The organism is Pseudomonas sp. S35, from assembly GCF_009866765.1.
Taxonomy (GTDB): domain Bacteria; phylum Pseudomonadota; class Gammaproteobacteria; order Pseudomonadales; family Pseudomonadaceae; genus Aquipseudomonas.
This window is the reverse complement of sequence record NZ_CP019431.1, coordinates 113,166-170,836: the sequence shown is the minus strand read 5'-3', so window position 1 is coordinate 170,836 and position 57,671 is coordinate 113,166. Positions and strand designations below refer to the sequence as shown.

At 60.6% G+C, this 57,671-nt stretch carries 39 protein-coding genes, 2 tRNA genes and 4 rRNA genes (2 of these 45 cut by a window edge); 11 read left to right on the top strand and 34 right to left on the bottom strand.

Annotated features, from left to right (window positions below; translation table 11 throughout):
* The 15 genes from PspS35_RS00765 to PspS35_RS00695 form a co-directional block, all read right to left on the bottom strand.
* On the bottom strand, window positions 1–4,452 hold the 5' portion of the coding sequence (locus tag PspS35_RS00765; RefSeq protein ID WP_238785962.1) for a hemagglutinin repeat-containing protein. Its footprint begins 4,020 nt before the window's first position; the window shows 4,452 of its 8,472 coding nt (coding positions 1–4,452); it begins with the start codon at window positions 4,450–4,452; its stop codon lies off the left edge, out of view.
* Between the two features lie 31 nt (window positions 4,453–4,483).
* Window positions 4,484–6,205: a ShlB/FhaC/HecB family hemolysin secretion/activation protein gene (locus PspS35_RS00760; RefSeq protein WP_159932356.1), complete on the bottom strand. Its 1,722-nt coding sequence runs from the start codon at window positions 6,203–6,205 to the stop codon at window positions 4,484–4,486.
* Between the two features lie 408 nt (window positions 6,206–6,613).
* Window positions 6,614–7,096, bottom strand: a complete 483-nt coding sequence (pgaD, locus tag PspS35_RS00755) for a poly-beta-1,6-N-acetyl-D-glucosamine biosynthesis protein PgaD (RefSeq protein ID WP_159932355.1) — start codon at window positions 7,094–7,096, stop codon at window positions 6,614–6,616.
* Between the two features lie 2 nt (window positions 7,097–7,098).
* Entirely contained in the window at window positions 7,099–8,439 is a 1,341-nt protein-coding gene (gene pgaC / locus PspS35_RS00750; RefSeq protein WP_159932354.1) for a poly-beta-1,6-N-acetyl-D-glucosamine synthase, read from the bottom strand.
* Between the two features lie 2 nt (window positions 8,440–8,441).
* A complete protein-coding gene (pgaB, locus tag PspS35_RS00745; RefSeq protein ID WP_159932353.1) occupies window positions 8,442–10,439 on the bottom strand; it encodes a poly-beta-1,6-N-acetyl-D-glucosamine N-deacetylase PgaB in 1,998 nt (665 codons plus the stop codon).
* A gap of 12 nt (window positions 10,440–10,451) precedes the next feature.
* Window positions 10,452–12,932, bottom strand: a complete 2,481-nt coding sequence (gene pgaA, locus PspS35_RS00740) for a poly-beta-1,6 N-acetyl-D-glucosamine export porin PgaA (RefSeq protein WP_159932352.1) — start codon at window positions 12,930–12,932, stop codon at window positions 10,452–10,454.
* A 299-nt stretch (window positions 12,933–13,231) separates the two neighbouring features.
* Window positions 13,232–14,728 carry a YdgA family protein gene (locus PspS35_RS00735; protein ID WP_159932351.1) on the bottom strand — a complete coding sequence of 499 codons (1,497 nt, stop codon included), beginning with the start codon at window positions 14,726–14,728 and terminating at the stop codon, window positions 13,232–13,234.
* Between the two features lie 146 nt (window positions 14,729–14,874).
* Complete coding sequence (locus tag PspS35_RS00730) at window positions 14,875–15,507, bottom strand: NADH:ubiquinone oxidoreductase subunit N (protein WP_159932350.1); 633 nt, start codon at window positions 15,505–15,507, stop codon at window positions 14,875–14,877.
* Between the two features lie 81 nt (window positions 15,508–15,588).
* Window positions 15,589–17,031, bottom strand: coding sequence for an efflux transporter outer membrane subunit (locus tag PspS35_RS00725; protein WP_159932349.1), 1,443 nt, complete (start codon window positions 17,029–17,031; stop codon window positions 15,589–15,591).
* Entirely contained in the window at window positions 17,028–17,918 is an 891-nt protein-coding gene (locus tag PspS35_RS00720) for an efflux RND transporter periplasmic adaptor subunit (protein ID WP_159932348.1), read from the bottom strand. Before PspS35_RS00720 ends, PspS35_RS00725 begins: the two co-directional genes overlap by 4 nt.
* Entirely contained in the window at window positions 17,915–18,124 is a 210-nt protein-coding gene (locus PspS35_RS00715; protein ID WP_003187469.1) for a DUF1656 domain-containing protein, read from the bottom strand. The genes PspS35_RS00720 and PspS35_RS00715 overlap by 4 nt, the downstream gene beginning before the upstream one ends.
* On the bottom strand, window positions 18,121–20,199 hold the full coding sequence (locus PspS35_RS00710) for an FUSC family protein (RefSeq protein ID WP_159932347.1): 2,079 nt from the start codon (window positions 20,197–20,199) through the stop codon (window positions 18,121–18,123). The genes PspS35_RS00715 and PspS35_RS00710 overlap by 4 nt, the downstream gene beginning before the upstream one ends.
* On the bottom strand, window positions 20,196–20,606 hold the full coding sequence (locus tag PspS35_RS00705) for a MarR family transcriptional regulator (RefSeq protein WP_159932346.1): 411 nt from the start codon (window positions 20,604–20,606) through the stop codon (window positions 20,196–20,198). Before PspS35_RS00705 ends, PspS35_RS00710 begins: the two co-directional genes overlap by 4 nt.
* 162 nt (window positions 20,607–20,768) lie before the next feature.
* Complete coding sequence (locus PspS35_RS00700; RefSeq protein ID WP_159932345.1) at window positions 20,769–21,023, bottom strand: DUF2789 domain-containing protein; 255 nt, start codon at window positions 21,021–21,023, stop codon at window positions 20,769–20,771.
* A gap of 33 nt (window positions 21,024–21,056) precedes the next feature.
* Complete coding sequence (locus PspS35_RS00695; protein ID WP_159932344.1) at window positions 21,057–22,643, bottom strand: glycosyltransferase family 39 protein; 1,587 nt, start codon at window positions 22,641–22,643, stop codon at window positions 21,057–21,059.
* Window positions 22,644–22,823: 180 nt separating this feature from the next.
* Here PspS35_RS00695 and PspS35_RS00690 point away from each other — a divergent pair, with 180 nt between their 5' ends.
* Both PspS35_RS00690 and PspS35_RS00685 read left to right on the top strand, forming a co-directional pair.
* The gene (locus tag PspS35_RS00690; protein ID WP_159932343.1) at window positions 22,824–24,983 is read left to right on the top strand and encodes an outer membrane assembly lipoprotein YfiO; all 2,160 of its coding nucleotides are present in this window, start codon (window positions 22,824–22,826) and stop codon (window positions 24,981–24,983) included.
* On the top strand, window positions 24,980–25,684 hold the full coding sequence (locus PspS35_RS00685) for a DUF3142 domain-containing protein (protein WP_159932342.1): 705 nt from the start codon (window positions 24,980–24,982) through the stop codon (window positions 25,682–25,684). Before PspS35_RS00690 ends, PspS35_RS00685 begins: the two co-directional genes overlap by 4 nt.
* An 83-nt stretch (window positions 25,685–25,767) precedes the next feature.
* On the opposite strand, the gene PspS35_RS00680 is transcribed toward PspS35_RS00685, so the two are convergent.
* The 10 genes from PspS35_RS00680 to PspS35_RS00635 all read right to left on the bottom strand — a co-directional run bounded on the left by PspS35_RS00680 (window position 25,768) and on the right by PspS35_RS00635 (window position 36,011).
* A complete protein-coding gene (locus PspS35_RS00680) occupies window positions 25,768–26,337 on the bottom strand; it encodes a hypothetical protein (RefSeq protein WP_159932341.1) in 570 nt (189 codons plus the stop codon).
* Between the two features lie 118 nt (window positions 26,338–26,455).
* Window positions 26,456–27,886 carry an efflux transporter outer membrane subunit gene (locus PspS35_RS00675; RefSeq protein WP_159932340.1) on the bottom strand — a complete coding sequence of 477 codons (1,431 nt, stop codon included), beginning with the start codon at window positions 27,884–27,886 and terminating at the stop codon, window positions 26,456–26,458.
* Window positions 27,883–28,941 carry an HlyD family secretion protein gene (locus tag PspS35_RS00670; protein WP_159932339.1) on the bottom strand — a complete coding sequence of 353 codons (1,059 nt, stop codon included), beginning with the start codon at window positions 28,939–28,941 and terminating at the stop codon, window positions 27,883–27,885. The genes PspS35_RS00675 and PspS35_RS00670 overlap by 4 nt, the downstream gene beginning before the upstream one ends.
* Window positions 28,942–28,956: 15 nt before the next feature.
* The gene (locus tag PspS35_RS00665; protein ID WP_159932338.1) at window positions 28,957–30,492 is read right to left on the bottom strand and encodes an MFS transporter; all 1,536 of its coding nucleotides are present in this window, start codon (window positions 30,490–30,492) and stop codon (window positions 28,957–28,959) included.
* A 169-nt stretch (window positions 30,493–30,661) separates the two neighbouring features.
* Window positions 30,662–31,582, bottom strand: a complete 921-nt coding sequence (locus PspS35_RS00660; protein WP_159932337.1) for a LysR family transcriptional regulator — start codon at window positions 31,580–31,582, stop codon at window positions 30,662–30,664.
* Between the two features lie 55 nt (window positions 31,583–31,637).
* Complete coding sequence (locus PspS35_RS00655; protein WP_159932336.1) at window positions 31,638–32,264, bottom strand: TonB family protein; 627 nt, start codon at window positions 32,262–32,264, stop codon at window positions 31,638–31,640.
* A 100-nt stretch (window positions 32,265–32,364) separates the two neighbouring features.
* Window positions 32,365–33,213 carry an ABC transporter permease gene (locus tag PspS35_RS00650; protein ID WP_159932335.1) on the bottom strand — a complete coding sequence of 283 codons (849 nt, stop codon included), beginning with the start codon at window positions 33,211–33,213 and terminating at the stop codon, window positions 32,365–32,367.
* Between the two features lie 11 nt (window positions 33,214–33,224).
* Entirely contained in the window at window positions 33,225–34,076 is an 852-nt protein-coding gene (locus PspS35_RS00645; RefSeq protein ID WP_159932334.1) for an ABC transporter ATP-binding protein, read from the bottom strand.
* Window position 34,077: 1 nt separating this feature from the next.
* Entirely contained in the window at window positions 34,078–35,103 is a 1,026-nt protein-coding gene (locus PspS35_RS00640) for an ABC transporter substrate-binding protein (protein ID WP_159932333.1), read from the bottom strand.
* A gap of 14 nt (window positions 35,104–35,117) precedes the next feature.
* The gene (locus PspS35_RS00635) at window positions 35,118–36,011 is read right to left on the bottom strand and encodes a TauD/TfdA family dioxygenase (protein WP_159932332.1); all 894 of its coding nucleotides are present in this window, start codon (window positions 36,009–36,011) and stop codon (window positions 35,118–35,120) included.
* A 266-nt stretch (window positions 36,012–36,277) separates the two neighbouring features.
* Here PspS35_RS00635 and PspS35_RS00630 point away from each other — a divergent pair, with 266 nt between their 5' ends.
* The 5 genes from PspS35_RS00630 (at window position 36,278) to PspS35_RS00610 (ending at window position 42,853) form a co-directional block, all read left to right on the top strand.
* Window positions 36,278–36,973, top strand: a complete 696-nt coding sequence (locus PspS35_RS00630; RefSeq protein ID WP_159932331.1) for a GntR family transcriptional regulator — start codon at window positions 36,278–36,280, stop codon at window positions 36,971–36,973.
* Between the two features lie 337 nt (window positions 36,974–37,310).
* Entirely contained in the window at window positions 37,311–38,069 is a 759-nt protein-coding gene (locus PspS35_RS00625; RefSeq protein WP_159932330.1) for a DUF3050 domain-containing protein, read from the top strand.
* The gene (locus PspS35_RS00620; RefSeq protein WP_159932329.1) at window positions 38,066–39,004 is read left to right on the top strand and encodes a diiron oxygenase; all 939 of its coding nucleotides are present in this window, start codon (window positions 38,066–38,068) and stop codon (window positions 39,002–39,004) included. Before PspS35_RS00625 ends, PspS35_RS00620 begins: the two co-directional genes overlap by 4 nt.
* Complete coding sequence (locus PspS35_RS00615) at window positions 39,001–42,369, top strand: amino acid adenylation domain-containing protein (protein WP_159932328.1); 3,369 nt, start codon at window positions 39,001–39,003, stop codon at window positions 42,367–42,369. Before PspS35_RS00620 ends, PspS35_RS00615 begins: the two co-directional genes overlap by 4 nt.
* Before the next feature lie 19 nt (window positions 42,370–42,388).
* Window positions 42,389–42,853, top strand: coding sequence for an SRPBCC family protein (locus tag PspS35_RS00610; RefSeq protein ID WP_159932327.1), 465 nt, complete (start codon window positions 42,389–42,391; stop codon window positions 42,851–42,853).
* A 37-nt stretch (window positions 42,854–42,890) separates the two neighbouring features.
* Here PspS35_RS00610 and PspS35_RS00605 read toward each other — a convergent pair whose 3' ends face one another.
* From PspS35_RS00605 to PspS35_RS00560, 9 genes are all read right to left on the bottom strand, one after another.
* Window positions 42,891–44,771 (bottom strand): methyl-accepting chemotaxis protein, encoded by a 1,881-nt coding sequence (locus PspS35_RS00605; protein WP_159932326.1) that lies wholly within the window; start codon window positions 44,769–44,771, stop codon window positions 42,891–42,893.
* A gap of 421 nt (window positions 44,772–45,192) precedes the next feature.
* Window positions 45,193–45,308 (bottom strand): 5S ribosomal RNA (gene rrf / locus PspS35_RS00600).
* A gap of 109 nt (window positions 45,309–45,417) precedes the next feature.
* A 5S ribosomal RNA gene (rrf, locus tag PspS35_RS00595) occupies window positions 45,418–45,533 on the bottom strand.
* Window positions 45,534–45,690: 157 nt separating this feature from the next.
* Window positions 45,691–48,582: ribosomal RNA gene (locus tag PspS35_RS00590) — 23S ribosomal RNA — on the bottom strand.
* A gap of 248 nt (window positions 48,583–48,830) precedes the next feature.
* Window positions 48,831–48,906: transfer RNA gene (locus PspS35_RS00585), tRNA-Ala, on the bottom strand.
* A gap of 30 nt (window positions 48,907–48,936) precedes the next feature.
* Window positions 48,937–49,013, bottom strand: a tRNA-Ile gene (locus PspS35_RS00580).
* 83 nt (window positions 49,014–49,096) lie between these two features.
* A 16S ribosomal RNA gene (locus PspS35_RS00575) occupies window positions 49,097–50,633 on the bottom strand.
* The 16S, 23S and 5S rRNA genes sit together here with 2 tRNA genes alongside, the layout of an rRNA operon.
* Window positions 50,634–51,196: 563 nt before the next feature.
* Window positions 51,197–52,417, bottom strand: a complete 1,221-nt coding sequence (locus tag PspS35_RS00565) for a CaiB/BaiF CoA-transferase family protein (RefSeq protein WP_159932325.1) — start codon at window positions 52,415–52,417, stop codon at window positions 51,197–51,199.
* Window positions 52,418–52,429: 12 nt separating this feature from the next.
* Complete coding sequence (locus PspS35_RS00560; protein ID WP_159932324.1) at window positions 52,430–53,611, bottom strand: acyl-CoA dehydrogenase; 1,182 nt, start codon at window positions 53,609–53,611, stop codon at window positions 52,430–52,432.
* 157 nt (window positions 53,612–53,768) lie between these two features.
* Here PspS35_RS00560 and PspS35_RS00555 point away from each other — a divergent pair, with 157 nt between their 5' ends.
* From PspS35_RS00555 to PspS35_RS00540, 4 genes are all read left to right on the top strand, one after another.
* The gene (locus tag PspS35_RS00555) at window positions 53,769–54,668 is read left to right on the top strand and encodes a LysR family transcriptional regulator (protein WP_159932323.1); all 900 of its coding nucleotides are present in this window, start codon (window positions 53,769–53,771) and stop codon (window positions 54,666–54,668) included.
* A 452-nt stretch (window positions 54,669–55,120) separates the two neighbouring features.
* Window positions 55,121–56,242, top strand: coding sequence for a Re/Si-specific NAD(P)(+) transhydrogenase subunit alpha (locus tag PspS35_RS00550; RefSeq protein WP_159932322.1), 1,122 nt, complete (start codon window positions 55,121–55,123; stop codon window positions 56,240–56,242).
* 15 nt (window positions 56,243–56,257) lie between these two features.
* Window positions 56,258–56,581 (top strand): NAD(P) transhydrogenase subunit alpha, encoded by a 324-nt coding sequence (locus PspS35_RS00545; protein ID WP_005783507.1) that lies wholly within the window; start codon window positions 56,258–56,260, stop codon window positions 56,579–56,581.
* Window positions 56,581–57,671, top strand: partial view of an NAD(P)(+) transhydrogenase (Re/Si-specific) subunit beta gene (locus PspS35_RS00540; protein ID WP_017736001.1) — the 5' portion only. 346 nt of this gene lie beyond the right edge of the window; the window shows 1,091 of its 1,437 coding nt (coding positions 1–1,091); it begins with the start codon at window positions 56,581–56,583; its stop codon lies beyond the right edge, outside the window. Before PspS35_RS00545 ends, PspS35_RS00540 begins: the two co-directional genes overlap by 1 nt.

The window sequence follows — 57,671 nt, the reverse complement described above, 5'->3', positions numbered from 1 at the left end:
TTTTTTCGAGCTGTACGTCGAATGCTGCTCGTTGGCTGCCGCGATGGCGTTGAGGTCGCGGGTGGCAATCAGGTTGACGTCGCGCTTGGCTTCGAGCTGGCTGGCCACGGCGCTGATGTCGCGCCCGGCGATCACATGCAGGTCGCGGCCAGCGTCGACCACGGAGCCTTGCTGGGCGATGGTGGTGAAGCTGGAACGGTTGCCGATGGCGCCGCTGTCGAGGCTTTTGGAGGCGGTGATGTTGACGTCGCCCACGGCCTTGACCGTGGTGTCGGCGCCGCTCTTGAGCACGCCGCCGATGTTGTTGACGTTGCCACCGGCTTGCATGGCCAAGTCGTTGGCCGACTCGATGCGCGCGGCGCTGTCGACGAAGTCGCTGCGTTCGGTGCGGTAGCTGCTGGCGCTTTCGTGGGTGGTGACACTGCGCTCGTTGAGCAGCTCGGCGCCAGCAGCGAGGTTGACGTTACCCGCGCTGATCACACCGCCTGCGCGGTTGGTCAGGTTGTTGCCGGCCAGCACATCGAGGCGGCCACCGGCTTCCATCAGGCCGCTGTTGGTGAAGCTGCCGCCGACGTTCGCCAGCAGGCTGCCGGAGGCGCGCAAGGTGCCGGCGTTGTTGAGGTTGCTGCCGGTGATCAGGTTGACGTCGGTGCCGGAAATCAACGCGCCGTTGGGTGCCAGGCGGTTGCTGGCCTGGGCCAGGTAGAGCACTGGCACCAGCACTTCTTGCCCGGCAACGGTGGTGCTTTCCAGCCACACGATGTCGTGGGTCAGTGCCGCGACTTGTTCGGCGGTGAGGCTCACACCCACCGACAGGTTAAGCGCGGTTTTGCTGCCGATGGCGTTGTCCATCAGGTGCTTGAACAGGTCGGCGTCGCTGGTCTGGCCGTCGATAAAACGCTGGCCGGTGCGGGCGAGTACGGCTTGCTGGATCAGGCGCTGTTCGTAGAAGCCATCGCCCAGGCGCTTTTGCGCGGTATCGGGGTCGTAGCCGAGCTTGGTCAGCATGTAGTCCGAGCCCAGGAACTGACGCATATCCGTGAACAGCGGGTTGGTTTCGATCAGGTACTTATGCGGGTTGGCCGCGAACTGGCTGGTGGGCAGGCCTTTGGCGCCATCGCTGTCGTTGAGGTGAAACAGGCCGTTCTCGCCGGTGGGCAGCGCGAAGCCAGGCAGGCCCAGCGGGTTGACCTGTTGCTGGGCGACGTCCGGTGGCAGTTGCGGGTTGAGGCGGACCAGGGTCGAGTAGCCCGGCGCGTGGGTGTTGGCGCCGCTGCCGACGTAGGTGTAGCCACCGCGCACGACGCTGTTGTCGATGCCGGCCTGGGCCCTCACGTCCACGCTGCCGCCGGCTTGGATCACGGCGGCGTAACTTTGGTCTGGCGCGCTTAACTGGGTGGTCTTGCGCAGGCCGATCTGCTCGCGCTCCATCTTGCCGATGAACGACGCCAGGCCCGCTTCGACGCCGCCCATGTCCTGGCCTGCGGTATAGCGCTGGGTGAACGCGGCGGCTTCGCGGTACCAGCCGCCCGGCTTGCGCTCGCGGGCGGAGGTAAAGATGCGGTCGTACTGAGTGTCGTGGGTGACCACGCCAACGTTGGTCAGCTGGTTGACGATGGCCGTGAGGTTGCCACCGGCGGCGATGCTACTGCTGCTGTTGAGCAGGTCGCCGCCGGTGAGCAGCATGTCGCCGCCCGCAGTGATGCTGGACGCTGCCGTGGCATCGCTGACGATGAAGTGATCACGCTGGGTGATCTGGAACGGTCGGTTTTGCTTGCCGCCTTCGCAGTCGCCACCGGTCACGCCAAAGATGCACGCCGTGGGGGTGATCGATGCGCTGTAGATGCCGGACTCGGTGGTCAGCACGGTACGAATGTTGTCGAGGGTGCTGGCAGCGAGGACCAGGTTGCGCTCGCTTTCGAGGGTTCCTGAGCTGTTGATGATGCTGGTGGCCAAGCCGCCCTGGCCGTCGCGGTCGACCCGCAGGTTGCCCATGGCGTAGATCGTGGCGCCGAGGTTTTTCAGGCGCTCGACCCGCAGGTTCAAGTCGCCGCCGCTGAAGATCAGGCCGTGGTCGTTGAGCAGGTTATCGACGTGCAGATCAAGGCTGCCTTGGCTGGCAACGGTGCCACCGACGGCCCAGTCCTGGCCTTTGCCGAGCAGCGCACGGGTGCCGAGCAACTTGCCGGTGGCGGTCTGTTGCAGGTTATCCACATTGACGGTCAGGCGCCCGGCCTGGATCGCGGTGCTGTTGGTCCAGCGGGTTTTGTCGAGGGTCAGGTCGCCGTTGGTGACCAGGCTGCCACCCACGTCATCGAGGCTGATGTCACTGAGGTCGAGTACGCCGGTGCCCACGTGCAACACCTTGCCGCCGGTGTTCTGGAAGCTGGAGGCGGCAAGGCTCAATTGATCGTTGGCGGTCTCCAGGCTGCCGCTGTTGTTGAGCAGGCCGCCGATGGCGTAGCGGGTCTTGCCGAGGGTGCCCAGGGCGCGCAGTTGCCCGCTGTTGTTCAGGCTGGCGGTTTCGACATCGAGGGTCGTGGCGCTTTCGATCAGGCCACGGTTGTTCAGTGCGCCCTCCAGGCTCACATCCACCTGGTTGCCGGCGATCTCGCCGGCGTTATCCACATTCATGCCGGTCAGGCGCACGCGATCGCGCGCAAACAACGCGCCGCTGCCGTTGTTGAAGTCAGTGGCGTCGATCAGTGCGTCGCCGGCTTTGGCGGCGATGCGCCCACCGTTATTGTCGAGGGTGCCGGCGGTGATGGTCACGCCTGCGTTTTCACTGTGGATCAGGCCGTTGCTGGCGTTCTGGAGCAGGCCGTTGGTGGTCAGGGCTAGGCCATCGTTGGCGGCCAGGGTACCGGTGTTACGGTTGTCGATGCTGTTGGCGAATACCGTCAGCAAGCCCTGGCTGGCGAGCTTGCCGCCCTGGTTGTCGATGTGTGCCGCGCGCTGGATCAGCAACGGCCCGGCGCTGGCCAGCTTGCCGTTGCGGTTGATCAGGTCGCCGATCAAATCCAGGGTGATCGCACCGCCACTGGTCAGGCTACCGGCGCTGTTGTCCAGGGTGTTGCCATGCAGGGTGAAGGCACCGCTGCTGTCGATAAGACCGCCCTGGGTGTTGTCCAGCAAGCCGCTGACGGTGAGGGTTTGTGCGCCGTCGCTGAGCAGCCGGCCTTTGTTGCGGTTGTCGACACGGTCGGCGGTGACGTTCAGCGCCTGCTTGGCGCTCAAGGTGCCGCCCTGGTTGTCCAGGGTACTGGCGGTGGCGGTGAGTTCACGATTGGCGATCACTGTGCCGGTGTTGGTGATCTGCTGGCTGTCGAGGGTGACGTCGCCACCGGTGTTGCGGGTGTTGTCGGCGTTGACCCCGGCTTCGATGATGCCGCTGTTGGTCAATTGGCCGTTGCTGGCCAGGGTGATGCTGTCGCGTGCGGCGAGGGTCTTGCTGTTTTTCAGCGTGCCTTTGGTCTGTGCCTTGAGGGTGGTGCCGGCGTAGACCGCGCCCTTGGTCTCCAGGCTCGCAGCCTTGATGTCCACCGCGCCGCTGGCAGCTGCCTGGGCCATGCTCAAGTGGCCGTTGGCATCGAGTTGAATGTCGCCGCCACTGGCGGCCAGTGTGCCGTCGAGCTTCACGCCCACACCGGCTTCGGTGCCCACCAACTTGATGGCGCCGGCGTACATGCCGCCTAGGGCCGATGAGTCGATGGCCAGTTCCGGCTTGGCGCTGCCGTCGTCGGCACGTACGGTGGTTTTCAGGCTTTGCGCGTCGACGTCGTTGCGCCCGGCAATCACGGTAAGCTGGCGCGCGTTGATCTGGGCGTTGATCTTGGCCGAGCGGGTGATGATCTCGAAGCGATCGACGTTGCTCGCGTTCAAGCCTTTGCCGTCGATGGTCACTGCACCGCCGTCGACCTGGTAGCTTTTCAGCTGCCCGGCCTGATCGATCACCGGTTTACCGGTGGTCAGGGTGACGTTGGGGGTGTTGATGAACCCGCAACCGTTGCAACTGATGCCGTAAGGGTTGGCCACAATGACCTTGGCCGACTGGCCCGCCACTTCGGTGTAGCCACGCAATTGGCTGGGGCTGCCGCCTTTGACTTCGTTGAGGATGACATTCGCCGCGCCGCCCTTGAGGTTCGGGTTGCCGACAATGATCCCGCCCAGTTGCGTGCTTTGCACAATGCTGTTGGCGTTGTTGAGGATCACGCCGCCCGGGCCGACGTTGTAGTCCTTGAACTGGTTGTGGGACAGGCCGCTGCCATTAGGGGTGGCGATGTTCACCACCGGCACGCCGTTGCCCGCCTGGCCAAGCGTGGTGCCCGGGCCGCTGACCACGATCCCGTCGGCCTGGGCCAGCAGTGGCTGCCAGAACAGCGCGTTGGCCAGGATCAAGGCCAGGCCGCGTTGGCTCAGGGTTTTCAGGGCAGTAACAGGGCGAACGTCCATATTCAAAATCTCAAAGGCTGCGGGCGTTGAATTACAGGTAGAAATCCAGGCGGAAATAGATCGGCGCTTCGCGCTCGGTCATCACGCCAGGTCGCTCCAGGGAGTGGGCAAAGGTCACGCTGGTGCTGACGTTTTTGCCGCGAGCGAACAGCTCCAGGGAGTTACTCGACACCCTGCCGTGCTGGTCATCGTTGTAGCGATCGTTGCGAATCACGCCCTGGTCATAGCCGACGCTGGCGCCGTATTCGGCAAAGGCGGGGCGCATCCAGTCGAGGGTCACCGGGCGTGCCCAGCGCACTTCGTTGCGCCAGTAGCCGCCGCTGTCGCCGGTCAGTTGCTGGTCCTTGAACCCGCGCACCGAGTACGAACCGCCGAGGCTCATGCGTTGCGCCGGGTACAGCACGTCTTCACTGCGCTGTCCGGTGGCCAGGCTGGAAAAACTCAACGATTCGCCCCACAGCGTGAAGGGTTGCAGGTAGCTCACTGTGGCGGTGTATTTGCGGTAGCGCGGGGTTGGGGTGAGGTTGCCGCGGATGCGTTCCTGGTCATCCTTTTGGGCGTCAAAGGCGCCGGTGCCGTTCTGCATGCCGACATCCAGGTTGACGAAGGCATTGCCGATGCGGCGCCCGTGGTTGATGCCCACCTGGAACTCGCTGAGGCGGTTGCTGCTGACGTCCAGGCGCTCGTCGTTGAAGTAGTTGTTGGTGCGCAGATGCGTCAGGCCGACGTTGACCGAGGTCTTGCTCACGTCATCGCGATGCACCACGCGCTCGGCACGCACCTGGTGGTTCTGGCTGTCGCCCGTTTGCTTGTACTTGTAGCCGTCAAGGTCGCCCGGCGCGCGGTACTCGCTCTCGCTGTAGGTGTAACTGAAGTTCCACCAGCCCCACGGCACGTTGTAGTAGAGCATGCTGTTTTTCGAGGTTTTCTGGTGGTCGCTGATGGCGTCATGGCCACCGCGCAGGATCAGTTGATCGGCCAGGCCCAGCGGGCTGTCCCACTCAAGGCCCGCGCCCCACTGCTGTTCGCCGGTGCTTTTCTGGCCGTCGTTATTGCGCGACAGGCTGGCACGCCAAGGCTTTTGCGGCTGGTTCTTGACCAATACTTCGCTGCCGCCGATCTGGCTGCCGGGGGTCAATTCCATCTGCGCCTGCTTGGACGGCAGGCGGCTGAGTTGATCCACCAGTTGCTCGACTTCGCGCAGGTTGAGCGCCGCGCCGACTTTGCCCGGAAACGCCATAGCCAGCTCGCGGTCGGTGACCGTGCTGCCCTGGGCCCCCTTCAAGCCTTCGAGTTTGCCTTCGACCACCAGCACCTGTAGATGGCCGCTGGAAAGGTCCTGCTGCGGCAGGTAGGCGCGGCTGGTGACGCGGCCTTTGGTGATGTAATGGTCGGTGATGACCTTGAGCAGTTGATTGAGCTGGGCAACGCCCAGGCACTGGCCGACATAGGGCTTGAGCAAGCGTGTGCGGTCGGCGGCGGAGAGGCTGTCGGCGCCCTTGAGTTCGATGTCCTGGATGGGGAAGCAACGGGTGTCGGCAGGCAGTGCCGGCGCCTGTGGCTTGCTGGCTTTGCCGGGCAGGTCCTGGAGCTCGTCCAGGCGGCGGCGCTGCTCTTCGAGGAGGCGGTTCTGGCGATCGCGGATCAGGTCCTGATCCCCTGGCGTAGGGGCGGCCACAGCACTGTTAATACTCAAATAAGCGAGCAGTAAAGTGCATAGAAAATACCGAGTCCGTGGTAATAGAAAAGACATATTCGGTCCGTCGAAAATCAAGGGCCGCGAAACTAACATCGAAATCGCACCAACCCAAGAAGTTGAGTTAGTTGCACAATCGTACTAGCTATCCACGCAACACATTGATTGATAACAACAAAAAATTATCAAACAAGTAGGCAGCCTGAAACTTGAAATAGTATTCCGACAGGCGGCAGCTGTTTTGATAGCGATTCGTCGGATAACTTGAAAGTTGCCACTAATTGGCCATCAAGTTATTGCCGAGATAAGTTAGTACCGGAAAACGCCGAAAAGTTCGCGGCGTTTTTGTGAATTGGGTCGCAATAAATACAATGCGCGAGAAGTTACCCGTGGCGAGCGAGCTTGCTCCCTCGCCACGGGTACTGGGGTTGCCCTTAACTGATCAGGGCTTTTGGGTTTACAACACTAGCTGGCGTCTTTGTTCTGGTCCTTGCCCGGCACCAGGGTCAAGCCTGGCTTTTCCACGTCACGGGAAACATGGGCTTTGACTTCCGACACGCCGCCCTCTTCGTCGTTGTGGATCACCAGTACGCCCGGCCGGCGCAGTTGCTCCAGGTCCCCTTCCGCCAGGCTGAAGCTCTCGCTCAGGCTCTTGTCGGAGAGGGCCTTGGCCTCGGCGCGGCGCTGGGCGAACTTGCGTCCCTTGCGTTGCTGGTAACGCGCCCAGGTGACCAGGATCACCGCGTTGAACAATGCAATCCACAGGTAGATCTGCAACGTGTTGAGCGCGGCGAAAATCGGCGCCTCGATGCGTGGGCCACCGTGGGTTTCCAGCATCGAGTTGATCCCGCGCACCAACAGCCAGACCAGCCCGGCCCAGGCCATCAGGGTCAAGATCACGTCGATGATCCACATCACGGTACTTTGGCGAGTTCTGACCAGTTTCATGATCACGCCTCCTCTTCAGCAGGTTTGATACCGCGGTCCGGGCTGACCCAGCGCGCGCGCTTCTGGTGCTGGTTGAACAGCACCTTGGGAAAACTGACCAGGGTGGTGAACAGGCTGACCAGCCAGAACACCATCGGGTACCACACGGTCCAGAACAGGGTTTTCCACAGGTCTTTCTCGTAGCGCCGGTCGATCAGGATGCTCACCGCAAACTGCACCAGGCACACCATCGCCAACACCAGCCCGGTAAACGCCGGCGGCACCAGGGAGTCCACGGTAATCGCCTGCGGCAACACCATGAACTTGCCCAGCCCCCAGAAGATCACCGACAGCAGGAAGGTGAAGGCCCAACCGGTGGACAGGCAGTATTCGAACAGCAGCGGCCACAGGTAGCGGTGGCGCCATTGCCAAATGCCACGGATATTCTTGAACAGCACTTCAGCGCCGCCCTGGGCCCAGCGCAGGCGTTGTTTCCACAGGCCGCCGACGGTTTCGGGCATCAGGATCCAGCACAGTGCGCGGGGTTCGTAGAAGATGCTCCAGTGGTCCAGTTGCAGCTTCCAGCTGACGTCGATGTCTTCGGTGATCATGTCGGTGGACCAGTAGTCGATACGGTCCAGTGCCTTCTTACGGAACGCCACCACCACACCCGACACCGTGAAGATCCGCCCGAACACGCGCTGGGTACGTTTGATCAAACCGATGATCGAGGAGAACTCGCCCACCTGCACGCGGCCGATCAAGGTCGAGCGTGTGCGGATGCGTGGGTTGCCGGTCACGGCGCCCAGGCGCGGGTTATCGAGCATCGGCGCGACCATGTAGGCCGCCGCATTTTTATCGAGCAGCGCATCGCCGTCGATGCACACCAGGTACTCACTGCGCGCCGCCACAGCGCCCATGCGCAAGGCCACGGCCTTGCCTTGGTTCTGCGCCAGGTGCAGCACCCGCAGGCGCGGATGCTCCAACGCCAGGGCGTCGAGCACCGCAGCGGTGTTGTCTTTGGAGCCGTCGTTGACCGCGATCACTTCGATGTTCGGGTACAGCTGGCCCAGCGCCGCATGGATAGTGTCGGCAGCGTTATCACCCTCGTTGTAGCAAGGGATGATGATCGAGATCAGCGGGTTGCCGGCCAGGGTCGGCGCCGGGGTGTCTTCTTCCCAGGGCCAGTGGCGCTCCCAGTGCAGCCAGAAGTACAAGCCGCCGGCGATCCACAACGCCGACATGAACAGCGGGTAGAAAAACACGAAGTCCATCAGGAACTGCCCGGTGACCAGGAAGATCAAGCCCAGGGGCACACCCAATACCAGTGCCAGCACGAATAAAGCCAGGATTCTGTCGAACATGGTCAAGGGTTCCATTGGTTGGAAAGGGCCGGACGCACAGTCTTCAGGTCCGGGGAGTTTTCCAGGAAGTTGTCCGGGTAGTAGCCAAAACTCGTGACACCCTGGCGCTTGAGTACACCCATCCATTCAGCCATTTGTTCGGCGGACAGGTCGGGGGCTGCCGGGGTGCGCCAGTCTTTGGCTTGCAGTTCGAATACGGTTCGCTGCAAGGCTCCGGGGCGGGCCTTGACCGTGGCCACCAGTTTTTCCAGCCAGGCGTTGGAGTTCTTCAGCGTTTCGCCTTCCATCAGCGGCATCGCCATGGGGGCCGTCCAGTCGTAGGTCTGGAGGAAGTCGTCGAGGTTCTGTGCGAACCAGGCTTCGCTCTGCGGGTTGAGCATCGGCTCGGCAAAGATATTGCGCGCGGTCAGCACCTGCGGCCCAGAGATAGCGCGGACCTTGGCGGTCAGCTCATTGGTGAAGTCGATCAGGTAGCGGCTCTTGAAGCGCGTCCAGCGTTGCATCACCGCAGGGTCAGCGCGCAGGGCCTCGATGCTGCCCGGCAGGCCGTTGGCGGCATAGGTCTTGAGCGCGGCGGGGCTGGCGTCTTCGAAGTCCGAGAACACCGCGTCGTCGTGGTACAGCACGCCGTCGATGGCACTGTTGCGCGCGAGGTCTTCATAGATCTCGCCGATGATTTTGCGCACCTGTGGGTCGAACGGCGACAGGCGTTTGTATTGATCCGGGTCGGTGGCCACCTTGCCGGTTTCCGGGTCCCAACGCGTGACACGTGGCAGCTTGGGGTCAAGGGCAAAGCTCAGCACTGGCATCCACGCATACACGCTGGCATGGGCACGGGTATGCAACTGCCAGGCGACGCGGTTGAACAGGTCGGCGCGCACCGGCAGGTGGCGGTTGGGGAAGTACAGCGAGTGCACCAGGCCGTCACCCTTGGGGTCGGCGAACGCTTGCAGGAACACCGTACCGGCGCCCATGTCCACCACGCGTTGCACCAGTTGGTCGAGGTTGCGCGCCTGTTGGGCCGCGTCCGGGTCGTACACGTTGTCCAGGTCCACGTGCAGCACCCGCAGCGGTACCGGGGTTTGCACGGCGACGATGCTGTTGGCGAAGTGCTCGCCATCCGGGTCGGAGGCCACCAGGAAGCGCGGGCTGTTCATCAGGTCGCCAAGGCTGTCGAGGCCGTCTTCCAGGGTCAGGGCCATCTGGTAGCCCTGTTCGCCGACGATGGCCAGCGAGGTGCCTTTGGCGGCGCCGTATGGCCAGACCCAGACCCGTGGTTTCTTGCCGGTCACGGTTTGGATCTTGTTGGAGATCGCCACCACATCCGCACGCAACCGCGCATCGAACTGCGCCTGGCTTTCATAGCGCCCCGTGGCCGGGTCATAACGCAGGGAGGTCGCGGCCGGCTCGAGGTTGCCCTGGGGGTTGGCCAGGATGCCTTTGTGATTGGCATCGGTGTGCGCGGCGATTTCCACCAGGCCAGACTGGGACACTTCACGAATCTGCTGCCAGGTCAGGAACTCACCACGCGGCCGTGGCGAGCCGGCAAAGTCCACCGGCTGGTTGAGCGGCGTATCGATCCAGCTGCCCACCGGCGCCAGCAAGGCCGGCCAGCGGTAGGCGCGCAGAATCGGCAGCACGCGGGTATAGAAGCTCGAATAACCATCGTCGAAGCTGAGCATGATCGCCTTGGGCGGCAATGCCGGGCCGCCACGGCGTGCGGCCAGGATCTGGTCAACGCTGACCGCCTGGTAGCCGTTCTCGCGCAGCCAGGCCAACTGTTCGATCAAACGCTCGGTGCGCACCGCCACCACGGCCTGGTCGGGATCGCGATCCGACACGTCGTGGTAGGCAATGCCCAGGAAGTGGTTTTTCGGCCACGCCTGTTCGTTGAGCGGCGTCGGCCGCTCGGCAGGCGGGGTGAAAGGGGCGGGTTGTTGGGCGCAGGCACTGGCCAGCAATACACCCAGAACCAACAAGCAACGGCTGAGGAAGGTCATGGTCAGGCTCTTTTAGAAACGGTAAGTGAGGTCGACGAGCAGGCGCAGATCGCGTTCGCGATCACCGTCATAAGGTCGGCTGATCAGGCTCAGGTTGGCGCCGGCGTCGAGTACATCGTTCCAGCGAAAGCGTTGGCCGTAGCCAATCAAGGCCATGCCGCCGGTGGAGTAATCGCGCTGGCTATAGGTACCCGCACCGACCTGGAACTGCTGACTCCACTGGGTCTCGTAGCGGTGATAAAGCACATGGTTGATGTTGAGAACGGGCAGCACGGTGAAATCCGACTTCGGATTGAAGTACACCGTGTCTTCCTTGCTGTTGCGGCTGGCGCCGACTTCCAGGCCCAGGTCGACTTGCACCCGTGGCGAGCTGTAGAGGCCTTCGCGGCCGCTGAGCAAAGCTTCGAAGCGGTCATTGCCGTCGCTGAAATGGGACGGGCTGAGGGTTAGTTTCCACTCGCGGCTTTCATTGGCGCGCCAGCGGACAAACCCGCTGCCGCCGTTGGCCGTGATCCCGTCATTCAACGCGCGCAACGGCGTGGTGCTCAGCAGGTAGCCGAGGCTGCCGCCGTATTGCCAGTTGTCGTTGATGTCACGGGCGATCGAGACCGCAGCGCCTTGTTTGGAGCCATCGCCGTAGGAGTGGTTGGACACTTCGGCTTCGATGGTCATGTCGCGGGTGCGCCGCTCTACGCCGACCACCTGCCAACGATGCTGGCCGGTGCCCTCTTCGAAATCCGCACGGGCATAGCCGGCACCGGCGAACAGGCGCCAGTCTTCGTCGATGGGCGGCGTGTAGAGCCGGCTTTCGATGCCCCAGTCGCGGCTCCCCGACACCGCCCCCGCATCGCTGTTGTTGCCGCCGCCGAAGCTTTTACCGGTGTAGGCCTCGACGCGCAGTTCGGCCATGTCATGCACATCGCGCAGGCGGCTGAGGCGCTGCACTTGGCGGTTGTCGGGGTTGCGCGCGACCACGTCGTCGGTGAGCACATCCATTTGTCGCCACTCTTGCAAGTCCATCGCGGTGTAGGCCTGGCTCACTTCCAGGCCGATGTCACGCGGGGCCTGGGCTTCGGTTTCCTTGAGAATGCCTTCGGCGCGGCGTGGCAGATCGCGGGCGCGGTACATGTCAGCCTGGGCCAGGCGCAGGCCAACGTTGCCCGGCGCCTTGGCGACCAGCGCTTCCAAACCGGCTTCGCTGCCCGGCAGGTCACCGCCGTAGACGCCGGCCTGGGCCGACAGTTGCTGGGCGTCCATCCACGCATCGTTGGGGTTGCCGACGGGCAGGCCCTTGAGTTCGACACGAGGCTTCTGGCTGTTGGCGAGGCCCTTGGCGACCTCGTTGGCATCCTCGCCCTTGTCGCTTTCCTGCAAGGCGTAGAACAGCGCGGTGGTGTCTTCGACCCGGTCATCGGGCTCGGCGTCGGTGGCGCTCAGGGCCTGGCGATACAGCGGCTCGGCTTTTTCCGGCTGGCGTTGGTCGAGGTAGGACGCGGCCACCCAGCGCACGGCGTAGGTCGGCAGTTGCACGCCTTCGCCTTTCAGCACTTCGTACTCGCGGATCACCTCGGCGGTGCGCGCCCGGGCCTTGAGTGCGCCCAGGCGGTCGATGCGCCAGCGCACCACGTCGTCATGGGCGGTGGCGTCCGGGGTCCAGCGGGCGAGCAGTTTGTCGTAGTCCGCCAGGGCGCGGTCGGCGATCACGTAGCGGTCTTTTTCGCTGCGTGTGGCGAACTCGGCCATGCGCACACGCTCGGCGGCGAGGTCGCCTTCCAGGCGGCGCTGGGTCACCGGGTCCAGCAGGCCCGGGCGCTGGGCCGACAGGCGCAACGCAGGTTCCGGCAAGCGGGCCTTTTGCAGGGCGACGATGTATTCACGGGCAACGTCAGGTTTGTCGCCGGCCCGGATAAACGCCTGGTCGAATTCAAACAACGCGTCGTAGTTCAGGCCGGCACGGGTCAGCGCATACCCCAGCGCCATGCGTCGGTTGGGGTCATCGGGCTTGGCGGCTACCAGCGCGCGGGTGCGTTGCACGGCTTCGCTGGCCTTGCCGCCGTCGGCCTGGGTCAGGGCCAGGCCCAGTTGCAGGTCGATGTTATTCGGTTCACGCAACAGCGCCTGGCGATAGACCGTCTCAGCCTGGGCCCACTGTTTTTGATTGCGATAGGTGCGCGCCACGGTAGCGAGCGCCTGGGTACTGAGGTTGCGATGTTTACCCTCGGCCTCGTACACCTTCAGCACTTCGGCGTCCTGGCCGGCCCACCCGGCAATCACCAGGTGATCGCTGACCTGGCCCGGCGTCTGGCGCTCGGCGGACAGCTGGCGCAGTTGGGTCAGCGCAGGTGTGAAGTTGCCGTTGCGCGCCTGAATGATCAGGGCGTCATAGGCGGGATCGGCCATGGCGAAGGTGGGCATCAACAGTTGGCTGCATAAGGCTGCGCCGATAAGCAGTCGCAACCGGCCTGATGCACTGAGTGGTAGGTTTCGCAACATATCGTGAGCTTCCTTACACACGGAAAGCTGTAACGATAGGTGGTCCTGCGCGATTTGCTGCAGGGTGCCGACGTCTAATGACCCGGCCTAGCTTTCCTGTGTGAACTATCTCTTAGGAAAGTAGGAAGAAGGCCAATTCAGAACAATTGTTCAGAATTGCGGGGCAAATCTGAAATGTGAATATGGGAGCGCACTTGCCTGCAACAGAGGGGCGCTGGACGGGTAAACGCCAGCCGTTTGACCTCTGTTGCGGGCACGCTCGCTGCCCCATTACTTATTTGCGAGCCAGGGCGAAATATTTACTGCGCGCCGCTGACCGCGCCGACTTTGGCCATCACAAACCCAATGAATTGCTCGACGGTCATCTTCTGGCCGTTGAACGTCACTTCATTGTTGGCGTAGTGCAGCTTGGACACCACGTCGCTGCCCACCAGTGTCGCCAACTGCGTGCCCACCGCCATGCCGCTGACCATCTCGGCGGCCATCTGGGATTGCTGCTCGATGGCTTTCGGGTCGGTCACGCCACCCAGTTGTGCCTGCAGCGCGGAAACGTCAGCGATCATCGGCTTGGACAGGGTCAGGTTGGCGTCCAGCAGCGCAATCATCTGCTTGCCCAGCTCAACCGGCGGCAGTTCCATAGACGCCGGTTTGGCCAGGTCGACCAACAGGCTGAACTTGCTTTCGCCGTGGGTGGTTTTCAGCGACAGGTTTTCCACCGCCACTTGCGGCTTGGCGGCCAGTACCTGATTCACGTTGGCTTCGGCCAGGGCCTGCTCGGCTTCGCTCAGTTGCAGCTCCGGCGCCGGTTGGCCGGCGGCCGCAGCGGCTTGCACCGGCTGCATCTTGTCCTGGTACAGCTTGGTCAACAGCAGCATCGCCGGGATGTCGACATTCTTCATGCTCACCGCCAAGGCGGCCGAACCCACCGGTTTGCCCTGGTAACCGATCTCGTCGATTTTGTAGTCGACGCGACCCGCCAGGTTGTTGTCCTTGGTTTCACTGGAGTCTTTCTGCTCGAAGCCTTTGACGGTCAGCACGGCTTTCTGCGGGCCGAAGGTGAACTTGCTGTCGGTCAGTTCAACGGTGTTTTGCCCAGTGTAGAAACCGAAGGTGGACTTTTCCAGGTTGCTGGCGATAGTCAGGCCAGACAGTTCAGCTTCGAAGGCTTCGCCCTTGGCGTCGAGCCCGGCGATCTTGAAGCTGTTCATGAAGCCGTCAGCCTTGACCTTCTGGCCTTCGGCAGTGCTATCGAAATTCAGGTTGGCGCCGGAGAAGCTCGCCGAAGCTGCGGCGTCCTTGAACTCCAGGGGCAGAAACTCGATGTTGCCGTTGACCGAGCGTGTATAGCCGATATTGGCCACGCCTTTGAGCGGCGACACGTCTTTGGCGGCCGCGAACCACTTCTCGGTGGTGGCGTTTTTTTCCAGCTCGTAGTGACTGGTGGCCATGACCGGCAGCCACTTGAGCGTCACCAGGCGCGAGAACGGCAGCGGGCCGTGTTCGATATGGTCGACGAACAGCAGTTCGGGATTAGGGTTTTCTTCGCCGAAGACCGAACCCTGGCCTTTCAAGCGGTAATGGGCGGTGCTGCTGAACACGCCACGGTCCAGGGAGACCAGCTCCAGGGCCACGGTGCCATCGACGCCGGCCATGGAAGTCTGCAGTTCCTTGTTGGCGTTCTGGATCGCGGTTTGCAGCACCGGCTCCAGTTGTTTACCGGTGTACCAGGCGCCGCCTGCACTGACGACGCCTACGGCGACAACAAAACCCAAAAGAACGACTGCTGGCTTATTCATGAAGTGACCTGATCAAATCCTGTGAGAAGTGGGCTGTCTTCCTTGAACCCTGTAGGGGTTGGCTCAAGCCCGCCGAAAGCGGGGGAAGATTAGCACTGGCGGCCGCAAACGGCCCAGCCTTTCAGAGGGATCAGTTCAGTAGTAGTTCAGGAATACTCCAGCTCGATTTCATCCAACTGGTGATCGAAACTCTTCAACCGCGCCGTCCAGGTGTACACCAGCACCTCAAACTCGCGGTGTATGACCGCATTGCCGGGGGTATCGGACTTGGGGTCGCAGAAGTCCAGTTGGTAGCGCTCACGGGCCATCTGGGTGGCGACATCGGACAGTTCCCGTGCATTACTGAGCCAGTGCCGCCCATCGGCTACCTGTTTATCGAGCGCGACGCATTGTTTTTTCAGGACTTCGAGGCTTTTTTCCAACGGCGTGCCGGTCAGGTCGCCCATGACTTCCTGGAAGGTGCGGCCGGGCTGCCAATAACTGCCCCAGAAATAGCGGTCGAACACGGTTTCGACCCGGCGCAGCGCGACCTTGGTGTCCCAGATCGCCACACGGGTCTTGCCTTGTTCGAGGAGTTTTTTCTTGACCCGTTGGTTTTGGTACGAGGCCCAGGCCACGACGCCGATGGACAAGGTGCCGATCACCAGGCAGGCGCTGTCGAGAAACACCATCGCCTTGTCGAGTTGGTGAGCGAGCATGACGCCGTAGAAATACGCGGCCGATAACAGCACCAGTGCGAAGAGCACGCACCAGAAAGCGGGAGCATAAGGGTTTTTCATTATTGGAATCCCCATGAGCAAACGCGAGCAGTGTCAGGCGAGTCGTCACGGCGACCCGCCTGTCAAAGCATAGCTATTGGTTCAGGGTTTGCTGGCCGGCGCACCTGGCGTTCGTCCGCTTTCCCAGCCGCCGCCCAAGGCCAGGAACAGATCGATCTGGCTCATGGCAACCTGGGTGTTCGCCGCCGCCAGTTGCGCGCGCACATCGGTGTAGGTGCGGGTGGCTTGCAGGTCGGCCAGGAACGACGCGCGGCCGGCCTGGAAGAAGCGGTGGGTCTGCCCCGCCGCTTCCTTGGCCGACTCACCCGCTTCGGCCAGTGCGTCGCGCCGTTGCAACTGCGCGGTGTATTGCGCAAGACCGGTCTGGGTTTCACGGATGGCGTTGAGCACCACCCCGTCGAAATGCGCCAGGGCGCCCTGGGTCGCGGCCTCGGCTTCGTGGATGCGGGCGCGGGCGCCGTTGGTCGGCACGGTCCAACTGATCATCGGGCCAAAGCCCCAGCGGTTGGTGGCCGGCTGGCCGAGGTTGTCGAGCAGACCGACGGTGCCCACGGTGGCACCGATGGCGATGTCTGGGTACAAAGCGCCGGTGGCCACGCCAATACGGGCGGTGGCGGCGGCCAGTTGGCGTTCGGCCTGGCGTACATCCGGGCGGCGCTTGAGCAGCGCCGCGCCGTCGCCCACCGGCAGCAACTGGGCGATGTGCGGCAGCTCGGCGCAGTTGCCGGTGCCCGCGGGCAGTTGGTCCAGCGGCTTGGCCAGCAGCATCGACAGGCGGAACAACCCGGCCTGGCGCGCCGCTTCGTAGCGCGGCATGTCGGCGCGCAGGGATTTGTACTGGGTTTGCGAGCGCGTGACCTGGGTTTCATCGCCACGGCCGGCGTCGCGCAAGCGTTGGGTCAGTGTGGTGCTCTGGGCTTGCAGGTTTAGGGACTCGTTGGCAATCGCCAGCTCTTCGTTGGCCGCGCACACCTGGGTGTAGGAACGCACTACATCGGCGACCAAGGTGATGCGCGCAATATCGGCGGCGGCCTGGGCCGCATCGGCGCTGGCCTGGGCGCTTTCGATGCCGCGTTGCAAGGTGCCGAACAGGTCAAACTGATATGAGGTGGTGATGCCGACGCTGCCGATGTTATCCACCGGCACTTTGTCCGCCAGCAAAAACGCTTCGCCGGACTCCTGCAGACGCTGCGCCTCGGCCTTGGCGCCGAGGCTCCAGCCGCCGGCGGATTCAGCCTGTTGGGTCTGGAACCGCGCGCGCTGCAAGTTGGCAGCGGCCACCCGCAGGTCGGTGTTGGAGGCCATCGCTTGGCGCACCAGTTCGTCCAGGCGCGGGTCTTTGTACAGCTTCCACCAATCGGTCGGCACCGGCGCCGACACCACGTTGGCGCCCTCGCCCGCGATTGGCCCTTGCAGGTCGCCACGGTTGACGGCCACCTTGTCCGGCAGTTGGTAGTCCGGGCCTACGGCCTGGCAGGCCGACAGCAGCACACCCAGCGCGGCGATGGCCAACAGTTGTTTCATGGCGTGGCTCCGTCATTGGGTTTGTCGCCCATGATCGACACCGTGGCCGTGCGCCCGGCGATCATGCGAAAGTCCGCCGGCACCTCGTCAAAAGCGATGCGCACCGGAATCCGCTGGGCCAGGCGCACCCAGCTGAACGCCGGGTTGACGTTGGGCAGCAGGTTGGAGCCGCTGCTGCGGTCGCGGTCTTCGATGCCGGCGACGATGCTCTGCACATGGCCGCGCAGGCGAGCGTTGTCGCCGATCACGCGGATATCCACGGCCATGCCGACGTGGATGCCGTCGAGCTTGGTCTCTTCGAAGTAGCCGTCGATATGGAACGAATTGCTGTCCACCACCGACAGCACCGGGCGGCCGGCGGTGACAAACTCCTGGGTGCGCGGCGCGCGGTCGTTGACGTAGCCGTCCACCGGGCTGCGGATCACCGAGCGGTCCAGGTTGAGTTGGGCCGAATCCACCGTCACTTGCGCTTCGGCCAGGGCCGACTGGGCGCGGGCAACGCGGGACTGGCTTTCTTCCAGTTGCTCGCTCGGCACCAGGTTGCCCAGGCCACGGTTACGCTTGTACTCGCGGCTGGCCTGGGCCAGGGTTTCCTGGCGGTCGGCCACGGCGGCCTGGGCTTGGCGCAGGGCCAGCTTGAAGCGGTCCTGGTCGACGGCAAACAGCACCTGGCCCTTGCTCACCAACTGGTTGTCGCGCACGTCCACGCGCTGGATCAGCCCGGACACGTCCGGGGCGATCTGCACGATGTCGGCACGGATGTGCCCGTCGCGGGTCCAGGGCGCAAACATGTAGTACATGACCATGCGCCACACAACGACGACCGCGAAGCTCACGATCAACAGCGTCAGGACTACACGGCCGATGGTCAAAAAAGGTTTTTTCATGTCATCAGGTATCGACTGAGTGAGTCCACCGCGCCCAGCAACAGCGCGTAGAGCCCCACATTGAACAATGCCCGGTGCCAGACCAGGCGATAGAAGTGCATGCGCGTCAACAGCCCGTGCACCACCAGAAACAACACATACGTAATGCCCATCAGCACCAGCAGCGTGGGCAGGAACACCCCGCTGATATCCAGATCACCGATCATAAAGGCGCTCCATCGGGCAGCGGCGCTTCCTGCTCCGTGCCACCAATAAATTCGACGCCGGGCAGCAGCGCCAGGCGCAGGCCAGCCAGCGCATGCAGCAGGTGCAGGCGGGTATCGTCTTCGTCTTGCAGGCCCTGGCCGTTGAGGGCGCGGCGTGTGCGGTCGAGGGTCATCAGCAGACCGCTCGGCGCGGGCAAGCGTTCACCCGCCTTGAGGCAAGCCTTGAAGTAAGCGCCGACGCCTTCCACCACCTGGTTGAGCAACACCCGTGGCACGCCGAGGATGCGCGGCGAGTAGGCCAGCAGGTCGAGCAGGTTCAGCGCCACGCGCAAATCACGCAGGGCGATGCCGGTGTCCTGGCCGGTGAGGGCCAGGCGCGGCAGGTGCTGCATCAGGCGGTCGAGCATTTGCACGGCCAGGTGCCGATGTTCAGCCAGGGTGGCGGGTTCGGTGAGGCCGACGATGTCGCGCCAGCTGAAACGGGTCAGGCGCTTGGCGGCGAACTCGGCGCCGAACGGCCGCGCGACCAACGTCCACACAAAGGCAAACAGCAAGCCCACGGGCCCGGCCAGGTTGACGTTGGCGAAGTTGAGAAAATCCGCGTCGTAGGCGCCCTGGATGCTGATGAACGACGACGTGTTCACCAGCGTCAGCAGCATGCCCAGGTAGAAACGCGGCTGCACGGTGAGCGTGCCGATGCAGATAAACGGCACCGCGAACGCCAGCACCAGCATCGGGAAATCGTGCAGGTTGGGCAGCACCAGAAACAGGTACAGGCTGGCGAACAGCACGGACATGGCGGTCCAGAAAAAGAACCGATAGATCTGCGGTGCCGGGTCGTCCATCGAGGCGAAGAAACTGCATGCCACCGCTGCCAGGATCACGGCACTGCCGCCGTCGGTCCAACCCAGCAGAATCCATAGCACCGAGGCGACGATGATCGCGGTGACCGTGGAAAACGCCGAGTAGAACATCAGGCCACGGTCGAGAAACGGCGTGAGCCGGCCCAGGCGCCAATGACGGTACACGGCGCGCCAGGTGTCCTGGCTTTCGCATTCGATGGCCGCTTGCAGGCTGCGGCAGTCTTGCCACAGGTCGATCCATTCGCCGAGGCGGTACAGCGCGTTGGAAAACAGCAGGGTGTGGCGGTCGTCCAATGCCTCGCCGTGGGGTTGCAGGGCGTCGACCTGGTCACGCAATGAACGCCAGCTTTGCAGTGGCGCGCTTTGCTGGGTGTCTTCCAACCACTGGTTCGCGGCTTGCAGTATCGGCGTAAGCCGGTCGAGAAATTCCGGCGCCCGGTGTTCGATGGCGTACAGCGCATCGTCGAGGGCGTCCACCACCGGCAGCAGATGGATCATGCGCCCGCGCAGTTCCTTGGTGTTACGCACCGTCTGCGGCCGTGCGCCTTCGTGGGGCAACTGGCCGATCATCAATTCGAGGGTGTTGAACGTGGCGACCATGCCGCCGCGCAGGCTGCTGACTTCTTCAGGCTGCACGTTGCGCGTCAGGAAGCGCTGGCTGTAGACCTGGGCATCGGCAAACCACTTGGCCACCGAGCCATCGAACACCGGCATCAGGCGGCGCGGCCAGAACATCGCGCCCACCACCGCCGCGACCGCGATGCCGAGGAAGATTTCTTCGGTACGCGCTTCGGCCACATCCCACACGGCCAGGGGGTTATCCACCACGGGCAAGGCGATCAACGGCAAGGTGTAACCGGCGAGCATCAGCGCATAGTTGTTGGCGGTGCGCAGGTGCATGGAGAGGAACAGCAACGTGCCCGTCCACAGCGCAATCACCACCACCAGAATGTAGGGCGACTGCACGAACATCGGCACAAAAAACACCGCCGCCGCCGCACCCATCAAAGTGCCGACGGCGCGGTACAACGCCTTGGAACTGGTGGGCCCGACAAACGGGCTGGAGACGATATACACCGTGGCCATCGCCCAGTACGGACGCGGCATTTGCATCAGCATGGCGATGTACAGCGCGATCATCGACGCGGCGAAGGTGCGCACGCCATAGAACCAGTCGCGGGCCGGTGGAAACCCGGTAAAGAACCCGTTCACAGCGTCGCCGCCTCAAAGGCTCGCAGCACACGCAGCGCGGCTTCCATGTCGGTGGGCGGAATGTCCGCCAGCACTTCACGGCGCAGGCGCACCAATTGCACTTCCACCGCGTGCACCAACTCGCGGCCACGCTCGGTGAGGCTCAAGGCCTTGGCGCGACGGTCGTGAACATCTTCGGTGCGGCACACGTAGCCGTCAGTGCACAAGCGATCGAGCAGACGCACCAGGGATGGGCTTTCCATGCCGGAGGCCTGGGCCACTTTGACCTGATGCACACCGTCGCCCAAGCGGCCGATCATCAACAAGGGCACGGCGCAGGCTTCGGAGATGCCATAGCTGACCAGCGTGGTCTGGCAGATTTTGCGCCAGTTACGGGCGCCCACCACCATGCTGCTGCTGAGGTTCATCTGGAGTTGTTCGAGGGATTGAGGCACTGGATAGTTCGCATACAGTTAGTTTGCTAACTATCAATATGGTGGATGAACGGGAGACCGTCAAGTTTTGAAACAATTTTGCGGATGGGTGGAAGGGTACTGATCTTCAGCGATTCGCAATGTGGGCTGGCTTGCCTAAGCCTTCTGCCCCCCTCGCCCACCCCGCAACATCACATTCAACTCATCCACCACTTCCGCCCAATCCGCATCCTCCAAAATCTCCTCGCGCAAAAATGCCCGCTGACTGCACGTCCAGAAAAACGCGTCCGCCAGGTGCAGCTCCGGCTTGAGTGGCGAATGGACGGTCACAAATTGTTCGATACTCACCGGGTCATCCGGCAGGCCCAGCTGTTTGAACAATGACGACAAGCTATGCACGGGCGATTCCATGGTGGGCTCCAGATAAAGGCGGTTGAGTCGAGTCTAGCGGCAGCCCTCGGATGGCGCCGACGGCGCGTTGCACAGTACGAATAACCGCGCCCTGGCGCCACCACCGTCCTGGCGACTGAGTTCGCGCCAGCCCGTCGGCAGTGGGGCGAAATCGTCCGGGGCTTCGTTGCTGCTGATCAGCCACACGCGGCGGGTGCCTTCGGGCAATGCCGACAAGTGGTCGAGGTAGATGCGGCCGCCGTCCTGGTCCACCAGCGTGCCGAAGCCGTAGGCGTTGGGGCGAGTCGGCGTGCCGTCAGGTTTGGGCGGGGTGTAGAGCTGCAGTTGGGCGTCGGTCTGGTCGTAATAGACGTAGCTGAGGTACCACATCATGTCGCTGAGTACGATGCGGTCGGCTTCCTGGTAGTTGCGGTTGACGAATTCCACGGGCACGTTGAACTGGTCGTGTTCATCCACGGCGAAGTTGTTCTTGAGCCCCACCAGTTCAACGCCCACGACCAGTACGAACAACGCCGCGCCCAGCCACGACGAACGGTCGATGGCCAGCGCCAGCAGGATCGGCAAACCCAAGGCGTACACCGTGAGGTAACGCTCGATAAACACCGGTGAAATAAACGACACGCCGTACACCAGCAGCAATGGCAGCAGGAAGAACAGCGCCAGCAGGCCGGCGGGTCGATAGCGCTCGCGCTCGCGCCAGGCGGTTACCACGACGACCGAGACCAGCAACAGGGGAAACAGCCAGAACAGCGGCGACCAGAAACCAACGCCTTCATCCTGCAGCACGAACTGCCAGATCATCGACGGCAGGGACAGCAGGTTGACCGGCTCTTCCCAGCCAATGTCCCCGCCCACCTTGAGCTGGTCAACGTGTTGCACCAGGTCCAACAGGTTCGGCAGCCAGGGCAGATACAGCAACACAATCACGACATTGGCAACCCACCACGCCGGGCGCTTGATCAAGCGCTGGCCGGGTGCCGTACTCAACAGCCCCAGGTACGCCCAATGCACCAGCACGCACAGTGCCGTGAAGTAGTGGGTATAGAACCCGGCACTCATCAGCAGGACATACCCCGCCAGGTAGCGCGTGCGCTCGGGTCGGCGTAGCCAGTACACCAGCGCCAGCGTGGCGCCCAGCAGCCACACACCAAGCAGCGAATACATGCGCACTTCCTGGCTGTAGCGCACGGCCGTGGGCAGCAGCGCCAGCAGCACGCCCGCCAGCACTGCCGCGCGACGGGTGGACAGTTGCCGCGTCAGCCAAATACCCAGGCCCACGGTGATGACACCGGGGATGGCGCTCATGCCGCGAATCGACCAGATGCTGTCGCCAAACAGCTCGATCCAGCCACGCAGCAGGAAAAAGTACAGCGGTGGGTGCACATCATGGGCGGCGTGAAACCACAGGTCGCCCAGGGCGTACTCGCTGAGCAGCAGGCTGGAACCTTCGTCTCCCCAGATCGCCGCCGACGTGAGGTGATAAAACCGCAGGGCCAGCGCCAGCGCCAGGATCGGCACCCACCATAGACGGCTCAGCCAACCCGCCCCTTCCCACGTGAGACGGTTGAATGCGGGCAGCGCCCCGACCTTTTCGTTTTGCTCTACCACAGACCGACGCACCTCGATTTCCCCGCCACTGCCTTGATTGCACCTGCGCAAACTCCCGCCACTCTAGGACAAAAGCCCTTGAGTCGCTGCTGGAATCGGACAAATCGGCAATTTGTGTGGGGCTTCACCGAAGCACGCGTCGGATCAGGCTATGATTGCCTCCCTCCAAGGACTCAGGATCAAGGACACGCTATGCGCATCGGTTTTCTGTCACCCCTGGCACTCGCCCTGCTGGCCGGCATCTCCCTCCAGGCCCAGGCCAGTTCCGACGATTCGTGCTACCCGGATTGGCGGGTATCGCGTGACAGCCTCGACCCCTGCAACAACCTGCCGTTCCTGAGCCCTGGCAACGACAGCCGGGCCAACCTGCGCCTGTTGCTGGCCGACAAAAAGAACGCGGCGCTGACACCCAACGCCTTGAGTGAAGATGACCTGTCCCAGGGTTTTGGCCCAGTGCCCTTTGCGGTGTACCGCCTGACACCCGCCTCCAGCGCACAGACGCAGGCCGACTCGGACCAGTCGCCCACTGCCGAACTGGACACCTTGTTGACCGGCCTGGGGATCACGCGCGAAGCATACAAGACCGCCGGCGAAGCCTTCGTCGATGGCGAAGGCAGCCGCTGCCGCAGCAACGACGATGACAGCGCCACCGCGTTTATCCGCCAGGTGATCAACGCCGACATGCCAAGCACCGAGCGCACGGCGCTGGTAAAGGCTCGCCTGCAATTGCTCACCACCTGTGACTGGGATGGCCAGGTGGTGACTGACCCCATCGAGTCCGCCCACGGCCTGCTCTTTCGCAGCTACCTGCAAGCCGCCGCTGACTTCTACAGCGGCCGCTTCAGTGACGCCGAGCGCGGATTCGCCGCCACCCACCTGTCGACGATCCCTTGGCTGAAGGAAACCGCGCTGTACATGACCGCGCGCACGTCACTCAATCAGGCCCAGGCCGAAGCCTTCGATGAGTACGGCATGCCGCAGCTTGAGCATGTGGATAAGTCTGCCCTGAGCCAGGCCGAAGCTGGGTTTCTGGGGTACCTGAGCACTTATCCACAAGGTGTTTACGCAACGTCCGCCCACGGCCTGCTGCGCCGCGTGCACTGGCTGGCGAACGACAACGACAAACTGGCCGAAGACTTCGCCTGGCAATTGACCCAGGCCACCGAGGCCCAGCGCAATGTGTCGTTGGACGCACTGGTGGAAGAAGCCGACCTCAAGCTGCTGATGGTCAACAGCGCCAACCTCAAGGAGCCGCTGCTGCAAACGGTCACTGACCTGATGTTGATGCGCGCCAGCACCCCGCCACGCCTGACCCGCGCAGCCCTCGACCAGCAGAAAGCCACGTTCGCCAACGCGCCGGCGCTTTACGACTACCTGCAAGCGGCCTTTGCGCTGTACGTCGAGCACCAACCCGACGCCGCGTTGAAGCATCTGCCCCAGGACGTGCCGTCGAACCTGGATTACTTCGCCTTCAGTCAACAGACCCTGCGGGCGTTGGCCCTCGAAGATAAGAAGGACTGGAAAAGCGCCGAAGCCCTATGGCTGAAACTGCTCGCCCAAGCCAAGTTGCCACTGCAACGCGACCAACTGGAACTGGCCCTGGCGATGAACTACGAACGCAGTGGCCAATTGGCCAAGGTGTTCGCCAGCGACTCGCCGATCAGCGCCCAGCAGGTGCGCTACATCTTGCTGCGCACTGTCGCCGGGCCGCAGTTGCTGCGCCAGCAGATCGCCCAGGCCAGCGACCCGCTGGAACGCCAGACCGCGCAATTCGTCCTGCTTTATAAAGACCTGCTGCGCGGCCAGTACGCCACCTTCGCCGACGACCTCAAGCAACTGCCCGCCTCGCCCGCCGAGGACAAATTGGGCACCAGCCTGGGTTATGTCTACAGCGGCAACCAGACCTTGAAGCTGTTCCAGTGGAACGGTGACAAAGCCGAATCCGGCTACGCCTGCCCGAGCATCGCGCAAACGGCCGCGACGTTGCAGGCTGACGCGAAAAACCCGCAAGCCCTGAACTGCTTCGGCGAATTCATCCTGCGCAACAACCTCGACGGCATGCCCCTGGAACAGGCCCGCGCCGCCGGCAGCCTGGGCAGCAGCGCGTCGGACTTCAAGGGCGAAACCTTCTCGCGCCTGGACGGTTACAAACAGGTGATCGGCAACGCCAAGGCGCCGAAGAACGACAAGGCCTATGCCCTGTTCCGCGCCATCAACTGCTACGCGCCGGCCGGCTATAACAGCTGCGGCGGCCAGGACGTCGAACCGGCTGTGCGTAAAGCCTGGTTCCGCCAACTCAAGACCGGCTTTGGCGACACCCAATGGGGCAAATCCCTGCAGTACTACTGGTGAAACACCTGTGGCTAGGCTTGCTGTTGCTGGCAAGCCCGGCCTTCGCCGCCGTCGACGCGCGCGACTATGACGCCTTCTGGCTGTGGAGCGGCGTCACCCCGCAGCCGGTCCTCAAACAGGCCAAGACCCTGTACATCCTCCAGGGCCAGATCAACTCAACCCGCCGCGCGCCGGAGCGTGGCGTGCGGATGATCGCCCAAGGCACCAGCGTGCCGCGCATCACTGAAGGTGAAGTCTGGGTGGTGTACCGCGCCCACACCCTGCACTGGCCGGAACGCGTCTACACCCAACTGCTCGGCCAGGTGCAACGCTGGCGCGACGCGGGCAACCCGGTAGTCGGCATCCAGATCGACTTCGACGCCCGCACCCAATACCTGCATGAATACGCCACCTTCCTGCGCGACCTGCGCCACCGCCTGCCCGCCGACTTGCGCCTGAGCATCACCGGCCTGATGGACTGGAGCAGCAACGCCGACTCGGCCGCCATTGCCCAACTCAACGGAGTGGTCGATGAGGTGGTGGTGCAGACGTATCAAGGCCGCCACAGCATCCCGGATTACGCGGCGTATTTACCGCGCATGAATCGGCTGGGGCTGCCGTTCAAGGTGGGGTTGATTCAGGGTGGGGAGTGGGAGGAACCAGGGTATTTGCAGGCGAGCGAGTGGTTTCGGGGGTATGTGGTGTTTTTGCAGAATCGCTGATGGATTCTTGAAAGACATCAACAACTTCGCGTGCATTCTGCATGCACGCGGCAACTACTGGTTCTGCGCGAGCAAGCTCACTTCTAGTACGGGGCAAGGAACACAGACGCTATTCCCAGCGCCCACAAACTCACGCCGATGACCATCCAGATTACGTTGGCCCAGGTAAAACGGCTGTTGGCTGTGCCTTGTGGATCATCTTCTAGGTGGTTCACTGCCCGCTGAATCTGCGCCATCAGGGCAACCTGAACAATGGTCAAGCAGACACCTACTTTGACTGCCGTCAAAGGCGATACAAACCAGATATAGGTAAAGGGTAAAAGGGCGCAGCCTATCCACCCCAGGGCGAAGTAATGAGGCCACCATCGATAGGACGCATCTTTCAAATCGAGCGCCCGCTTGATTTTCAGGACGAGCGAATAAGCGAAAAAAATCGAAAAACATGCCCTAACAACAGGCAGCACTCTGGTACCGGTAGCGCTGCGATAGGCATCCCAGTGCTTATACAACCAGTAAAAGCCATAAAAGCCGTAGGACAACAGCATCATCACCAGCAACTTGCGCTGGGCCACCACAAAAAAGGCAGCGGGTCGGGCCGCTGCAACGGTGAGATCGGCTTGCGGCGGTGCGTAAGGATTTTCAGCAATGGACATAGCGAGGACACTCTAGGGAATAGCCCGCAACAGTAATGCTCGCGTTCCCGCTTTTTTGGCCCATACCAAAATAGAGACCCTTCCTACTCTCGACTGCGCGAGTTCAGCGGTTAACGGCCTACAGCGGATACACCGACTCCCAGCCGCCGCCCAACGCCTTGTACAACCCGACCATGGCCAACGACACACCGGTCGAGCTTTCCACCCACTGCTCCTGCGTCGCCAGCAGCGCGCTTTGCACGGTGAGCACATTGACGAAATCCGCCACGCCTTCGACGTACTGATGCTGCGCGGTTGTCAGGGCGATCTGGTTCTGGCGTACGGCTTCGGCGAGGCTGTCGCGGCGCAGTTGGCTGGCGTTGTAGCGGGTCAGTTGGTCGTCGATCTCATGCCAGGCGCGCAGCACGGTTTGCTGATAGGCCAGCGCCGCTTCCTGTTGCTGGGCTTGGCGCAAATTCACCATGCCTTGCAGGCGACCGCCGTTGAACAGCGGCAGGCTGAACTGCGGGCCGAAGGCAAAGGCGCGTGAGCCCCAGGACCCGAAATCCGACAGCTGCATGGCCTGGGAGCCGAGGCTGCCGGACAGGGTGATGCGCGGATAGAAATCGCCCTTGGCCACGCCGATGCTGGCGGTCGCCGCGTGCAGGCGGGCTTCGGCCTGGCGGATATCCGGCCGGCGTTCGGCAAGCTCCGAGGGCAGGCCGATGGCGACCTGACGCTGGGTTTGCGGCACCGTGGCGTCCTTGGACAATTGCGCATGCAGGGCTTGCGGTGGCTCGCCCATCAGCAGGCTCAGGGCGTTGATCAACTGGTCCTGGCGTTGCTGCAAATCCGGCAGGCGCGCTTCGATGGCCGCGACCTGGGCAGCGGCTTCGGCCACGTCCAGGTCGGTGGCGACGCCGTCGGCCAGGCGCAGTTGCGAGAGCTTGAGGCTGTGGCGTGCAACCTCGAGGTTTTGCTCGGTGACGGCGCGGGTGTTTTGCACGCCGCGCAGTTGGATGTAGTCCTGGGCGGTCTCGGCCAGCACCGACAACAGCACGGCGCGGCGGTCGTTTTCGGCGACTTGCAGGGTGGCGTCGGCGGCTTCGGTTTCGCGTTTGACGCGGCCCCAGAAGTCCAGCTCCCAGGAGGCGGAAAAGCCCGCGTCCCATTGGCTGAAGGCGGACCGCCCGTTTTCGCCGGACGGGTCACTCAAGCCTTTGCCGCTGTTGCGTTTGCGCTGGTAAGCCCCTGTGGCATCGACGTTGGGGTAACGCTCGGCGGTGGTCACCTGGCGCACAGCGCGACTTTGCTCCAGGCGGCTGCTGGCCAGTTTCAGGTCAAGGTTATCGGTGAGCGCACGGCGCGTGAGGGCGGACAGTTGTGCGTCGTGGAACACGTCCCACCAGCGCTCCTGGAGCGGGTCACTCACAGCGCGGCTGTCGGCTTGGCGGCCTTGGGGCTCGTTCCATTGTGTCACTTGAGGGCTTTGCGGGCGCTGGAAATCCGGGCCGACGGTGCAGGCGCTCAGACTGATCAGGCTGAGGGTGAGGCAGGCAACTCGTTTCATTGCTGGGCCACCTCGTGCTGGCGGGCGACCGGCTGGGTGTTGACGCTGGCTTCCACCGACATGCCGACGCGCAAGCGCTCAGTCAGCGGCTGGTTGGGTTCCAGTACGATTTTTACCGGAATGCGCTGCACCACCTTGGTGAAGTTGCCGGTGGCGTTGTCCGGTTTGACCGAGGCGAACGTCACCCCTGTGGCCGGTGCAAGACTCTCCAGATGACCGTTGAGCAACTCGCCGTCGAGGCTGTCGACCCGCACCTGCACGGCTTGGCCGGCGTGCATGTGGGACAGTTGGGTTTCCTGGAAGTTGGCCACCACGTAGGCCTCGGCCAACGGCACCACGGCGAGGATCTTGCTGCCCGGTGTCACATAGGCGCCCACCCGCACCGCACGCTCACCGACCATGCCGTCCACCGGCGCGACGATGCGCGTGTAGGACAGCTGATAACTGGCCATTTCCAACGCGGCCTGGGCGCGCTTGAGCCCGCCTTCGGCGGCATCGCGCTGGGCAGTGAGGATTTCCACCTGCTTGCGCTCGGCCGCCAGCACCGCCGTGGCATTGGCCAGGCGTGCGGTGGCCTGGTCGATGCGGGTCTTGGCTTGCTGGGCGTTCTGCACGGTGCCGGCGCCCACGCCGGCGAGGTGGTTGTAGCGGTTCAGTTCGTGTTCGGCGAAGGCCATTTCGGCGCGGTCTGCGGCGACGGTGGCCTGGGCTTGGGCGATCACCGAGCTTTGGCGCTCCAGGGTGGCGGTGGCGTTTTTCAGTTGGGCCTGGGCGACCAACGTGTCAGCGTCGGCGGCCTGGGCAGCGGCGCGCAAATCACGGTCATCGATCAACGCCAGCAGTTGGCCGGCCTTGACCTGCTGGTTGTCCTCCACCAACACGTCCTTGATAAACCCGGCCACACGCGGCGCGACCAAGGTGAAGTCGGCGGCGATGAACGCGTCGTTGGTGCTTTGGTGCCTGCTGCCCAGCAGGCCTGGCGCGACCAGATACACCAGCACGCCGACGGCAAATACGGTGATGACAGAGACGGCAATTTTATCTTTGCGTTTCATGAAAATTCCTTTTGGCTAGGTCGGCGCGCGAGGCGGAAAGATCCGCGTGGGCATCCAGAAAATCAGCAGGATCAACGCCACGGCGACACCGCCCATGACGTAATAGAGGTCCGAAGAGGTGAGCACCACGGCCTGCTCGTGCAGCCGATGGGCGAGGCCCGGTGCATCAACGTCGGCCAGGGGCGAATTGCCGAGCCGGTCCACCAGCATGGTCGAGTGAAAGTGCAGGCGTTGGGTGGTCAGCGCATCCAGCACGCCGGTGGCGACCACGGCGGCCAGGCCTTTGACGGTGTTGAACCAGGCCGAGGCGAACGGCCCGTCCTGCGGCTGAATGCTGCCGGTGGACAGCATCAACAGCGGCAGTACGGCCATAGGCTGGCCGAAGATCTGCAACAGGTACAGGCCATAAAAGTCATCGCGGATCCACGCCGAGGTGAGGTGCGCGCTGCCGATGCAGCACAGCACCAGCATGCTCAGGCCGATCCCCAGCACCCAGCGGCAATCGACCCAGCGCAGGTTGCACAGCGCGGCCACCAGCGGCAGCGCGATCAACTGCGGCAACGCCATCAGCAGCATCACGGGCGCGGTTTGCAGCGGCCGATAACCTTGGACCTGCGCGAGGAAACTCGACGGGATGATGATCACCGAGGTCAGCACCATCAGCACGCCCGCCAGCACGATCAACGCAAACGAGAGGTTGCGCAGGCCGAGCATCTGCAACTTGAAGAACGGCATCGGGTGCGACCATTCATTGAGCATGAACAGCACCAGCAGCAGCGCGCCGCCACTCAGCAAAAAGGTGATCAGGCCCGACTCGAACCAGTCCAGCCGATTGCCTTGCAGGATGCCGATCACCAGCATGCAGATCGCCGGGAAGCCCAGCAGCAGGCCGCGCCAGTTGAACTGCTTGAAGCGCTCCAGGCGCAGCGGGTCCTGGGGCAGGCCGTAAGCCACGGCAGCCATCGCCAGCAGGCACGGCGCGACGATCTGCCAGAACGCCCATTGCCAGCCGACGTATTCGGTCCACAGCGCCGCCAACGGCGTGCCGAGGCTCGGGCCGAAGGTGGCGGTGAGCGCGTAGCCGGCCAGGCCATACAGCTTGACGTTGGCCGGCAGGAAGCGCAGCGCCACGGTCATCAGCATCGGCGGCAGCGCGCCACCGGCCAGGCCTTGCACGGTACGCAGCAACAGCAGGCTTTCGTAGTTCGGCGCAAACGGGCACAGGATGCCCAGCACGGTGAACAGGCCGATGGCGCACAGCGTGAAGCGACGCAGGGAAAACGTCACCGAACACCAGGGCGCAAAGGCCATCGCCGCGACCGAGGTGGCGGTGTAGGCCGCGACCAGCCAGGTGCCTTCGTCAAAACCGATGTACAGCGCACCGCGGATATCGGCGAGGGCCACCTTGGTGACCATCTCGTTGAGGCCGGATACCAGCACTGCCAGCAACACGCCGACCAGGCCGATGATGATGCGCGGGCCGAATACGGGCGGGGTCATGGCGGCGGGCTTGGCTGCGGCCTCAAGGGCGGGGGCAGCGAGGGAAGTCATGAACAGGTAACTCGAAATGGGAAATACCCGAGCAGTTTAATCAGGCACACACATGACAAAAAGTTACATGTTGACAGGGTATAAGTGCGCGGGACGCAATCCTTGGTTCACTACAGAACCCTTGTGGGAGGGGGCAAGCCCCCACATTTGCCCTGTGTACGCTGGAGATTCAGGTCGGCTGGGCTTGCAGCCAGGTGGCGTGGCAACTTTCGCGCATCGTCTCACGCAGCCATTTGTGCGCCGGGTCCTTGTCGAAACGCGGATGCCAGGATTGGGCCAAGACCAGGGTCGGCAAGGAGATCGGCAATGGGAAGGCGCGCAGGGGCAGCTTCAGGCGGTTGGCGCTGTAGAGCGCTTCCTTGGGCACCGGCAGGATCAGGTCGGAGTCGGGCAGCATGAACATCGCGCCGTGAAACCCTGGAGCGATCATCGCCACTCGGCGCTCCAGGCCCTGGGCATTGAGCGCGGTGTCGATCGGCCCACGGGCGATGCCGCGCCGCGAAATGCTGATATGGGAATAACTGGCGAAACGTGCGGCGGTGATCTCTTCGTCGAACAACGGGTGGTCCTGCCGTGCCAGGCCGACGAAGGTGGTGGAAAACAGGTTCTGCACCTTGACCTCGGGACTGGCCGGCATGGTGTTGCTCACGCGCAAGTCCAGGCGGCCTTCGCGCAACGCTTCGTCGTCGGTGTCGCCCTCGGGCACGAAACACAGCTCGCACAGCGGCGCCACGCGCTCCAGGGTGTCGAACAGGCGACCGCCATACACGCCGATGAAAAAGTCATTGGCGCGCACGCTGAAACGGCGGCACAACGTGCTCAGATCCACTTGGTCGGCCGAGCGAAACAGCAGCGCCGCCTGTTCCACCACGTTGCGCACCTGGCCTTGCAGTTGCAGGGCCTTGGGCGTGGGCACAAGGCCGCGACCGGCACGCACCAGGATCGGGTCGCCCACGGCCTCGCGAATGCGCGTGAGGGTGCGGCTCATGGCCGCCGGGCTGAGGTTCATCCGCCGTGCGGCGCCCACCACACTGCCCTCGTCGAGCAAGGCGTCAAGGGCGACCAGCAGGTTCATATCCGGTAGTTGCATGCCAAGCACTCGTGATCGTGAGGGAGTGAGCTGGGCGCAATCGTAGCAGGGATTTTTACAACCGCACGCGCACGGTTTCGGGAAGGTGGTCGATGTAGCGGCTCTTGGGTTGGTTCCGGCACTTGCGCACGATCTCCGGCAGGGCATTGTCCAGCTCATCCGAGGCCAGCAGGCTGGCAGGATAGTCCAGGGTGCCACTGAGCACCGGCAACACCAGGTAGGCACGCACCAGCGCAAAACTGCGCATGGCGCTCAGAGGGCGTGAGGGTTGGTCGCGACGCCATAGCGTGACTTCATTGTTGAGCGCGCTGCACACCTGGCCAACCACCTCATTGACCGGCCTGCGAAAGGGCACGGTGATATCGCCTGTGGGCGAGAAGATCATGTCGTTTTTCGCGTCGATCACTGCCGGCATATCCGCAGTGACCGTCCAGGGTTTGAAACGCCACTGTCGGGCGGCATTGACGGCGGCCTCACCGAAGGCCGGGGCGCTGGCATCGAGCACCTTCACGTCACTGACCGAACCATCGTTGTGCAGGTTAAGGCCGATTTGAGCGCGCCCCTGCACATTGTTCATGCCTTGCGGGTACACCGGCTTGGGCATGTAGAGCGCCTCGGGGCTGGTGGTCGCCCACACCTGAAATGAGCACAGCAACGCTGCCGCGAAAACCAAAGAACGCATGGTCGTAAATCCCTTTACCAGAGCATTGCGACGCTGCCTGCAGCGTCGGATTCGGCCGGCATTATCGGGTTCACGGCGGGCAAAGAGCAATTATTCCTGTTTAGCGCTGCATGCCCCAACGCTTCACGGTGAGACGCTCGAAGGTGTCAAACACGAGGTTTTCCACCAGCAGGCCGATCAGGATCACCACGGCCAACCCGGCAAATACTTTGTCGGTGTACAGCTCATTGCGGTTCTGGAAGATGTACCAGCCCAGCCCGCCCTTGCCACTGGTGGCGCCGAACACCAACTCGGCGGCAATCAACGTGCGCCAGGCAAATGCCCAGCCGATTTTCAGGCCCGCGAGGATCGACGGCAGCGCAGCCGGGATCAAGATGAACAGCACGAATCGCATGCCCTTGAGGCCATAGTTGCGACCGGCCATGCGCAGGGTTTCGGACACGCCGAGGAACCCCGAATAGGTGTTGAGCGCCAGCGCCCACAGCACCGAATGCACCAGCACAAAAATCAGGCTGTTCTGGCCCAGGCCAAACCACAGCAGCGCCAGCGGCAGCAACGCAATGGCCGGCAGCGGGTTGAACATCGAGGTCAGGGTGCTCAGCAGGTCACGCCCCAGTTGGGTCGACACCGCCAGTGTGGTCAGGGCGAACGCCAGCACAATACCGATCAGGTAGCCCTTGATCAGCACCACCAGCGAGATGCTGACCTTGCTCAACAGTTCGCCGCTGAGCAGGCCGTCGGACAGCGCGCTAAAGGTCTGCAAAAAGCTCGGCAGCAGCAGGTCGTTGTTCTGATAACGCGCGACCGCTTCCCAGAGCAGCGCCAGCACGATCAGGATCAGGCCCTTGCGCAGCCAGCCTTGTTGCCACAGGCGTTGGCGCAGCGGCAGTTCGCGCTCTACGGGGACGCTGAGCAACGGTTCGAGGGTGATTTCGTATTCCTGGCGCATGGGTTGCCCCCTTAGTAAGCGATGCGGATATCGGCGAAACCCAACTCGGGCTCCGCTGCGCTGGTTTCATCGAACAACAAGCGATGAATCCGCCGCGCCGACGCCTGGAACGCTACACCGCCGAGGCTGTGCAGGTCGTATTGATGGCTGTGGATTTCCGCACGCACGCGCCCCGGGTGCGGCGACAGCAGCAGGATGCGATTGCCCACCACCAGCGCTTCTTCGATGGAGTGGGTAACAAACAACAGGGTGAAGCGCACCTCTTCCCAGAGCAGCAGCAGTTCTTCCTGCATCTTGCGCCGAGTGAGCGCGTCGAGAGCCGCGAAGGGCTCGTCCATCAGCAGGATTTTCGGCTGCATGGCCAGGGCGCGGGCGATGGCTACGCGGGCTTTCATGCCGCCCGACAAGGTGTGAGGGTACGCATCGGCAAAGGCACTCAGGCCGACTTTGTCGAGGTAATGCAGGGCGCGTTCTTCCGCTTCGCGGCGCTTGAGGGTCTTGGACGCCAGCAGCGGGAACATCACATTTTGTTTAACGGTTTTCCACGGCGGCAACTGGTCGAATTCCTGGAACACCACGATGCGATCGGGGCCTGGTTGTTCGACCTTTTGCCCCAGCAGGCGGATCTCACCTTCGCAAGGTTTGATAAACCCGGCGATGGACTTGAGCAACGTGGATTTGCCGCAGCCCGAAGGACCGAGCAGCACGTAGCGGTCAGCCGGATCAATCTCGAAGCTGACCTGGTGGGTGGCCCGCACCACGCGTTCGGGGGTGCGGTATTCGAGGCTGACGCTATCCACCGCCAGCAACGGTGCGACGGTGTGCAGGTTGCTGGCCGTGTGGCCTTGCAAGGGCGCGTTCATCTCAACTTCCTTGCAGGGGCTTGGCGTCCTGGAAGAAGTAGTCCTTCCACGATTCAGGCTTGTTTTTGATGGCGCCGACGCGGTAGAGGAACTCCGCCAGCGGGTAGGTGTTTTTCGGTGTGACGCTGAATTCAAACTGCGGGTTGTCGATGATCTTGAGCAGCTCGGCGCGGCCGATCTTGGCCTTGGTCACACGGATGTAGGTATCGGCTGCGGCGCCTTTGTCGTTCTGGGCGAACTGCGCAGCTTCGGTCAGTGCGTCCACAAACGCCTTGTAGGTTTTCGGGTTGTCGTTGCGGAATTTTTCGGTGGCGAACAACACCGTCGGCGAGTTCGGCCCGAGCAGGTCATAGGTATTCAACACCACGTGCACGTTGGGATTGGCCAGGGCCTGGTCTTGGAACGGCGGGTTGGAGAAGTGCCCGGTCAGCTCGGTGCCGCCGGCGATCAGTGCGGCAGTGGCGTCAGGGTGCGGGACGGCGACGGTGTACTTGTCCAGGCGATTGAACTCCTTGTCGCCCCACTGCTTGGCGGCGGCGTATTGCAGGAAACGCGACTGCACCGAAACGCCCACCGCAGGCACGGCGATGCGGTCCTGGTCGGTGAAGTCGGCGATGGTCTTGACCTTGGGGTTGTTGCTGACCAGGTAGTACGGGAAGTTGCCCAGGGATGCCACGGCCTTGACGTTCTGCTTGCCGTGGGTGCGGTCCCAGATGGTCAGCAACGGACCGACGCCGGCACCGGCGATATCGATGGAGCCAGACAGCAGCGCATCGTTGACTGCCGCGCCACCGGACAGTTGGGTCCAGTCGACCTTGATGTCGATGCCTTCCTGCTTGCCGTATTTTTCGATGAGGTTTTGGTCGCGCACCACGTTGAGCAGCAGGTAGACGATGCCGAATTGTTCGGCGATGCGGATCTCGCCTTCGGCCTGGGCCGCTGCCGGCGCTACCAGGCTGCCAGCCAGCAGGCTGATACCCAGCCCAACGGTGGCGGCCAATCGTGCAAATGGGATGTTCCTGGACATGGTCATGCTCCGAATCAGAAAGGCGCGTCGCCCTGGATGGTGGTGCGAAACAGCTTGCGGCGCAGGTAGCTGGGGCAACCGGCGGCGAGGTGGATCAACGAGCGGTTGTCCCAGAACACCAAGTCGTGGGGCTGCCATTGATGGCGATAGATGTTGTGTGGCAGCACGCTGTGGGCGTAGAGCTGGGCAAGCAGGTCGCGGCTTTCGTCTTCGGGCAGGCCGACGATGCGGGTGGTGAAGCCCTCACTGACAAACAACGCCTTGCGGCCGTTTTCCGGGTGGGTGCGCACAATCGGGTGCACCACTTCGGCGACTTGCGCCAACTGCTCGGGCGTGAGTGTGGGGCGCCAGTTGCCTTCGAATTTGGTCTCGCTGTAGCGTGCGGTGTAGGAATGGGCGGCGCTGCGGCCATCCACTGCTTTGCGTAGGTGCTCGGGCAATTGGTCCCAGGCTTTGTGCATGTCGGCGAACAAGGTGTCGCCACCTTCAGAGGGCAGCTCCTGGGCATGCAGCATTGAGCCCAGGCTCGGCAGTGCTTTATAGGACAGGTCCGAATGCCAGAATTTACCCGCGTCGCCCAGGCCGATGGATTGGCCGTTTTCAATGATGTTGGAGACGATCAGGATTTCCGGGTGGTTGGCCAGCAGGAACTGTTTGAGCACGTGGATCTGCAGCACGCCGAAACGGCGGCTGAAGGCAATCTGCTGTTCGGGAGTGATGCGTTGGTCGCGAAAGACCACAACGTGATGATCCAGGTGCGCACGGTGAATGCGTGCAAAATCCTGGTCATTGACTGGCCGGGACAGGTCCAGGCCGATAATCTCGGCACCGACACTGCCGGGCAGTGGTCGAATCTCGAAAGATTGGGCAGTAGGGATCGCTGTTGGAACAGTAGAGGTGGCGGACATGAGTTCACTCCCGGTCAGACAGGAGAGTGACTTTATAGGTATAAGAACGGCAATTTAAATACCGTTAGGAAATATCGATATGCGTGAATGTCGTAAAATGGCCATGCCTTGTCAGACACGCGAGAAGCCTCGGGTGGGCTTCGGGAGCCTGGTGTTGAACCGCTTACAAGCCGAAACTGTGCCTGTTTGACAAGCGTATGGGCAGTCTCTAGTGTTCATTGGATCCAATTAGCCACCACCCTTCTAACGAGGAGGATAGCGTAACCGTGACGCAGAAGCCGACCCCTTTGAACAGCATCAAGATCAGCGGCCCTATTCCCGCCCACCTTGCTCGCTCCGTAATTGAAGAAACCTTGCGAAATGCAATCCTCGATGGCCGATTGCCCTGCGGTACTGCGATGCGTCAACAAGAATTGGCCAGCCTGTTTGGCGTCAGCCGCATGCCCGTACGAGAAGCCTTGCGCCAACTGGAGGCCCAATCGCTGTTGCATGTGGTGACCCACAAGGGCGCCGTGGTTGCACCGCTGATCGAAGACAATTCGGCGGAAACCTATGGACTACGGATGCTGCTGGAGTCCGAGGCATTACGCTTGTCGATTCCCTTGCTGACCGAAACCGATCTCGCCGAGGCTGAAGCGTTCATCTGTGCACTGGAGCAGGAAAAAGACTACACCGAGATTGGCCGCCTCAATCGACTGTTTCACATGGCCCTGTATGGCAAGGCCCCCAACCAGCGGTTGCTCAGGCTGGTGGAACATGGGTTGAACGAGGAAGAGCGCTTCCTGCGTTTCAACCTTGAGGCGATGGGGTTGGGTGAAACATCCCAGGAAGATCACCGGGAGTTGCTGAACCTGGTGGCACAGAAAAAAGTCGACGCAAGCATCCTGACACTGCGCAACCACTTGATGCGAGGGATGGAGGTGATCACCACCTACCTCAATGGCCTGGAAGACACCCCTTAACGAGGTGCTCCAGTGTGCGTCTTGACCCTCTAACGCTGCGGGGCTCCCTCTCAACAGGGTAGCGCCCGCGACAGAGAAACTTCCCACATCAAATAAAGCAACTTACTGACAGCTAATATTATTTAGAAAAACATCTAACACATTCATATGCTCGCCAAATTGTTTAACCCGCTTATTATATTTTATTACTAAACCCGACACTTCAATCGACGGCATAGCCCCATGCGTTCGAGCGTTCGCTTGCGCCAGGCTTGGCTTACACCTGTTTGTCTTCTTGCCGTTCATGAAAGCTCAACGTTGCGTTCACAGTAGACGCAACAACTTATAGGCATCCACCATGTATCAATCGTTACTTGAACAAAGAAAACGGAAGTTATGCAGCCACGCGTTATTTATGGAAATAACTTCACTTCGAAAGTTACAACTTTTTATGGAGAGCCATGTATTCGCTGTTTGGGACTTCATGACCCTCACCAAGCGCCTGCAACAGGACCTGACCTGCACGCGCCTGCCCTGGCTGCCACCCGCTGATGCGCAAGCCGCACGGCTGATCAATGAGATCGTGCTGGGCGAGGAGTCAGACGAACACCCGAGTCAAGGCCACTGCAGCCACTTCGAGTGGTACCTGCAAGCCATGGTCGAAGTCGGTGCCTGCACCTTGGCGATCAAACGCTTCATCGCGCTGCAACGCGAAGGGGTAGACGCGAGTGCTGCCTTGCACAGGGTCGATGTTCCTGCGGGCGTAGCGCGTTTTGTCGACGACACACTGCACATCGCGCTGAACGCCTCCACTCACTGTGTGGCAGCCGCGTTTTTTCACAGTCGCGAGCAAGTCATCCCCAGCATGTTCGAGGACATCCTGCGCCAGGGTGCGCTCATCCATCACCAGGCGCCCACGTTGTGTACCTATCTCAAGCGCCACATCGAGTTGGACACAGAGAATCATGGCCCGGCAGCAGAACAGTTGCTTGAGCGCCTGACCAGCGCAGACCCGACTTACCCGCAACAGGCCTACGAGGCGGCCCTTGCTGCGGTGGAAAGCCGCATCACGTTCTGGGACGAGGTAAGGGCCTCGCTGCAAGAGGTGCAACCATGAACAGCGCCAGCTACCACGCGATTGCCGACGATTGGGAGCGCCGTGCAACGGTCCGCACCCGCCCTCGCCGCCTGCTGGAAAACGATGACAAGCTGATCTATCCGCTGTGCCGCCAGCCCTTGGTCCTCAATGCGACATTTGTGGAGCATTGCCCGCACTGGCGCGACTTCGTACTGCTGCAAAGCTTCTACAAATTCATCAACGACGTGGTGATCTTCGAGACCGAAATCGTCGACACGACTGCCCGCAGCATTGCCAAGAATCGCTTCGCGGTGCCCTTCCCGCTTGACTGCCGCGTGGATGCGATGACGGTGGTGGTAGATGAGGACTACCACGCCTTGGTCGCACTGGACTTTTTGCAGCAAACCATCGCCATGACGGGCATACAACCACTCGACCTGCCCGAGCAAATCGAACTGAGCCGTGCACTGCCGGCGGCACAGGCGCAGGCACCGGCTCACCTGCACGATGCCGTGGCGCTGATCGCCGTGGCCATCGCTGAAAACAGCGTAACCCAGGACGTGGCGGCCTTTTCCAAGGACGCCAGTGTCAAAGCCTCCATTTGCGGCCTGATGGCCGACCATCTGTTTGACGAGGGCCGCCACGCGCAATTCTGGACCCGGCTGGTGCAGCTTTATTGGCAAGCCGCGAGTCCGGATGACCGTGACAGCATCGCCCAGGTACTACCGACGTTCCTTGCGCATTACCTGACCAACGAGCTGCAAAAAAACTTCGACCTGCACCTGATCGAACACCTCGACATCAGCGCCACGCTGCGCAACGCGCTACGCGATGAAATAACGGCGCTGGCGTTTCCCATTACCCGCCAGCACCCGTTGATGGGCAATATCATGAATTTTCTGCGACATAGCGGTTTGTTGCAGACGCCGAGCGTGGCACACGCGCTGGACACCTACTTGCCGGTGCCGATATGAGGCGCCTGACCATCGGCTGGCACGGCACCAGCCGAGCACTCACCGCCATCCGGGAGGTGCTGGACCAGTACGGGCATGTATCGGGTGACGAGGCCGTCGACCTCTGGATTGAGGACGGTAGCCTGCCGTTATTGGTCGACATCGGCCAAGCAGCCTGTATGAGGCTGCGCGTGGGGGTTGGCCCGATAACCGACAGTGGGTTACCGGCGGTGCAACTGCGCAGCTATGACGCTGACCAACGCTTGCGTGCCGTGCTGGACATTGCCGAGGAGCCCAGTGGCAATGGCCAACGACTGCGCCGACAGGTGACGAGCGCGCTGGAAGACTGGGTTGCGCTGCACGTCAGCGGTTTTTCGCGGGATCCCGAGCACTTCTCTACACGCGCGATCGCCACGGACTGGCCAGAGCGGGGTTTGCAGGGGCTTGAGGCACTGGCATTCATGCATCGGTTCAATCGTACGGACGACCCTGCATTGATGCACAAAGCGCAGGTACCGGTGATCGAGCGGATACAGGACAGCCTTCGTACCTTCGCCAACCGGACGGCACTGAACATCGCGGGCAACGAAGTGACTTACCATCAGCTGCACCTACGGGTCATCGCGATCCAGCAACGACTGCGCCCCTTGCTGGCAGCATTTGAGGCCGTGCCAGTGGTCGGTGTATGCCTGGGGAAGTCCATCGAGTTGTACGCCAGCATTCTGGCGCTGCAGGGCTGTGGTGCCGTGTACCTGCCACTGGCCCCCGACCACCCCCCGCAACGCCATCAGGCCATGCTCGAAAGTGCCGGGGCATGCGTATTGCTGGATACTGGCCAGCACCCGTTACGCGAGCGTTTCATTGCCGTGGATGTGAGTGCTGTCGGCCTGTGCGACGCCGACCGGCCGATCCACAATCGCTGCTGCCCGGATACGCCGAGCATGGTGCTTTATACATCGGGCAGTACAGGCCAGCCCAAGGGCGTGCTACTCAGCCACGGCAACCTGGCGCACTTCGCCAGTTGGTTCGGCGCGTGTATGGCGCTGGATGAGCGAAGTCGGGTGTTGCAGTTTTCACCCATGAGTTTCGACTCGTCGTTGATCGATATCTTCCCCGCATTGATCGCTGGTGCCCAGTTGATCGTGCCCAGCGAGGAGCAAAAGCGCGACCCTCAGCAACTGGTGGAACTGCTCCGTCAGCGGCGCGTCACCCATGCTTTCCTGCCGCCGGCGCTGCTCGGTATCCTGCCGCTGGACCGCCCCCTGGGCTTGACGCACCTGCTGACTGGCGGCGATGCCTGCGAACCCCATGTGATCGAACGGCTCGCAGGCCAGTGTCAGTTACACAACCTCTATGGCCCCACCGAAACCACGGTGCTGATCACGCACCGAAGGATGGCCCCCGGCGACAACCCTCACAACATCGGCCATCCGATCACGAACAGCCAAGTGCTGATACTCGATGAAAACCTCGAACCGGTGGATGAGCGCGTGATGGGTGAGCTGTACATCATCGGTCCTGGGGTTAGCCTGGGGTATGTGAATGCGCCGCCGCTGGCGGCCAGCCCGTTCATCGAACTGCCAATAGGCGATGGCCAGGCGCTGTGCGCTTATCGCAGCGGTGACCTGGCACAGTGGACAGCCAAAGGAATTGTGCTGGGCGGACGCCGTGATGATCAGGTGAAGATCCGCGGCTTTCGGGTCGCGCCCCAGGAAATTGAACAATGCCTGCGTGACAGCCGGCTGTATCGCCAGTTAGCAGTGGTGATCGACTGCGACACTCGGGTCTGCGCCTTTGTCGCCCAGCCTGAACCCGGTGCCACGGTGGCGGCCCTGCAGCAACATGCGCGGCAGTGGCTACCGGATTACATGCAGCCTGGGTTCTGGGGCGAGTTGCCGGACATGCCTTACTCCAGCAACGGTAAAGTCGACCGCAAGGCGTTGCTGGCGCTCCCGTTCCAGCCACTCTTGCAGACCCCTCCTCGCGCTGCGCACACCCCGCTCCAAGCGCGATTGAGCAACCTGTGGGGCGAGTTACTGACTCGACCGGCTACTCAGTTTTCAATTGATGACAGCTTCTTCGACCTCGGTGGCCACTCGATTTTGCTGTCGACCCTGTTGCTAAGCGTGCGCGAGCAATTGGGACGCAGCTTCGCGTTGAGCCAGTTCATTGAAGTACCGACGATTCGTACGCTGGCAACGCTGCTGGAGGAGGGTGAGCTTCCCGACGCTGCCACGGGCCAGGCGGTTCAGGACGCTCAACGGGAATGGGCAATCAGCACACTGCCCGATGACCGTGCAGGCGACCCGCATAAAGTGATCGTGACAGGCGCCAACAGCTTCGTCGGTGTTCATATCGTCGAGGCGTTGCTGGCGGGCGGTGCAACCGCAGTGGCGTGCCTGGTTCGGGAAGTGCCGGGGAGCTGTGCAATGACGCGATTTACCCAAGCATTGCGTGAGTACCGCCTGGAACACATGGACTTGAGTCGAGTGCAGGTCTTCGCCGCCGACATCAGCCTGCCGCAGTTGGGCTTGGCCTGCGACATGTATGAGCATCTCGCCGAGGACTTCGGCGTACTGGTGCATAACGCAGCGCGGGTCAACCACGTGATGGACTACGCCTCGCTGGCCAGGGATAACGTCGCGCCCATAGCCGAATGCCTGCGCCTGTGCGAAACCCGCAGCAAGAAAGTCTTCAACTTTGTCTCGACACTCTCGGCCTCCAGCGGCGTCGACTCACAGGGGCACGTTCTGGAAGCCCCGGCGGCGGCCACACCGCCGCTGTACATCAAAAATGGCTACAACCTGTCCAAGTGGGTCGCCGAGCGGCTGCTGGGGCGTGCGGTTGAACAAGGGGCCTGGGTGAATATCCATCGCCCGGGAAATATCAGTTTCAATAGCCGCAACGGCGTTTGCCAGCCGCACAAGAATCGTCTGATGCTGATGCTCAAGGGGTCGCTGCAATTGGGCCTGATGCCCCGGTTGGCGTTGAATTTCGACCTGATGCCCGTGGACTTCCTGGCGCGCTTTATTGCGTTCCACTGCACTGGCTTTCACGCCGAGCGCAACGTGTTCAACCTGCACAACCCACAGCCGTTGAGCTGGGAGGATTACCTGGACGCGTTCAGCCGGGCGGGCTACAGGTTCGAGCGGGTGAGCATTGCACACTGGCAGCAGGCGCTGCGAACGGTGAGTCCGGACAACGCACTGTTTGGGGTACTCGGGTTTTATCTCGATCGTCTGGATGAAGACATCGGTGATACCTCGATGATTCGCCACGACAACGCACGCCATGGTGTTCAACAAATGGGGGAACAGTACCCCGACAAAGATCCGGTGCTGTTGAGCAAAGGCTGCAACCACCTCAAGGCCATCGGCTTTCTCTGAAACGCCTCAGGACGAACTCATGAAACCGCTGCAACCCGATACGTTAATTCGCAACCCTGAAGGCGTGCCCATAGTGGCCTCTGTCGTGATCGACTGCGACGCCTCGCGCCTGTGGAACATGGTGGGACAGTTTGCAGGCTTCGATGTGTTCATCCCTGCCCTGACGCATATCGACATGATCGGCACCGGCGTGGGCGCTCTGCGCACGAAGTTCTTCCGAGATGGCAACTGCGTGGTGGAACAACTCAACAGCCGGGACGAGCACGCCATGCACATGACCTGGACCACAATCTACAACACCCTGGGCGTAGCCAGGCTGTGGGCCGCGATCACCGTAGACGCACTTGGCGCGCACAGTTCCAGGGTGACCTGGACCATCATTGCCGAGCCCATAGACACGGCGCAGGGAGGTTTTGAGCAGTTTGTGCAAGGGTTCGCCGACAGCGCGCTGGACAACGTGCGCCGCTTGTTGGGCAAGCAGTAGGAGCGAGTTGCTCGCTCCTACTTATAGGCTCGACGGGTCAGATCTTGAAGCTGTCGACCAACTGCTTCAAGCGATTGGCCTGTTGTGACAACGCATCGCAGTCTTTCAAGGTTTCGTTGAGGTTGGTCACGCCCTGCTGGTTCAGCAGGTTGATCTGGTTGATGTCGACGTTGAGGGTTTCCACCACGGCAGTCTGTTCTTCAGTGGCCGCCGCGACGGACTGGTTCATGCCATCGATCTCGACGATCCGCTGCGTCACACTGACCAGGCGCTCACCGGCTTGGTTGGCGACTTCAACGCTCTCTTCGCTGGAAGCCTGGCTGGCATTCATGGTGGTCACCGCTTCACGCGACCCCACCTGCAGCGACGTGATCATCTTATGAATCTCTTCGGCCGACTCCTGGGTACGGTGGGCCAGGTTGCGCACTTCATCGGCCACCACGGCAAACCCGCGCCCGGCTTCCCCTGCCCGCGCAGCTTCGATGGCGGCGTTGAGGGCGAGCAAGTTGGTTTGCTGGGAGATGCCTTTGATCACATCGAGAATATGGCCGATGTTATCGGTGCTCGCGTTCAGAGTCTCGATCTGAGTGCAAGACAGGCTGATCTTCTGCGACAGCTCCGACATTGCCCGAATGGTTTGCTCGACCACTTTGCGGCCATCGTCGGCTTGCTCGCTGGCACCGCTCGCGTGCTGCGACGCATCGGCGGCATTACGCGCGATTTCCTGGGTAGCCGCACCCAGTTCGTTGATCGCTGCGGCCACGCTGTTGGTACGCGCGCTCTGCTCGTCGGAGCCGATGATCGAGGCGTTGGAAGATGCCATCACGCGCTGGGACAGGTCGTGCACTTGTCGTGTTGCGGAAGACACTTCGGAAATCGAAGCATGGATACGCTCTACGAATCGGTTGAACGCACTGCCTACCTCACCGAATTCATCTTTACTGGTCACGGCCAGGCGGCGGGTCAGGTCACCCTCGCCCTGAGCGATATCCTGCATGGCAACACCCATCGTCGTGAGGGGGCGCAGCAACACTTGAATCAACAGGCTCAAGAGCACCGCAATCGCGACCACGGCAATCAACATGGCAATCAGCGCAGAAGTGCGGAATTTACCCAGCGGTGCGTAGGCCTTGTCTTTATCGATCGACAGGCCGATATACCAATCTGCACCGGGCAAGCCGCTGATAGGGGTGAACGACAGAATGCGATCCTGCCCCTTGAGGACGACGTCCTGGTTGAGCTTTTCGATACGGACATTAGTGCCTGGGTAGATGTCCTTGAGGTTTTTCATCACCTGGTCCTCGTCAGGGCTGACGATGACCTGGCCATCGCCACTGACCAGAAACGCATGGCCGATGCCGCCGAAATCCACCGAATTGATGATCTTCACCAGGGTTTGCAGGCTCAGGTCACCACCGACCACGCCGAGCAGCTCGCCGTTCTTTTTCACCGGCATAGCGATGGTAACGATCTGACCACCCACCGCGGCCATATAGGGCGGTGTAAGCATAGGCTTATCGGCAGCCACGGCTTGTTTGTACCAAGGGCGCTGACGGGGGTCATAGCCGTCGGGCATTTTAGCGTCCGGACGCTGGGTGAACACACCGTTGGTTTGGCCAACATAGGTGAACTGGAAATTCGAGGTGAACGCGGGTTGATCGACCAGCCCAGGGAGGTCTACCGCATTGCCTTGGTGGGCAACGTTTTGCGTCAGGCTTTCAAGCACCAATATTCGGCCACTGAGCCAGTTCTGCACGCTGCTGGCAGTGAGTTCACCCGACTGCTGAATGGATGACTCCAGGTTCTGCTTAATGGTGCTGCGCTGGAGGTAGTCGTTGTAAAGGGTAAACAACGCAAAGGCTAGAACCACAACGCCTGACGCGGCCAACAAGATTTTATGACTGAACTTGAGATTCATTTCATCGACTTCTTTTTGCCAAAGGGGGGTGAGCGTGCCGAGTGGAACATTCCATGTAACGGTATAGGCAACTTGTCGGGCCGCTCTATTTCGGGGCACGCATGGCTCGTCAGGCTTTCGGCCAAGCTGAGGCAAAACTGAGTGTTTTGTGGGATAAATCTTCTTTTCCCGTAGGAAACTGACAAGCGGTTGTCGTACAAGCATCCAGCCTGCACCGGCTTGTCATTTGTAGCGCTTGGCGCAGCCCCCTTCGAACACTGTCTTTTGAGTAGGTGCTGTCATGCAATGTGATGCGCGTTAAAGCACCATTTCAGCCGAACCGCCGCGCAACGTGAGACGCCGTCAAGCGAGCTGTTCTGATCAGCTCCGCTTAACGACAAAACCCCTGTCTGCGTTAGCAGACAGGGGTTTCGGAATTCAATCTTGACGATGACCTACTCTCACATGGGGAAACCCCACACTACCATCGGCGATGCATCGTTTCACTACTGAGTTCGGGATGGGATCAGGTGGTTCCAATGCTCTATGGTCGTCAAGAAATTCTGTGTACCGGAGCGTTGCAATAGCGACACGCCGATGAAATTCATGGACTTCTACAAAAACAAAACCCCTGTTTGCGTGAGCAAACAGGGGTTTTGGAATTTAATCTTGACGATGACCTACTCTCACATGGGGAAACCCCACACTACCATCGGCGATGCATCGTTTCACTACTGAGTTCGGGATGGGATCAGGTGGTTCCAATGCTCTATGGTCGTCAAGAAATTCGGGTACTGAGTCGCGGCCAGTTGGCCTCGCTTCAGCAAATTGGGTATGTGATAGCTTTCGGTGTTTTGTGAGCATCGAACTTTCGGTTCATTGCGTCTTCACACACCGCAATCTGATGCTCTTTCGAGTAGTCAAATTGCTTGGGTGTTATATGGTCAAGCCTCACGGGCAATTAGTATTGGTTAGCTCAACGCCTCACAGCGCTTACACACCCAACCTATCAACGTCGTAGTCTTCGACGGCCCTTCAGGGGACTCAAGGTCCCAGTGAGATCTCATCTTGAGGCTAGTTTCCCGCTTAGATGCTTTCAGCGGTTATCTATTCCGAACATAGCTACCCGGCAATGCCACTGGCGTGACAACCGGAACACCAGAGGTTCGTCCACTCCGGTCCTCTCGTACTAGGAGCAGCCCCTCTCAAATCTCAAACGTCCACGGCAGATAGGGACCGAACTGTCTCACGACGTTCTAAACCCAGCTCGCGTACCACTTTAAATGGCGAACAGCCATACCCTTGGGACCGGCTTCAGCCCCAGGATGTGATGAGCCGACATCGAGGTGCCAAACACCGCCGTCGATATGAACTCTTGGGCGGTATCAGCCTGTTATCCCCGGAGTACCTTTTATCCGTTGAGCGATGGCCCTTCCATACAGAACCACCGGATCACTAAGACCTACTTTCGTACCTGCTCGACGTGTCTGTCTCGCAGTCAAGCGCGCTTTTGCCTTTATACTCTACGACCGATTTCCGACCGGTCTGAGCGCACCTTCGTACTCCTCCGTTACTCTTTAGGAGGAGACCGCCCCAGTCAAACTACCCACCATACACTGTCCTCGATCCGGATAACGGACCTGAGTTAGAACCTCAAAGTTGCCAGGGTGGTATTTCAAGGTTGGCTCCACGCAGACTGGCGTCCACGCTTCAAAGCCTCCCACCTATCCTACACAAGCAAATTCAAAGTCCAGTGCAAAGCTATAGTAAAGGTTCACGGGGTCTTTCCGTCTAGCCGCGGATACACTGCATCTTCACAGCGATTTCAATTTCACTGAGTCTCGGGTGGAGACAGCGCCGCCATCGTTACGCCATTCGTGCAGGTCGGAACTTACCCGACAAGGAATTTCGCTACCTTAGGACCGTTATAGTTACGGCCGCCGTTTACCGGGGCTTCGATCAAGAGCTTCGCGTTAGCTAACCCCATCAATTAACCTTCCGGCACCGGGCAGGCGTCACACCCTATACGTCCACTTTCGTGTTTGCAGAGTGCTGTGTTTTTAATAAACAGTCGCAGCGGCCTGGTATCTTCGACCGGCATGAGCTTACGGAGCAAGTCCTTCACCCTCACCGGCGCACCTTCTCCCGAAGTTACGGTGCCATTTTGCCTAGTTCCTTCACCCGAGTTCTCTCAAGCGCCTTGGTATTCTCTACCCAACCACCTGTGTCGGTTTGGGGTACGGTTCCTGGTTACCTGAAGCTTAGAAGCTTTTCTTGGAAGCATGGCATCAACCACTTCGTTAACTAAAAGTTAACTCGTCATCAGCTCTCGGCCTTAGAATCCCGGATTTACCTAAGATTCCAGCCTACCACCTTAAACTTGGACAACCAACGCCAAGCTGGCCTAGCCTTCTCCGTCCCTCCATCGCAATAACCAGAAGTACAGGAATATTAACCTGTTTTCCATCGACTACGCTTTTCAGCCTCGCCTTAGGGACCGACTAACCCTGCGTCGATTAACGTTGCGCAGGAAACCTTGGTCTTTCGGCGTGGGTGTTTTTCACACCCATTGTCGTTACTCATGTCAGCATTCGCACTTCTGATACCTCCAGCAAGCTTCTCAACTCACCTTCACAGGCTTACAGAACGCTCCTCTACCGCATCACTTACGTGATACCCGTAGCTTCGGTGTATGGTTTGAGCCCCGTTACATCTTCCGCGCAGGCCGACTCGACTAGTGAGCTATTACGCTTTCTTTAAAGGGTGGCTGCTTCTAAGCCAACCTCCTAGCTGTCTAAGCCTTCCCACATCGTTTCCCACTTAACCATAACTTTGGGACCTTAGCTGACGGTCTGGGTTGTTTCCCTTTTCACGACGGACGTTAGCACCCGCCGTGTGTCTCCCATGCTCGGCACTTGTAGGTATTCGGAGTTTGCATCGGTTTGGTAAGTCGGGATGACCCCCTAGCCGAAACAGTGCTCTACCCCCTACAGTGATACATGAGGCGCTACCTAAATAGCTTTCGAGGAGAACCAGCTATCTCCGAGCTTGATTAGCCTTTCACTCCGATCCACAGGTCATCCGCTAACTTTTCAACGGTAGTCGGTTCGGTCCTCCAGTTAGTGTTACCCAACCTTCAACCTGCCCATGGATAGATCGCCCGGTTTCGGGTCTATTCCCAGCGACTAGACGCCCTATTAAGACTCGCTTTCGCTACGCCTCCCCTATTCGGTTAAGCTCGCCACTGAAAATAAGTCGCTGACCCATTATACAAAAGGTACGCAGTCACCCAACAAAGTGGGCTCCCACTGCTTGTACGCATACGGTTTCAGGATCTATTTCACTCCCCTCTCCGGGGTTCTTTTCGCCTTTCCCTCACGGTACTAGTTCACTATCGGTCAGTCAGTAGTATTTAGCCTTGGAGGATGGTCCCCCCATATTCAGACAAAGTTTCTCGTGCTCCGTCCTACTCGATTTCATGACTAAGAGATTTTCGCGTACAGGGCTATCACCCACTATGGCCGCACTTTCCAGAGCGTTCCGCTAATCTCAAAGCCACTTAAGGGCTAGTCCCCGTTCGCTCGCCACTACTAAGGGAATCTCGGTTGATTTCTTTTCCTCAGGGTACTTAGATGTTTCAGTTCCCCTGGTTCGCCTCTTACGCCTATGTATTCAGCGTAAGATAACCATCTTATGATGGCTGGGTTCCCCCATTCAGACATCTCCGGATCAAAGTCTGTTTGCCGACTCCCCGAAGCTTTTCGCAGGCTACCACGTCTTTCATCGCCTCTGACTGCCAAGGCATCCACCGTATGCGCTTCTTCACTTGACCATATAACCCCAAGCAATCTGGTTATACTGTGAAGACAACATTCGCCGAAAATTCGATAATACTCAAAACTGAGTAACTCACAAATTTTACCTTAGCCTGATCCGTTACCAGTGAAAGTAACGTTCAGTCTATCTTTCTATCACATACCCAAATTTTTAAAGAACGATCTAATCAAAGACTAGAAATCAACATTCACCATCATCACAATGGAATGCTCATTTCTAAGCTTTCAACAACAGAAGCAGTAGTGGTGGAGCCAAACGGGATCGAACCGTTGACCTCCTGCGTGCAAGGCAGGCGCTCTCCCAGCTGAGCTATGGCCCCGTATTTCTACAGGCGTTTCCCACACAAAATTGGTGGGTCTGGGCAGATTCGAACTGCCGACCTCACCCTTATCAGGGGTGCGCTCTAACCAACTGAGCTACAGACCCAATTTCGGGCTGCTTCTTTATCGTCTTCTTCAATGAATCAAGCAATTCGTGTGGGAACTTATGGAGCAGCTGATGTCGTCGATTAAGGAGGTGATCCAGCCGCAGGTTCCCCTACGGCTACCTTGTTACGACTTCACCCCAGTCATGAATCACACCGTGGTAACCGTCCTCCCGAAGGTTAGACTAGCTACTTCTGGTGCAACCCACTCCCATGGTGTGACGGGCGGTGTGTACAAGGCCCGGGAACGTATTCACCGCGACATTCTGATTCGCGATTACTAGCGATTCCGACTTCACGCAGTCGAGTTGCAGACTGCGATCCGGACTACGATCGGTTTTATGGGATTAGCTCCACCTCGCGGCTTGGCAACCCTCTGTACCGACCATTGTAGCACGTGTGTAGCCCAGGCCGTAAGGGCCATGATGACTTGACGTCATCCCCACCTTCCTCCGGTTTGTCACCGGCAGTCTCCTTAGAGTGCCCACCATAACGTGCTGGTAACTAAGGACAAGGGTTGCGCTCGTTACGGGACTTAACCCAACATCTCACGACACGAGCTGACGACAGCCATGCAGCACCTGTCTCAATGTTCCCGAAGGCACCAATCTATCTCTAGAAAGTTCATTGGATGTCAAGGCCTGGTAAGGTTCTTCGCGTTGCTTCGAATTAAACCACATGCTCCACCGCTTGTGCGGGCCCCCGTCAATTCATTTGAGTTTTAACCTTGCGGCCGTACTCCCCAGGCGGTCAACTTAATGCGTTAGCTGCGCCACTAAGAGCTCAAGGCTCCCAACGGCTAGTTGACATCGTTTACGGCGTGGACTACCAGGGTATCTAATCCTGTTTGCTCCCCACGCTTTCGCACCTCAGTGTCAGTATTAGTCCAGGTGGTCGCCTTCGCCACTGGTGTTCCTTCCTATATCTACGCATTTCACCGCTACACAGGAAATTCCACCACCCTCTACCATACTCTAGTCAGTCAGTTTTGAATGCAGTTCCCAGGTTGAGCCCGGGGATTTCACATCCAACTTAACAAACCACCTACGCGCGCTTTACGCCCAGTAATTCCGATTAACGCTTGCACCCTCTGTATTACCGCGGCTGCTGGCACAGAGTTAGCCGGTGCTTATTCTGTCGGTAACGTCAAAACAATCACGTATTAGGTAACTGCCCTTCCTCCCAACTTAAAGTGCTTTACAATCCGAAGACCTTCTTCACACACGCGGCATGGCTGGATCAGGCTTTCGCCCATTGTCCAATATTCCCCACTGCTGCCTCCCGTAGGAGTCTGGACCGTGTCTCAGTTCCAGTGTGACTGATCATCCTCTCAGACCAGTTACGGATCGTCGCCTTGGTGAGCCATTACCCCACCAACTAGCTAATCCGACCTAGGCTCATCTGATAGCGCAAGGCCCGAAGGTCCCCTGCTTTCTCCCGTAGGACGTATGCGGTATTAGCGTCCGTTTCCGAACGTTATCCCCCACTACCAGGCAGATTCCTAGGCATTACTCACCCGTCCGCCGCTCTCAAGAGAAGCAAGCTTCTCTCTACCGCTCGACTTGCATGTGTTAGGCCTGCCGCCAGCGTTCAATCTGAGCCATGATCAAACTCTTCAGTTCAAACATCTTTGGGTTTTTAAGAAACCCTAAACTTGGCTCAGCAATCGTTGGTTACATCTTTGATTTCTCGCGGAGTAACTTGTGATGCTGATAATCTTGTTGACTATCAGTCTGACTCCACAAGCACCCACACGAATTGCTTGATTCAGTTGTTAAAGAGCGGTTGGTTAAGATCTTTCGTCTCAACCGAGGCGCGCATTCTACAGCAGCCTCATTTGCTGTCAAGTGATTATTTTAAGAAGTTTTCAAGGAATCCTTAACAACTTCAACCACTTGCGCTTCAGATCTCTCATCAGCGGGAGGCGAATTCTACAGCGTTACACGCTGCTGTCAACACCTCTTTTTCAACTTCCTTTTGGCTTCGATGAACTGAAGCACCTGCTGCCGAAAACTGCGTAACTCATTGTTTACCAAGGAGTTTTCTGTTTCGACTGCGCCGGAAGTGGGGCGAATTATAGGCTTCCAGAATCTGGCGTCAACCCTTAATTTGGTTTTTCTATCAAACAATTGAAGTTGATTAAAAAACCACCAGTACGCTCTTCCTTCTATATAGAAGAAAACACCTAAATCACTCCTGCCTCTCTCAACTCAGCCACATTCGCTGGCGCCAGCCCCAAAATACCCTGCAGCACCTGAGCCGTATGCTCGCCCAATAAAGGAGGTGCACGACGGTACTCAACAGGGGTCTTGGAGAGACGAATCGGGCTGGCAACCTGCGGCACCATCCCCGCCAACGCGTGAGGCAACTGCAGTGCCAGCCCACGCGCCTTGACCTGAGGGTCGGCAAACACCTGTGCGAGGTCATTGATTGGCCCGCAAGGCACCCCCACACGCTCCAGCGCCGCCACCCACTCGCCTGTCGTCTTGAAGACGGTCGCCTGGCGAATCAACGGAATCAGCTCCGCACGGTTGGCCACCCGCACCTTATTAGTGGAGAACCGCGGGTCATCGGCCCACTGCGGTTGCCCAGCCACCTCAGCGAACTTGCGAAACTGCCCGTCATTGCCCACCGTCAGGATGAAGTCACCGTCGGCTGTAGGAAAGTCCTGGTAAGGCACGATATTCGGATGAGCATTACCCAAACGCTTTGGCGACACTCCCGTCGTCAGGTAATTCATCGCCTGGTTCGCCAGGCAGGCCACCTGCACATCGAGCAACGCCATATCGATATGCTGCCCACCACCGTCATGATCGCGATGCGCCAACGCAGCAAGAATGGCCACCGTCGAGTAGAGCCCCGTGAGAATGTCAGTCAGTGCCACGCCCACCTTCACCGGCCCAGCACCTTCGTCACCCTCCGGCCGACCGGTCAGACTCATCAGCCCGCCCAGCCCCTGGATCATGAAGTCATAGCCCGCACGCGTCGCATACGGCCCGGTCTGGCCGAAGCCCGTGATCGAGCAGTAGATCAACTCCGGGTTGACCGCCTTGAGCGACTCATAGTCCAGCCCGTACGCCGCCAGACCACCCACTTTGAAGTTCTCGATCAGGATGTCGGACTTCGCCGCCAGATCCCGCACCAGCTTCTGCCCCTCCGGCCGCGTGAAGTCGATAGTCACCGACTCTTTATTCCGGTTGGCGGACAAGTAATACGCCGCCTCACTGGTGTTCTCGCCAAGCGCATCCTTTAGGAAGGGCGGCCCCCAAGCGCGCGTGTCGTCACCGTTACCGGGACGCTCGACCTTGATCACCTCAGCCCCAAGGTCCGCAAGAATCTGACCCGACCAAGGCCCGGCCAATACTCGCGACAAATCCAGTACCCGTAGATGCGACAGCGCGCCCATACCGCCCTCCTATTAATAGAACGCCTGAAGACCGGTTTGCGCACGACCCAGAATCAAGGCGTGCACATCGTGAGTACCCTCGTAAGTGTTCACCACTTCCAGGTTCACCAGGTGACGCGCCACACCGAACTCGTCAGAAATGCCGTTGCCGCCCAACATATCCCGCGCCATACGGGCAATATCCAGCGACTTGCCGCAGGAATTGCGCTTCATGATCGAGGTAATCTCTACCGCCGCCGTACCTTCGTCCTTCATGCGCCCCAGGCGCAGGCAGCCCTGCAAGGCCAAGGTGATCTCGGTCTGCATGTCGGCCAGCTTCTTCTGGATCAACTGGGTTGCCGCCAAGGGACGACCGAACTGCTGCCGATCAAGGGTGTACTGGCGAGCGGTGTGCCAGCAGAACTCCGCAGCGCCCAGCGCGCCCCAAGAGATACCGTAACGCGCCGAGTTGAGGCAGGTGAAAGGACCTTTCAGGCCCCGTACATCCGGGAAAATGTTTTCTTGCGGGACGAACACGTTATCCATCACGATCTCACCCGTGATGGAGGCACGCAGGCCGACCTTGCCGTGAATCGCCGGCGCACTCAGGCCCTTCCAGCCTTTCTCCAGGACAAAACCGCGTATATCGCCGGCGTCGTCCTTGCCCCACACCACGAACACGTCCGCGATAGGGCTATTGGTGATCCACATCTTCGCGCCCGTCAGGCTGTAGCCGCCATCCACTTTGCGCGCACGGGTGATCATCGCGCCCGGATCGGAACCATGGTTGGGCTCGGTCAGACCAAAACAGCCGATCCATTCGCCGGACGCCAGTTTCGGCAAGTACTTCTGTTTTTGCGCCTCGGTGCCGAACTCATTGATAGGCACCATCACCAGGGACGACTGCACACTCATCATCGAGCGGTAACCGGAGTCGACGCGCTCCACTTCCCGCGCAATCAACCCGTAACTGACGTAGTTCAGGCCGCTACCACCGTACTGCTCGGGAATCATCGCCCCCAGCAAACCGGTTTCGCCCATCTCACGGAAGATTGCAGGGTCGGTCTTTTCATGACGGAAAGCTTCGAGCACGCGCGGTGCCAGCTTGTCCTGGGCGAATTGCTCAGCACTGTCGCGCACCATGCGCTCTTCTTCGGTGAGCTGTTGGTCCAGAAGCAGTGGATCGATCCAGTTGAAGCTTGCCTTGCCAGCCATGAATAAGTCCTCGTGAAGATCATCAGAAGTCGTGGAGGGAGCCTAGGCCGGGGAGGCGAGGAGAGCAAACGAGGTTTCTGCATAGGCTTGTGCTAATTTCTCACTCCGAAATACATAAAAAGCGCTAAAAAGCACTTTATGAGTGAGGACAAGGTACATGCGCCGAAAAATCCCCAGCACCACCGCCCTTGTCAGCTTTGAAGCGGCAGCCCGCCACGAAAGCTTTACCAAGGCTGCGCACGAGCTCTCCATTACCCAGGGCGCCATTTGTCGACAGATCGCCAGCCTTGAGGAGTTTTTGAGTGTCGAGTTGTTTCGACGCTCACGGCGCGGGGTGAAGCTGACAGAAGCGGGACTGTCCTACAGCCGCAGGGTGGCGACCCAGTTGGATGCAGTAGAACGCGACACCTTGTCGGTTATGGGCCAACAGGGCGCCAACACCATCGAGTTGGCCGTAGTGCCCACGTTTGGCACGCAATGGCTAATCCCTCGCCTGAAAGATTTTCAACGCCAGCACCCAGAGGTGACTGTGAACCTGACCAACCGCACGCGCCCCTTTCTGTTCGCCGATACCGAGTTCGACGCGGCGATTTACTTTGGCGACGCTGACTGGTCCGGTACCGAGTCCCACCGGCTGATGGGAGAAAATCCCGTCCCGGTGTGCAGCCCGCGCCTTTTGGATGACGGCAAGCGATTCACTCCACAGCAGATCGCGGAACTGCCACTGCTTCAGCAGACCACCCGCCCATATGCCTGGCGCCAATGGTTCAACGCCCAGCAGCTAAGCGTGCCACGCGACATGACAGGCCCGCGTTACGAGCTATTCTCGATGCTGTCCCAGGCCGCCATGCACGACATGGGCATTGCGCTGATCCCACCGTTCCTTATTCAGCGAGAGCTGGACGAGCACCAACTCGTGATCGCCAGCCCGGAGGCGCTAACCAGCTCGAAGGCTTATTACCTGATGATTCCTGACAGAAAAGTCGAATCAGCCTCACTGCAGGCGTTCCGGGACTGGCTGATTGATCAATCCCAGCGTTATAGCCCCAACAATTAAAGGCAAATCAGTAATTGCTGACTTTGTAGTCAGTAAAATTCAGATCCTACAGATATACGTATATGTCGCATTTTCACAGACTGTACCTATTCATCAAAAATACGGCTTAAGGCCATGATTCTCGTGGCTTTCAGCGACACTAACAGGCCAATGCCCGACTATTCACATCAACCATGACAAAACACCCACCAATCAGCTGCGACCCTTTAAATACCTGTATTTAAAGGGGTTATTTCAGCATGTTGCGACAATCAGTCACAGGGTGACTTGTAGTTAATTTTTCGTCACCCGTCATAATCCCTTGAAGGCCGTAAAGTTCGCCTGCAAAATGCCGCGCCCCGCTGTCATTTCAGCGGGATCGTGCTGATCGGCCGCCCCAGTTGCGCCACTCGCGGTGCACTGGCCTTTTTACAAAAAGATCAAAAGCAAAAAGATCATGCAGGAGATTTGACGTGCACATTGGTGTTCCTCTCGAAACCCAGACCGGTGAAACGCGGGTGGCTGCCACCCCGGAAACCATCAAAAAGCTGATCGGCCAGGGCCATAAGGTCACTGTACAAAGCGGCGCAGGCATTAAAGCCAGCGTCCTCGACAGTGCCTACGAAACGGCAGGCGCAACCATTGGCAGCGCCAGCGATGCGTTTGGCGCCGAACTGATCCTCAAGGTGGTGGCGCCCACCGACAGCGAACTAGCGCTGATCAAAAGCGGCACCGTGCTGGTGGGCATGCTCAACCCGTTCAGCAACGAAACCATCGCCAAGCTGGCCGGGCAGGGCATTACCGCCTTTGCACTCGAAGCCGCGCCACGCACCTCGCGGGCACAGAGCCTCGATGTGTTGTCCTCGCAAGCCAACATCGCCGGTTACAAAGCCGTGCTGCTGGCTGCTCATCACTATCCGCGCTTCATGCCGATGCTGATGACCGCTGCCGGTACCGTCAAAGCCGCACGCGTGCTGATCCTCGGCGCCGGTGTTGCTGGCTTGCAGGCCATCGCCACAGCGAAACGTCTGGGTGCGGTGATCGAAGCGTCTGACGTACGCCCGGCGGTAAAAGAGCAGATCGAGTCCCTTGGCGCCAAGTTCGTCGACGTGCCCTACGAAACTGATGAAGAGCGCGAATGCGCCGTCGGTGTTGGCGGCTATGCGCGCCCCATGCCCACCAGCTGGATGCAGCGCCAGGCCCTGGCCGTGCACGAGCGCGCCAAACAAGCCGACATCGTTATCACCACCGCGCTGATCCCGGGCCGCAAGGCACCGACCTTGCTCAGTGCAGAGACCGTCGCGCAGATGAAACCCGGCTCGGTGGTCATCGACCTCGCCGCCGCCCAAGGCGGTAACTGCCCGCTGACCGTGGCCGATGAAACCGTCGTGGAAAACGGCGTGATCATCTGCGGCCCGACCAACCTGGCCGGCGCCGTCGCCGCCGACGCGTCAGCCTTGTACGCGCGCAACCTGCTGGACTTCCTGAAGCTGGTCTTCAACAAGGAAGGGCAGTTTGAACTCAACCTCGAAGACGACATTGTCGCCGCGTGCCTGATGTGCCGCGACGGCCAAGTCATCCGCAAAAACGCCTAAGCAGGGATTCAGACGATGGAAGAGCTTATCTCCCCCGGTATCTACAACCTGATCATCTTTGTGCTGGCGATTTATGTCGGTTACCACGTGGTCTGGAACGTAACACCCGCGCTGCACACGCCACTGATGGCGGTGACCAACGCGATTTCCGCGATTGTGATCGTCGGCGCCATGCTGGCTGCGGCCCTCACTGTTACGCCATTGGGCAAGACCATGGGCACCCTGGCGGTCGCTCTGGCGGCGGTCAATGTGTTCGGCGGCTTCCTGGTGACGCGTAGGATGCTTGAGATGTTCAAGAAGAAAGCGCCCAAAGCTGTGAAAGAAGAGGTGCAGAAGTAATGAGCATGAATCTGGTAACGACGCTCTACCTGATCGCGTCGATCTGTTTCATCCAGGCCCTCAAAGGCCTGTCGCACCCGACCACCTCGCGGCGCGGCAACCTGTTCGGCATGCTCGGCATGGCGCTGGCGGTGCTCACCACCGTGGGCCTGATCTATAAGCTCGGCGCTGAGCTGGCCACGGCTGGTATCGGCTACGTGATTGTCGGCCTGCTGGTCGGCGGTACCGCCGGCTCGATCATGGCCAAGCGCGTAGAAATGACCAAGATGCCCGAACTGGTGGCGTTCATGCATAGCATGATCGGCCTGGCGGCGGTGTTCATTGCGATTGCCGCCGTGGTTGAGCCGCAATCGCTGGGCATCGTCAAACACTTGGGCGACGCGATCCCTGCGGGCAACCGTCTGGAACTGTTCCTCGGTGCAGCCATCGGTGCCATCACCTTCTCGGGTTCGGTGATCGCCTTCGGCAAACTGTCGGGCAAGTACAAGTTCCGCCTGTTCCAGGGCGCACCGGTACAGTTCGGTGGCCAGCACAAGCTGAACCTGGTGCTTGGGCTGCTCACGCTGGGCCTGGGCCTGGCGTTCATGTTCACCGGCAACCTCACCGCCTTCGCCCTGATGCTGGCCCTGGCGTTCGTGCTCGGTGTGCTGATCATCATCCCGATTGGCGGCGCCGATATGCCGGTGGTCGTCTCGATGCTCAACAGTTATTCCGGCTGGGCCGCAGCGGGTATCGGCTTCTCGCTGAACAACTCGATGCTGATCATCGCCGGCTCCCTGGTGGGCTCCAGCGGCGCGATCCTGTCGTACATCATGTGCAAGGCGATGAACCGCTCCTTCTTTAATGTACTGCTCGGCGGTTTCGGCAATGCGCCGGATGCGGGTGCCGCTGCCGGTTCCAAAGAAGCACGCCCGGTCAAATCCGGCTCGGCTGATGACGCAACCTTCCTGCTGACCAATGCCGACACCGTGATCATCGTCCCAGGCTACGGCCTGGCGGTGGCACGCGCACAGCATGCGTTGAAAGAGCTGACAGAAAAGCTCACCCATCGCGGCGTGACCGTGAAGTACGCGATCCACCCGGTGGCAGG

Bases quoted from the DNA above. Each gene is read 5' to 3' on its own strand.
- PspS35_RS00760 (WP_159932356.1), bottom strand. From the start codon at position 6,205: ATGTCTTTTCTATTACCACGGACTCGGTATTTTCTATGCACTTTACTG.
- pgaD (WP_159932355.1), bottom strand. From the start codon at position 7,096: ATGAAACTGGTCAGAACTCGCCAAAGTACCGTGATGTGGATCATCGAC.
- pgaC (WP_159932354.1), bottom strand. From the start codon at position 8,439: ATGTTCGACAGAATCCTGGCTTTATTCGTGCTGGCACTGGTATTGGGT.
- pgaB (WP_159932353.1), bottom strand. From the start codon at position 10,439: ATGACCTTCCTCAGCCGTTGCTTGTTGGTTCTGGGTGTATTGCTGGCC.
- pgaA (WP_159932352.1), bottom strand. From the start codon at position 12,932: ATGTTGCGAAACCTACCACTCAGTGCATCAGGCCGGTTGCGACTGCTT.
- PspS35_RS00735 (WP_159932351.1), bottom strand. From the start codon at position 14,728: ATGAATAAGCCAGCAGTCGTTCTTTTGGGTTTTGTTGTCGCCGTAGGC.
- PspS35_RS00730 (WP_159932350.1), bottom strand. From the start codon at position 15,507: ATGAAAAACCCTTATGCTCCCGCTTTCTGGTGCGTGCTCTTCGCACTG.
- PspS35_RS00725 (WP_159932349.1), bottom strand. From the start codon at position 17,031: ATGAAACAACTGTTGGCCATCGCCGCGCTGGGTGTGCTGCTGTCGGCC.
- PspS35_RS00720 (WP_159932348.1), bottom strand. From the start codon at position 17,918: ATGAAAAAACCTTTTTTGACCATCGGCCGTGTAGTCCTGACGCTGTTG.
- PspS35_RS00715 (WP_003187469.1), bottom strand. From the start codon at position 18,124: ATGATCGGTGATCTGGATATCAGCGGGGTGTTCCTGCCCACGCTGCTG.
- PspS35_RS00705 (WP_159932346.1), bottom strand. From the start codon at position 20,606: ATGAACCTCAGCAGCAGCATGGTGGTGGGCGCCCGTAACTGGCGCAAA.
- PspS35_RS00700 (WP_159932345.1), bottom strand. From the start codon at position 21,023: ATGGAATCGCCCGTGCATAGCTTGTCGTCATTGTTCAAACAGCTGGGC.
- PspS35_RS00690 (WP_159932343.1), top strand. From the start codon at position 22,824: ATGCGCATCGGTTTTCTGTCACCCCTGGCACTCGCCCTGCTGGCCGGC.
- PspS35_RS00680 (WP_159932341.1), bottom strand. From the start codon at position 26,337: ATGTCCATTGCTGAAAATCCTTACGCACCGCCGCAAGCCGATCTCACC.
- PspS35_RS00675 (WP_159932340.1), bottom strand. From the start codon at position 27,886: ATGAAACGAGTTGCCTGCCTCACCCTCAGCCTGATCAGTCTGAGCGCC.
- PspS35_RS00670 (WP_159932339.1), bottom strand. From the start codon at position 28,941: ATGAAACGCAAAGATAAAATTGCCGTCTCTGTCATCACCGTATTTGCC.
- PspS35_RS00665 (WP_159932338.1), bottom strand. From the start codon at position 30,492: ATGACTTCCCTCGCTGCCCCCGCCCTTGAGGCCGCAGCCAAGCCCGCC.
- PspS35_RS00660 (WP_159932337.1), bottom strand. From the start codon at position 31,582: ATGCAACTACCGGATATGAACCTGCTGGTCGCCCTTGACGCCTTGCTC.
- PspS35_RS00655 (WP_159932336.1), bottom strand. From the start codon at position 32,264: ATGCGTTCTTTGGTTTTCGCGGCAGCGTTGCTGTGCTCATTTCAGGTG.
- PspS35_RS00650 (WP_159932335.1), bottom strand. From the start codon at position 33,213: ATGCGCCAGGAATACGAAATCACCCTCGAACCGTTGCTCAGCGTCCCC.
- PspS35_RS00645 (WP_159932334.1), bottom strand. From the start codon at position 34,076: ATGAACGCGCCCTTGCAAGGCCACACGGCCAGCAACCTGCACACCGTC.
- PspS35_RS00640 (WP_159932333.1), bottom strand. From the start codon at position 35,103: ATGTCCAGGAACATCCCATTTGCACGATTGGCCGCCACCGTTGGGCTG.
- PspS35_RS00635 (WP_159932332.1), bottom strand. From the start codon at position 36,011: ATGTCCGCCACCTCTACTGTTCCAACAGCGATCCCTACTGCCCAATCT.
- PspS35_RS00625 (WP_159932330.1), top strand. From the start codon at position 37,311: ATGTATCAATCGTTACTTGAACAAAGAAAACGGAAGTTATGCAGCCAC.
- PspS35_RS00620 (WP_159932329.1), top strand. From the start codon at position 38,066: ATGAACAGCGCCAGCTACCACGCGATTGCCGACGATTGGGAGCGCCGT.
- PspS35_RS00615 (WP_159932328.1), top strand. From the start codon at position 39,001: ATGAGGCGCCTGACCATCGGCTGGCACGGCACCAGCCGAGCACTCACC.
- PspS35_RS00610 (WP_159932327.1), top strand. From the start codon at position 42,389: ATGAAACCGCTGCAACCCGATACGTTAATTCGCAACCCTGAAGGCGTG.
- PspS35_RS00605 (WP_159932326.1), bottom strand. From the start codon at position 44,771: ATGAATCTCAAGTTCAGTCATAAAATCTTGTTGGCCGCGTCAGGCGTT.
- PspS35_RS00565 (WP_159932325.1), bottom strand. From the start codon at position 52,417: ATGGGCGCGCTGTCGCATCTACGGGTACTGGATTTGTCGCGAGTATTG.
- PspS35_RS00560 (WP_159932324.1), bottom strand. From the start codon at position 53,611: ATGGCTGGCAAGGCAAGCTTCAACTGGATCGATCCACTGCTTCTGGAC.
- PspS35_RS00555 (WP_159932323.1), top strand. From the start codon at position 53,769: ATGCGCCGAAAAATCCCCAGCACCACCGCCCTTGTCAGCTTTGAAGCG.
- PspS35_RS00545 (WP_005783507.1), top strand. From the start codon at position 56,258: ATGGAAGAGCTTATCTCCCCCGGTATCTACAACCTGATCATCTTTGTG.